Here is a 55,173-nt window from a genome sequence, read left to right as displayed (position 1 = left end):
CTCGCCTACGCCCCCAACCTGGCCGTATTCACGGCTGCCTGGCTGCTGGCGGGCCTGGCCATGGCAGCGACCTTCTACCAGCCCGCCTTCGCCGCCGTCGCCCGCTGGTGGGGCGAGGACCGAGTCCGCGCGCTCACCGTGGTCACATTGGCCGGCGGCCTGGCCTCGACGGTCTTCGCACCTCTCACGGCCGCGCTGGCCGAGCACCTCAGCTGGCGACACACCTACGCACTCCTCGCCCTGATCCTCGCGCTCGTCACCGTCCCCGCACACGCCCTGGCGCTGCGTGCCCCATGGCCGCCCCTGCCCACCCACACCAAGCAACACGCCGGCGACAGCAAAACGGTCGCTCGCAGCCGCCCGTTCCTGACGCTGGCAGCCGCGCTCACTCTCAACGGCTTCGCCACGTTCGCCGTCGTCATCGCACTCGTCCCACTGCTGACCGAGCGAGGCATGAGTGCCACGGCAGCCGCGTGGGCCCTCGGGCTGGGCGGCGCAGGCCAGACGCTCGGCCGTGCTCTCTACTCCGCCCTGGTGCGCCGCACCTCGGTCACCACACGCACGGTCGCCCTGATCGTGGCCGGCGGCGCAACCACCGAGTCCCTCGCGGTGACGCCTGGCCCGTACCCGCTCCTGGTCCTACTGTCCGTCATCGCCGGCATGGTCAGGGGAAACCTCACGCTGCTCCAGGCCACCGCGGTCACCGAACGCTGGGGCGCCACCCACTACGGCACCCTGTCCGGTCTCCTCGCCGCACCGGTCACGATCGCCGGCGCCCTCGCCCCCTTCGCCGGCGCCGCCCTCGCGGCAGCCCTCGGCGGGTATCCCGCCCTCTTCTGGGTCCTGGCGGGAGTATCACTGGGTGCCGGCCTGTTGGCGGCGGTTTCCAGCAGGCGCTGATCGGTGCTTGGGACGGGGGCGCTCTGCACGGAGTTGCTCGTTCACTTCGGGTTGATGAGTCCGACCTTCGGAACGAAGCGCCCGCTCCGCCGTGCGTAGGAGACGTAGGCGTCGCCGTGGGTGCGGCGGAGGTAGGGCTCCTCGACGACCCGCACCTGCAGTTCGACAGCAACGGCCAGTGCCGCAAGCGCGATCAGCGCGACAGCGTTGGGCACCATGAGGGTCAGTCCGAGGCCGGTGAAGGCCATCGCGGTGAAGATGGGATTGCGCACGTACGCGAAGGCCCCGTTTGTGACGAGTTCGGTGCGCTCGTCGGCGTCCACGCCGACGCGCCACGAAGTACCCATCGCCCTCTGCGCGACCAGGGTGCCCAGGATGCCGACGATGGTGATCGCCGTGCCGACGCCGTACACCACCGAAGCGTCCTCGACGACACCCGGCAGGCCGGCAAGGGCCGCAAGGGGTGCGGCGACGGCGCCGAGCAGCGCGACCACGAAGAGCACCCCCGCCCACCAGGCCGCTGATCCAGCACTTCCGGACAGGCCGCGGAAACCGGTGTCGCCCGTCAGGCGGCGCTGAACCAGCGAGCGGACGCCGAACGCCGCCACCAGCCATACCAGGTACAGGCCGAGTGCCGCCCACGCCCAACCGGTCATCCGCCGCTCGCCTCCTCCTGAGTTCCGCAGCAGGCGTAGCCCGGACCGCAGCCGCACCCATCAGGCGTCGTGCGTATGGCAGCCCCGTCAGGACCCGCCTTTGGAAGAGCGCCGGCCGGAACCGCGCAGCAGTCGTCTCCACGCCACGCCTCCCGGCCTTCCTTGACCGCTACGGCGGCGATGACGAGAGCCGCGATCGGGTCCGCCCAGGACCATCCGAGCAGGGAGTTGGCGAGCAACCCGGTCAGCAGAACGCCCGAGAGATACGTGCACAGCAGAGTCTGCTTCGAGTCGGCGACGGCTGAGGCCGGCCCCAGTTCGCGTCCGGCGCGGCGCTGGGCGCTGGAGAGGAACGGCATGATGATCAGCGAGAGAGCGGCGAGCACGATACCGGGCGTGGAATGCTCGGCCTCACCCGTGCCGGTGAGGGCTCGAACGGAATCAACGGTGACATAGGCGGCGAGCGCGAAGAAGGAGACGGCGATGATGCGCAGCGCGGTCTTCTCGCGTGCCTCGCGCACGGTGTGGTCGGCGGCGGAGAATTGCCAGGCGACGGCCGCGGCGGAGGAGACCTCGACGACGGAGTCAAGCCCGAAGCCGATCAGGGCCGTCGAGGAGGCAAGGCTGCCCGCAGTGATCGCGACGATCGCCTCAATGACGTTGTAGACGATGGTGGCGCTGACCAATAGCCGTACTCGTCGGGTCAGGCGGGCACGGCGCTCGGGAGCCGGCCCGAGGGATATTGCCGTGGCCATCAGCAGCAGCCCTTCTGGTCGGCCTCCAGGCAGGTGCGGTCGGCCTCGACGGCCAGGACCGCGCCGCGCAGGTCGTCCAGGGCATGGCCGAGGCGCGGGTCGGCCAGTTCGTAGCGCACCCGTCGGCCTTCGGGCACGGCGACGACGATGCCGCAGTCGCGCAGGCACGCGAGGTGGTTTGAGAGCCGGGTGCGCGAGATCTCCAGTTGCTCGGCCAAGTCGGCCGGATGGGCGGGCGCTTTGCTCAGGGCGAGCAGGATGCGACAGCGGATCGGGTCGGCGAGCGCGCGGCCGAAGCGTGCCAGGGCGTCGATGTCGGTGGCGATGGACAGCATGTTTTGACGATACAGAAGACTGTGGATTCAGGAAGCCTGAACTGTAGCCGTCTCTGAATCGTTCTCGATCTCCTGCTCCCCGAGGGCCGCGTGCCTTGGCTACGATCGGGCCGTGAGTAACCGGCATGGGGACTTCCGAGGCGCGGCCAGCCGAGTGGCCCCGCTTCGACTGCTGCGCTGGGGCGCTCTGTTCGCTGTTCTGGCGTGGGTCCTGCCGGTGTGCGCGCACACCGACGGCCCGGCCCCCCGGGCGTCCGCAGTCTCTGCTCTCGTCGGCGTAGACGGTTCCCCCGCTGCGGCACGGACGATCGCCGACCATGATTGTCCTGACCGGGAACACGCGCCCGATGACGCCCACTGCCGCCCGGCCGCCGAGGCCGTGACGGGCCCTACTTCTTCCTTGCCCGCTCCGTCTCATCGAGTGACGGCCATCGCCGGCCCTGCCTTCACGTCGGACTCACCGCCGGCTCGCGCAGCACCGGAGGTCCTGGTCCTAGCCCCGGGTCTCCACCAATTGCAGATTCAGCTGACCTAGGAAGCCCACCGCGCGGCCCCCGTCGGCGCCGTGCCTGTCGGCCTCTCTGCCCCCGGCTCTCCGGGTGTGCAGGTCATATTCACTGCCTGAATCGCATCACCGCTCCCTGTGTCCGCGGTGAGGACAAGGACATGCCATGGGATCTTCCCGAGCCAAGGAACAGCGCGCCACCCGTCGCGCGAAGTTGGAGGAGATGCGCCGCGCCGAGGCGGCGCGAGAGCGGCGCAACCGCATCATCACCTGGACCTGCAGCGCGCTTGTCGTGGTCGGAGTGGTAGGCGCGAGCTGGTACTTCATCGACCGGACGAACAAGCGGGACGAGGCGGAAGCGGCGGCCGCCGCCAAGCCGGTGGCGGGCGAGAAGAGTTTCAAGGACCTGGGCCGCAACCACGTCACCACCCCGGTCGACTACAAGATGTCTCCGGCCGTCGGCGGTGACCACAACCAAGCCTGGATGAACTGCAACGGCGACGTCTACGACAAGGAGATCGGTGAGACGAACGCCGTGCATTCCCTGGAGCACGGCGCGGTCTGGGTCACGTACAACGACAAGGCCGGGGACAAGGACGTGAAGACGCTCAAGGACCGCGTCGCGAAGACTCCCTACACGCTGATGAGTCCCTACGCCGACCAGTCCTCGCCGATAATGCTGTCGGCCTGGGGCAAGCAACTGAGCGTCGACTCCGCGGACGACCCGCGTGTGGGGAAGTTCCTTGACAAGTATGTGCAGGGCGTGCAGACCCCCGAGCCGGGTGCGGCTTGCACGGGAGGGACCTCCGCATGACCGGCGCGGCTACCCGCCGCCTGCCCGTTGCAGTCGTCGTCGCCATGCTCGTGGCCGTCCTCGTCGGTCTCGCCGTGTGGTGGCGCACGACGGAGGGCACGGCCAACGCCGCCTCACCGGGCGAGCGTTCCGTCGAGGCCGGCTTCGCGCGGGACATGGCGGTCCACCATCAGCAAGCCGTGGAGATGTCGTTCATCGTCCGCGACCGCACCGACGACGAGGACGTGCGCAGGCTCGCCTACGACATCATCAACACCCAGGCCAACCAGCGGGGCATGCTGCTCGGCCGGCTGGAGACATGGGGGCTGAACAAGTCGTCCGCCGACGCGCCGATGGCCTGGATGGGGCACGGCTCGATGCACGAGGCGAAGGATGGCTCGCTCATGCCCGGCATGGCCACGAACACGCAGCTGGATCAGTTGCGCGAGGCTGAGGGTGAGGATGCCGAGGTGCTGTACCTGCGGCTGATGACCGCCCATCATCGGGGCGGTGTCGACATGGCCCGAGGTGCGGTGAGAATGGCCGACGACGGCACACTCGTACGGCTGGCCCGAACCATGGTCGATGGGCAGCAGGCCGAGATCGACCTGATGGCCGACATGCTCGCCCAGCGGGGTGCGACAGCAGGGGCCTGAGTGATGCCCGGCTAGGGACGGCCCTGGCCGGGCATCACGCCGGCGAGTTGCCGGAAGCGGGTGAAGACGCGGAAGCGGGTCAGGCGCCCCGGGGCTGGACCTACCAGCCGACCTTTTCGCATCCCGTGTGATCGACCGGCTCGACCTGGAGTGTCGCGTGGGCGACGCCGTGACGGTCGCGCAGCAGGTCGCGGGCCTGGTCCAGGACCGCGTGCCCCTCGGCGGGGTCGGCGGTCACCAGGTGGGCGGTGGCCACGTGCATGCCGGAGGTGAGTGTCCATAGGTGCAGGTCGTGGACGTCCTTGACGCCGTTGACGGCCGCCAGGTCGTCGGCCACGGTCGCCGGGTCCACACCCGCCGGGGCGTGCTGCCCGAGCACGGCGAAGACCTCGCGGCCCAGTGCTACGGCGCGCACGGCGACGAAGCCGCCGATGGCGAGGGCGACCAGGGTGTCCCACAGCGGCTGGCCGGTCGCGGCGACCAGCCAGCCCGCCAGGATCACGCCGACTGATCCGGCGGTGTCGGCCACGACCTCCAGGTAGGCACCCTTGACGTTCAGGCTCTCGGACGCGCCGGAGCGCAGAAGAAACAGCGCCACAAGGTTGACGGCTAGACCGATGCCGCCCACGACCAGCATGGGACCGGGGGCGATTTCGGCTGAGGCTCCGATGCGGCCCACGGCTTCGACGACCACGTACACCGAGACGCCGGACATGAGCAGCACGGACAGTAGGGAGGCGAACACCTCCGCCCGGTAGGAGCCGTAGGTGCGGCGGCCGGTGGTGTCGGGCCGGGGGGCTATGCGCGTGGCGACCAGTGCCGCCCCCAGCGCCACCACGTCCGCTGCCATATGCCCGGCGTCCGACAACAGCGCCAGCGAACCCGACAGCAGCCCGTAGGCCAGTTCGACGACGAAGTACGAACCGACCAGCCCGAAGGACACGGCGAGTCGCCATCGGTGCCGTCCCGCCGCGTGCTCGCCCACCCCATGGTTGTGACTGTGCCCGCCCATGATCGTTTCCCCTCCCGTTCCGGCGCTGTCACCCGCAGGGAAGCACAGGCTGGACCAAAGGGGCAAAGGCTGCATCGGTGACCGTTGTCATCTCCGATAGCAACACGCTGACCTGCGGAAACGTGGAGATCGTGCATGATGCGGAGACAGGGACGACCCGGAGGCGAGGCGGCTCAGCGAGGGTGAGTACGCTTCCAGCGACAATTGATGACGCGCCGGGCGCTGCCGTCCCGGCGCCCACTGACCGAACGACTCGTTCTCCGAAGGCCCGCCTATGCGACCGCTCTCCGCCACCGGCTCCGCCTCCCCGGCGTCCGGTGCGCTGCGCGGCCTGCGGGCCGGGGCGCTGGCCGTGCTGTGTGTCCTGCTGCCGCTGGCCGGACACGCACTGAACCAGTGCCACGCGCCACGGTGGGTCATCGCCGCGGCGGTCGCTGTGGTGGCGGTGCCCGGCGCGGTCCTGTTGACGCGGCGCCGACTCACCGACGCCCAGGTGATCGGCGTCCTGCTGGCCGCACAGATTGCCTCGCACCTTGCCTACTCATTGCCGGGTGCCTGCCAGGCGATGACGGGGACGGGACGGCAGGAGGCGCCACTCGGGTTGTCCGCCCTGGTCGAGCACGGTGCCGATGGCGGGCCGCCGACAGGTGTGCTGATGGCCGGACATCTGGTCACCGTGATCATCGCCGCCCGCCTGCTCGGGGTCACCGAGCGGCTGCTGTGGCAGAGCAAGTCGCTGGTGGCCGTCGTTCGCAGGCTGCTGCTGTTCGTCTGGACCGTACTCGGCCGTGTGCACGGCTCGGGGCCGCAGGTCGCCGCCTGTGTGAGCACGTCACCCTTGCGGTCTGTCGTCCTGGCCCGACGTGGGGAGGGTCGTGCGCCGCCTTCGGGCCAGTGTGCCCCCTTCGCTTCCTTCCGGCCGATGCTGATCGGCGGCCTGGTCCTGCCCTGACGGGTGTGACACGGGGACCGCCCGGCGGGCCGGCTCCTCCTGTCCCGGCGGTTCGCCTCGCCGGGGGACGACAGAAAGTCCCACATCATGCCTGTCATCAACCGGCGTGCCGCGCGCGCGGCGGCACGCGTCCTCGTCGTACCGGCCGCCCTCGCGGCCCTGGCGGTCACGGCTCCGCAGGCCGCTGCCCACACGGAACTGGAGAGCGGCAGCCCTGCAGCGAATGCCGTGCTGGCCGGGCTGCCGCCCCGCGCCACGCTCACGTTCACCGACGAAATGACCGAGAAGTACGCCAAGGTAGCCGTGACCGGCGCCGACGGCTCGTCCGTCGCCACCGGCAACCCACAGGTCGACGGCAAGACCGTGACGCTCGCCCTGCGGACGGACGCGCCTGCCGGCGGCTACACCGTGGGCTACCGCGTGGTGTCCGCCGACGGCCACCCGGTCTCCGGTTCGTACACCTTCACCGTCAAACCGACTGACACTGCGCAGCCCTCGGCACCGGCGACGGGGGGACCTGCACCGTCCTCGGGTGCCGCGGCGCCGACGGCTTCCGCGTCGGCGCAGACCGCCGAGCCCGCGTCCTCCGGCGTGAGCGCGCCTGTCCTGGCCACTGGGGGCGCCCTGGCGGTGGCTGCCGGTGCAACCGTCTTCGCGGTACGCCGTCGGCGGCGGGCCGGCCGTGGCGACTGAGGCAAAGCCGGGCGGGGTACGGCGCCTGTCCCGGCTTCCCCTCGTGCTGGCCGGTGCGACGGTCTGCGCGGTCGCTGTGGCCCTGGCCATGGTGCAGGCCGGGGGAGGAGCAAGCACCTCGGTCCCCGGTCTGCCGGATGCGGGCACGGTCACCGTATGGGGGCTGCCGGTGGCACGGACCCTCACGGACGTCGGAGCGGTGGCCACCGTGGGCGCGCTGCTGCTTGTGGTCGTGCTTCTGCCAGGTGGCCGCAGACTCACGGCGACCCAGCTCCGCTACCTGACGTGGGCCGGTGCGGCGGCCGCGTCGTGGACTGTCGCGGCGGCCCTGGCCATGGTGTTCACACTGGCCGACCTCTTCGCGCAACCGGTCGGCAATGTCCTGTCCGCAGCGATGCTGGCGGACTTCGTCGCCACGGACGCGCAGGGACGCTCGTACGCGCTCATGATCGGTGCAGGGGCGGCGACCGCGACCTTCTGCGTGGGAGTCACGACGGCTCGCTGGGCCCGTCTGGCGTTCGTCGTGGCCCTGGCGGGGCTGCTGCCGCCGGCGTTCAGCGGGCACTCGGCGGCCTCCGGCAATCACGACGCCGCGGTCACCAGCCTGGCCCTGCACCTGCTGGGCATCGCGGTCTGGGTCGGCGGACTCCTCTTCGTCCTGGTCGTGGCCGCCAGGCGCGAGGAGGAGGCGGCGGACGCGGCCCGCCGCTTCAGCCCGCTCGCCGCCTGGGCCCTGCTCGCGGTCGCGGCCTCCGGAATCGTCAACGCCGTGGTCCGGCTGCCTTCCCCGGAGACCCTCTTCACCAGCGCGTACGGGCTGATGGTCATCGCCAAGACGGTGGCCCTCGCCGCGCTGGGCGGCATCGGCTGGTGGCACCGCCGCCGCACCCTGCCGACGCTGCGAACCGGCAGACGGCGAGCGTTTGTCCAGCTCGCGATCGGTGAACTGCTGCTCATGGCGGCGGCGATGGGACTCGCCGTCGGCCTGTCGCGCACCCCGGCACCCGGCCCCGACACCTCGGTCTCCCCGACCGAGGAACTGCTGGGCTTTCCCATGCCGCCCGAACTTGGCGACTTCCCCTGGACGCCATTGTTCACCCAATGGCACTTCGACCCGCTGTTCGCCTTCGGCACGGCAGCTGCCGCGCTGCTGTACCTGAACGGTGTGCGCAAGCTGCGCGCCCGCGGCGACCGATGGCCCGTCGGACGGACGATCTCCTGGCTGCTGGGCCTGGCGGTCACCGTGCTGACGACGATGAGCGGCCTGGCGGTGTACGGCAAGGTGCTGTTCAGCGTGCACATGGGCCAGCACATGATCCTTGCGATGACCGTGCCCATCCTGCTCGTGCTGGGCGCCCCCGCCACCCTTGCCCTCCGCGCCTTTCCTGCCGCGCCCAAGGGGGAGCCGGACGGGCCCCGCGAGATGCTGCTCAAGCTGCTGCACAGCCGCTACGTGCGGCTCCTTTCGAACCCGGTGGTGGCGAGCCTGCTGTTCATCGGCAGCGCCTTCGTCGTCTACTACACCTCGCTCTTCGAGACGCTGATGGGCAGCCACCTCGGACACCTGTTCATGATGGTGCACTTCCTCGCGGTCGGCCTGCTCTTCTTCTGGGTGATCATCGGCGTCGACCCCGGGCCGCGCCGCCCGCCCCACCTGGGCCGCCTGTTCGTGCTGATCCTCACGATGCCGTTCCACTCCTGGTTCAGCATCTCGCTGATGAGCTCCAGCGCCCTGATCGGAGAGGGCTGGTGGTCCCTGCTCGACCGGCCCTGGGTCGAGGAGCCGATGGACGACCAGTACGACGCCGGTGCCATCGCCTGGGCCACCGGTGACATCCCCGTTCTGATCACCACGATCATCCTGGCGATCCAGTGGATCCGGGCGGACCTGCGCGAAGCCCGCCGCGTGGACCGCCAGATCGAACGCGGCGACGGCAACGACCCCCTCGCCGCCTACAACGCCTACCTGGCTGGCCTCCACGCCCGTGACCGGCGCACGGCCGCACCCGAGACCGCGAAGAAGGAAACATGAAGAGGCTGACCAAGCACCTGATCGTCGCCGCCGTGCTCGTGGCGGGCTTCGCCGCCGCGATCGGCTCCTACCTGCTGCTCTCTCCCGACAACCGGCGCGGAAACGGCGGCCTGGACGTCCAGCCGGCCGCCGAGGCCATGCCGGTACGGGAATCCAGCCACCGGCTCACCGACCCGGCCAACAGCGAACTGACCCTCGTGGAGTTCCTGGACTTCGAGTGCGAGGCGTGCGGCGCCTACTTCCCGGTCGTCGAGAAGCTCCGTGAGGAGTATGGAGACCGGGTCACCTTCGTCGCCCGCTACTTCCCGATGCCCGGCCACCGCAACGGCGAACTCTCCGCCCGCACCGTGGAAGCGGCAGCTCGGCAGGGCAAGTTCGAGGAGATGTACACCAAGCTCTTCACCACCCAGAAGGAATGGGGCGAGGCCCAGGAGTCGAAGGAGGACGTCTTCCGCGGTTACGCCGAGGAACTCGGCCTCGACATGAAGAAGTTCGACGCGGACCTGGCCGACCCGAAGACCGCGGCACGTGTCCAGGCCGACCAGCGCGACGGCCTCGGACTGGGAGTCCAGGGCACGCCCACCTTCTTCCTCGACGGCCGCAAGATCCCCAACCCCGCCTCCTACGAGCAGTTCAAGGCCCTCATCGATGAGCGACTGTCCGACTGATCAGGGAGGGAGGCCGCAGCTCATGGAGTACCTGATCGATCAGGCTCGCGTGTTCCGGGCCCGCGCGGCCGCTCACAGCCTGGACCTCACAGAGCACGCGCAAGTGCGCAGGCCCCGCGCGATGTTCATCACTTGCTCGGACGCCCGGCTCGTCCCGGCCCTGCTCACCGCCAGTCGACCGGGCGACCTCTACGAACTGCGCAACCAGGGCGGCCTGATCCCGCCGTACGACCCCTGGAAGCACACCGCCGAGACACGGACCGTCGAACACGCCGTGCGTGACCTGAAGGTCACCGACATCATCGTGTGCGGCCACTCGCGTTGCGAGGCCGTCGACGACGCGGTGGCGGGTGACGACGAACCGTCCGCGATCGCAGCCGCCGGCCACTGGCACACGCTGACACAGCTGGACCAGCTGAGCGACTACCCCTGTGTCACACCGCGGCTCGCCGATCGCTCCCTGCGCCTGCATGCCTGGTACTACGAGGTCGACACCGGCTCCACCTCCCAGTACGACGCCCGCACGAGCGTGTTCCTCCCGCTGTGAACAGGCCCACAGCGCCCGACGTATACGACAAGGTGACCGCAGTGACCGCCAGCAAGAACCTCACCTACGACGAACGCCTCACCGCTCCCAAGACCTGGTGGGTCATCGCCGCCCTGTTCGGCTTCTCCATGGCTCTGGTCTTCATGCCCTTCGGCCTGATCGCCGCCCTCATCGCCTGGACCGCGGGCGCCGGCCTGGCCGGCGCCTACGTCAGCTCGCAGGGCTCCCTGCGGGTCAGGGTCACCACCGACCTACTCGTTGTCGGAGACGCCCGCATTCCCCTGAACGCGCTGGGCGAGCCCGAGGTCCTCGTCGGCGAGGAGGCAAGGGCGTGGCGGACGTACAAGGCGGACCTACGGGCCTTCATGGCCCTGCGCGGCTACATCACCACCGCCGTCCGGGTCGAGGTGGTCGACCCGGAGGACCCCACCCCGTACGTCTACATCTCCACCCGAGCACCCGAGCTGCTGGCTGAGGCGATCCGCGGATCCGCCTGACACGAGCACGCGGAAGGGAGGAGTATCGGCGGCTGTGCCGGGTGATCGGGTGACGAGTCGCGACGCCGCGGACCTGTGGACGGGTCGCACGGAGGCGTCCGTCCGCGCTGGGCTGTTCGCACTCGTCGGCAGCCTGCTCGCGGCTCTCGGTCATCACGCGGTGGTCGAAGGCCCGGTCCCGTGGCGTCTGATGACCGCTCTCGCGGCCGCTCAGTTCGTGCTCGTGTGGCCCTTCGCCCGTCGTCCGATGGTTCTGACGACGGTCATGAGCTGCACCCTTGCGGCACAGGCCGTGCTGCACACCGCGTTGGCCGCGGAAGACGGCAGCGTTCGAGCAGCGGCCGTCCACACCGCTCACGCCGGCGCCGCCGGAGTGACCACAGGAGACGGGCATGCCTGGCACCACGCCGGGGTCGTCATGACCACGGCTCATACATGCGCGGCGCTGGTGGCGGCCTGGCTTCTACAGCGGGCCGACAGGGCGGTTGTCGCCGCCCTGTCCGCCGGCCGGATCATGAGAGCCGCGGCCGTCGCGGTGATCTTCCCGGCCGGCCTGGTGTCGTACCTGACCGGTGGCTCCCAAGCTGAGCAGCTGCCCTTGCCGCGGCTCGTCGGCCGGTTCCTCAACCCGGGGAGGGTGTGGGCCCGGATCCTGGCACACGCACTGGTGCGGAGAGGACCTCCGAGGAGAGAGCACGTCTCTTCTCGTCCTCTCTCCGGGCCCGGCCTCGGCCGACCCGGACTCACCAGCAAGGAGTTCACCCGTGTCTTCATCCCCTCACGGCTTCGGCCGCGTCACTCGTCGGCTCGGTGTGGTCAGCGCCTTCACCCTGACGGCTGCCCTCGCCCTGACCGGAACCGCCGCCGCGCACTCGGAGGTCGAGGCGGACAACCCGCAGGCGCTCGCCGAGAACGTCACGCTCACCTTTGTCTCCGAAGCCGAATCCGACTCGGCCGGTTTCACCCAGCTGCGTGTCGTTCTGCCCGATGGCATCGCCCCCGGTGACGTGACACTGGGCGAAGCGCCCAAGGGCTGGAAGCTGAAGGCCGGCGACGACGGCTACACCCTCGGCGGCCCCACCTTGAAGATGGGCGTCGATGCCGAGTACCAGATCAAGGTCCGCCAGCTGCCGGATGCCGAGAGCCTCGCCTTCAAGACGATCGAGACCTACAGCGACGGCAAGATCTCCCGCTGGATCGAGTTGTCCAAGGGAGGCGAGGAGTCGGAGCAGCCCGCTCCCGTCCTCGAACTGAAGGCGGCCGCCCCGGGCGCTACGCCGATCAGCCCGAGTCCCAGGGCTCCCGAGACCCCCAGCCCCACACCGTCCACCACGACGCCGTCGTCTCCCACGGCGTCCGCGGACACCACCGAGACCGCCGCTGACGAGAAGGACGAGGACAGCTCGACGGGCCTCGTCATTGGCGGCATCGTCGTGGCCTTGGCCGTTCTCGGCGGAGGGGCCTGGTGGCTCATGAGGCGCCGGACCCCCGGCAGCCAGAGCTGACTGGTGGCCACTGGGGCGGGGCGTAGCAGCAGCCTGACGAGCCGTCTTCCCCGGTGGCAGTGGTCACGAAGAGCTGGGTAGGTGATGCGTCCGGAGGACGCATCACCGCCTGCACGTTCGGGGCCATCTGCGGGACACGCCGCCGGTTCGAACGAGGCGCCTAGGTATACCTCGAGTGCGGGAACAGGGCTGCTACGACGCCTTCGGGGTCGGACCCACACCCCGTAACTGCCGGATGGTCCCGCCGAGCTTTTCCCGGAACCGTTCGAGCGCCTTCGGCTTGGCAGCGACGACCCAGCGCTTGCCGACGAGGTACTTGCCCCCGTACATGCTGGCCGTGCTGAGCCACGCTTGCTGGTACCTGTCCTCGGGGAACGTGGTGATGAGGTAGTCACCCTGCTTGGTGTGACACAACCCCTCGCGCAACTGCTCCGCTTCGACGCGGATGTTGGCCTTGCAGCCGGTGAGACCGGCGATCATCTCGACCTTCGCCGGTGCCACGACACCGGCCGCAGGGGCGGCTGCGACCGCTTGCTTGCCCTGCGATGCAGGGTCGTCCTCGCCCCCGCTGCAGGCACCGACCAGCGGCATCAGCGCAAGGATTCCGATCACCGCGGCCCGCGGCATCCCACGAGCGGCGGGGAGGGGACGGGTTACGGGTGCGGATGGTAGCTGCCGTAGCAAGGCGTCTCCCTGGATCAGTCGCGCCCGCCCGGGGACGAGGGGCAGACGTGGTCTGCAAGGAGTACGTGTGAATGGCACCGCTGCGTTCAGTCGCGGGCGGCTTCGTCCGAGACCGATAGGGCGACGGCTGAACTGCCGAGTCGTACGGCGGAGAGCCGTACTCGGGACTGGTACACGGGAGAGCTGAACGGACGTGTTCGTCACCCGATTCGGTGATGACGACAGCGGCAGCCGCTGGTGCACCGAACGCTGTCGGCTTCGGCGCCCTCCGCTGCTGGCTGGGCGATTGGCGTGAAACTGGTGAGACGCGCGGCGTGTGGTCCGCCATCACTGATGAGAACTTTATGTAGTCAGTGCACTACCTTCAGTGTCCATGGTGACGGGTGCGGCGTTGAAGCGCTCCCGCTCCGACTCACTGGTCGGAGCGGTGGTTCTCCTGGTGCTCACTGCGCTCGTGCACGTCTTGATCTGTTCCCACGGCCCGGCGTTCTCCGCAGCGACACGCGTCGACACACCGCTGGCTGCCACCGCCAGCCGCGCGACAACGGCGGAGCAGCAGGACCCCACGTACCTGCAAACCGAGCCTGCCAATCAACACCCCACGCACTGCTGGGATGCGAACGAGACGACGGTGGCACAGCCTTCGCGTGGCATCGAACTGGCCGTCCCCGCGGTACACCATGCGCAGCCCGCAGACTACGTACCAGCACAGCCGCACCCTGATTCGCCGAATTCCGCGCCACCGTTCCAAGGTGCGCGTGATTCCGTGGCGGGCCGCAGACTGGCCGTCCTTGGCGTGTGCCGGACCTGATCGACGCTTCTGCCGTTCCCTCGACGTGTAGAGGGACGGCAACGGATCAGTTTCGCCTCTTTCCCCCACGTACACCGGCTGCCGAACTACAGGGCCGGTGACAGGAGAAGCACGCCATGAAATCCCTCGCTCCAACTGCCCTTCCCGCTTGCCCGGCCCAGCTGCTGGCTGTCGCCAAACGCCCGATGCACACCCCCGCCGGGCTCGTTGGTGACACGCCCGTTCTGTGGATCGGTGAGCCGTTCGCCGCTGCTGGACGCGGCTTCTGGGCCAAGCTCGAAGGTCACAATCCCGGCGGCATCAAGGACCGAACCGCTCTTCACATGGTGCGAGCGGCCCGAGAACGCGGTGCCTTGCTCCCCGGGGCGCGGATCGTGGAGTCCACCTCGGGCACCCTCGGCCTGGGTCTGGCCCTGGCCGGCGCCACCTTCGGCCATCCGGTCACCGTGGTCACCGACCTCGGCATGGAACCGCTGATGACCGGCCTGCTCACGGCGTACGGTGCCACCGTCGACCTCGTCGACGTACCGCATCCCGTCGGCGGCTGGCAGCAGGCCCGCCGCGACCGTGTCGAGGAGCTGCTCGCCACTCATCCGGACGCCTGGTGTCCCGACCAGTACCACAACCCCGACAACGTCGCGGCGTACTCGGGTCTCGCGCATGAACTCGTCGCCCAGCTCGGCCGGATCGACACCCTGGTCGTCTCCGTCGGCACCGGTGGCCACTCCGCCGGCATCGCCTCAGTGCTGCGTGCCTTCTTCCCCCAGCTCCGGGTTGTCGGCGTGGACACCACGGGCTCCACGATCTTCGGCCAGCCGGCCGCGCACCGCCTGATGCGCGGACTGGGCAGCAGCATCTACCCCCGCAACGTCGCCTACGACCTCTTCGACGAAGTGCACTGGGTGGCCGCCCCCGAGGCCGCGTGGGCTGCCCGACGCCTGGCCCGCGACCACTACGCCACCGGCGGATGGAGCGTCGGTGCCGTGGCACTGGTCGCCCGGTGGCTGGCCCGAAGCTTGCCCGCCGAGGAACGCATCGTGGCTGTCTTTCCCGACGGCCCGCAACGCTACGTAGGAACCATCTTCAACGATACGTACTGCCGCGACCACCGCCTTCTGGGGCACCCGCCCACCGGCGCTCCTGACGAACTCGCACGTCCGGGCGACCGCGTTGTGGACCGCTGGACCCGCTGCACCACGGTCATCGACCCGCTCGTCACCGGCACGGATCAGAAGGTCGCAGGAGTCACCGGATGAAGCACCTCTGGCGTCAGACTCAATCCTTCCCGTCCGCGGTACGTCTGTTGATGGCGAACCAGTTCGCCATCAACCTCGCCTTCTACATGCTCATGCCGTATCTCGCTGCCCACCTCTCCGGCGGACTCGGCCTGGCCGCCTGGGCGGTGGGGCTCGTACTAGGCGTGCGCAACTTCTCCCAGCAGGGCATGTTCCTGATCGGCGGTACCTTCGCTGACCGCTATGGCTACAAGGCCCCGATCCTGGCAGGCTGCCTGCTTCGAACGGTCGGCTTCGGTCTGCTCGGCTGGGTCGACAACCTGCCCGCCCTCATCGCCGCCTCAGCCGCCACCGGCTTCGCCGGCGCCCTGTTCAACCCAGCCGTCCGCGCCTACCTCGCCGCCGAAGCCGGAGAGAGGCGCGTGGACGCCTTCGCGACCTTCAACGTCTACTACCAGGCGGGCATGCTCCTCGGACCGATTGCCGGACTCGCCCTGCTGGCCACCGACTTCCGCCTCGTCTGCACGACAGCAGCAGCAATCTTCACAGCGCTGAGCGTGCTGCAATGGCGCGCGCTGCCTCCCCGCCACGCCAGCCCGACGACCAGTGACCAGAACGGCGTGCTCGAGCAGTGGCGAACGGTCGTGACCAACCGCCCGTTCCTGCTCTTCGCCACCGCGATGATCGGCTCGTACGTGCTGACCTTCCAGGTCTACCTGGCCCTGCCGCTGGCGGCGGCCGACGCCCTAGGCACACACGGCACGCAGGTCACGAGCGGCCTCTTCGTCGTCTCGGCAGCGGTCGCGGTCATTGGGCAACTGCGTCTTACCGGCTGGGCGAAGAACCGATGGCAGCCCAGCGAGGCGCTGGTGCGCGGACTGTCGGCCATGGGGTTGGCCTTTCTTCCGCTGGCTCTAGCCCCGGGAGACTCCTCCACGGCTGTGCTCGCGTCCTTGGTTCTGGCGGTGGTGTTGCTCGCGGTCGGATCCGCGGTGGTCTATCCGTTCGAGATGGACACCATCGTCAATCTCTCGGGCGAGCGTCTGGTGGCCACCCACTACGGCCTCTACAACACGGTGTCGGGGCTCGGCATCACCATCGGAAACCTGGTCACCGGCGCGCTCTGGGACTTCGCCCAGCGGCATGACGCCCTGTGGCTGACCTGGGTGACTCTGACAGCTACGGGGCTGGTCTGCGCTGCAGCAGTCGCAGCCTTGGCCAGAACGGGGCGCCTTATCGCCAGGCAGCCAGCAGTAGTGGCCTGAGACGACGGCGCGAAGCGCGATCCGATGGCCGACGAGTATCGGCGAAGAGGCTTCTCGCGTGAGTGAGGCAGGAGCTGTGCTGGTCGGCACAAATACTCACGCTCTGTATTGGGCGGGGTATACGGGTGGGCCTGGAAGGTGACCGCGTGGCCAGCCATTCGCAGCCCTCCAGGGGCATTGTCGGTCTGGACGATCCCTCCCCACACCACACCGGCGGAAGCCTCGGCGGCTTCCGCCGGTGCGCTGCGCCAGGAGGGGCAACGGCGGGCGAGGGCGCCTGCTTCGGCACGCGTGTTCAGGCTTCGAGGAGCCGCCAGGATGAGAGGTGCCGGGGCGATGAAGGCGGAGCCGCGTGCGGACGTCCCGAAGTCCACCCCGATCCAGCCCTGCACCGAGGGCGAGTGGCAGCGGTTGCTGGATGCGCTGCGATCGGTGGTGGCTCAGGCATGGTCAGTGCACCGGGAGGCGAGGAACCTGGCTGCCGCCGACTGCCACCCGGCCGACGGTGGACTGTCCCGGGAGAACGTCGCCTGGCTCTTGGTACGGGAAGGCGCCGAGGAGTTCGGCCTGCCGGCGGGGTGCTCACCGGCGAACAAGTTGGCGGCGGTGCATGTGCGGCAGCTCAAGGACGCCCTGTATCCGACGCCTATCACCCTGGCCGCGCACCGACTCCTGTTCGCCGCCTACTGCGGCATCGTGCCTGTCGGCATCGCCTATCTCGGCCTGGGCGACGTGTCGTGGGCCGGGGAGATCTGGAGCGGCTACGCCGACAGCTCGAAGGCGGCACCGTGCGGCGGCTGCCCACGTAGACCTCGGCCCCGTTCGGCTCCTGCAGCTGACCCGTCGCGGCACCGAGCCACCCCTGCTGTCCGAGCAGACGGGGGACCGGACGGCTTGACCTTCAAGTCGGGTCGAAGGTTTACCGTCGAGGGCATGAGGACCTACCGGATCTCGCAGCTGGCGGAACGCTGCGGTGTTCCCGCCACCACGCTGCGCTTCTACGAGGACGCCGGGCTGCTGCCGGCCGAGCGGACTCCTTCGGGTTACCGCATCTACGGGGAGGACGCGGTGGAGCGGCTGTCCTTCATCTCCTCGGCCAAGCTCCTGGGCCTGGCCCTGGAGGAGATCCGCGACCTGTTGGACGTCCGGGAAGAAGGAGTTTGCGCCTCGGTACGGGCCCGGATGCTGCCACTGATCGCGAGCCGGATCCAGGACACCGACGGCAGGGTCGCCGAGCTGCGGGCCTTCTCCGCCCGCCTGGCAGACGTCCATACCGCCCTGTCCGGGCCGGCACCGGAGGGCGCATGCGGACCGGACTGCGGCTGCACCACGACCACGGCCCCGGCGGCCGGGCCCGTGCCGGTGACCCTCTCACCCACCCGCCCCGCACCCGGACCGGCAGACGAGGCGTGGCGGGATGCCCCGGTGGCCTGCACGCTGGGCGGCGCCGAGCTGGGCGAGCGCACCGAGCAGTGGCGGACCCTGGTCGCGAAGACCGAACAGCGCGAGGACATCGAGGACGGGGTGCGACTGTCCTTCCCACCGGACGCCGACCTCGCCGGACAAATCGCGGCGTTGGCCGCGGCCGAGCAGGACTGCTGTGCGTTCTTCGACTTCACCCTGCACCTGACCCCCGCCGCCCTCCAGCTGGACGTGCGCGCGCCCGAGAGCGCCGCCGCGATGCTGGCCGACCTGTTCGGAGTCCCCGCATGACCACCACGCCGTCCTCCCGCTCGTCCGGCCCCTGGGGCGTCCTCGGTACGGGGGCAGCGGCCGTCGCCGCCTGTGCGGTCTGCTGCGCGGGCCCCCTGCTGGCCGTGCTCGGCGGCATCGGCGTCACCTCCGTGATCGGCGCCCTGTGGATGCCAGTGCTTGCTGTGCTGGCAGTAGCGGCGGCCGTGGGTTTCGCCGTCGTACGGCGGCGCCGGAAGCGGGATGCCTGCCGCACCACCCCGGCGCCGGCCGACCTGGGCATGCCCACCGTCGGGGCCCCGCCGAGGGACAGCGCGGCGCCGCGCTGACGTAAGGCCCCTGGCCGGTGGCCGGGCCGACGGCGTGACCTGTGAGGATGAGCCAGTGGCCGCCACCGGCGGCCGGTACGAGTTTCAAGGGAGCAGTCAGAGTGTCGCAGCAGGGACCGCAGGGCCTGGTCGAGCGGATGGAACACCACCAGGTCGCGATCTACCTCGCGGCGATGGCCGCCGGAGGACTGCTCGGCTGGCTGGCCCCGGCCGCGGGCCCCGGCCTGGAACACGCGATCAACCCGGTCCTCGGCGCGCTGCTGGTCGTCACCTTCCTCCAGGTCCCGGCCGCCGAACTGCTGCGCTCGCTGCGCGACGGCCGGTTCCTGTCCGCCGCCCTGGTGGTGAACTTCGTGGTGGTGCCGCTCATCGTCGCGGCGTTGTTCACGTTCCTGCCCGCCGACCAGGCCGTACGCGTCGGGGTCCTGCTGGTGCTGTTGTGCCCGTGCGTCGACTACGTGATCGTCTTCTCCGGCCTTGCCGGAGGCTCCAGTCGCCGCCTGCTCGCTGCCACCCCGCTCCTCCTGGTCACGCAGATGCTGCTGCTGCCCGGCTTCCTGTACCTGTTCATGGGCTCCGACCTGGCCGACATCGTCGAGATCGGCCCGTTCGTCGAAGCCTTCCTGGTCCTGATCGTCGTCCCCCTCGTGCTGGCCTGGACGCTGCAGGCGTGGGCCGCACGCCGCCCGGTCGGCCAGAAGGTCTCCGACGCGGCGACCACGACGATGGTGCCGCTGATGGCCGCGACCCTGATCACCGTGGTCGCCTCCCAGGTTCCCAAGCTCGGCGACAGCCTCACCGACGTCGCCGCCGTCATCCCCTTCTACGCCGCGTTCCTCGTCGTCATGGCGTTCGCCGGGAAGGCCGTCGCTCGACTCTTCCGACTCGACGCCCCCGGCGGACGGGCGATCGTGTTCACCGGCGCGACCCGCAACTCCCTCGTCGTTCTCCCCCTGGCCCTCGCGCTGCCCGCCGGATTGGAGGCCGCCGCGGTCGTCGTAGTCACACAGACCCTCGTCGAAGTCCTCGGCATGGTCGCCTACGTCCGCCTCGTTCCCCGTCTCGTCCCCGCCCGCGAGCCCGTTGCAGCCGAGCCCGCCGCACGCTGACGAACCGCCCGCAGCAGCAGGCATCCCGGACTGCTGTCCCGGGATCTCGACCTACCGACCCGCCGAACCGAGGAGCGGCGCCTCGGCCTGAAGCTCGCGCTCCGCCCACCCCTTCAACCACGCGTGTCGGCGCGCATCGAACTCGACCTGGTCACGGTAGGTGTCGTCGGCCGTCCACTGCCCTTCGTGGACCCTTCGGTGATACACGACGTCGCTGAGCAGTTCGCCGGCCGCTCGCGCGCAGACACCCATCAGGAACGCCTTGTGAAGACCACCGTGGTCGACGGCCTGGGCGAGGCGTGTGTCGGTCAGCAACATGCAGTGGCCCTGTCCTCGGGGTCCGCCCGATGCGTCCAGACGGCTCCCGGCGCGTGACGTCCGACGGGAGTCGGGCACATTCAGGTCCTCAGACTCCCGGAGACGGGATCCCAGCCGGCCGACCGACCTGCGACCCAGCGCAGACCGGTGGTGATGGCGTGCTCGTTGCGTATGGCCAGCGAGAAAGGCGGGTTTCGGTCGTCATCGTTGACGAACGCGACGCGCGGGGCGCTGACGTAGTTCAACGTGGTGTTGCGGGCAGGGGCAGGGCCGGGCCCCTGGGCGGGCAACCGCGGTGACCCGACGGTCCTTCGTGATACCCCGGGGTATGAGGTCCGGGTCAGCCTTCGGCCCGTCGGGGCGATGATCCATTCCAGGGAGACGCCCTCTTGGGTGCGGAGGCTCTCGTAGAGCTCCTCCAGGTGGGTAGGCGACTCGGGTCCAGGCCGGTCAGGGTGATCACGGCGACGGACGGCTGGTCTCCTGAGCGGGTCAGGAGGCCGTCTGTCGTCGCCGGTCACAAATGGGTGGGAAATCAACCCGGGCCTACGGACGTCGCACGCACAGGTGAGCGGGGGCAACCGTCAATACTCCGCGTCATTGCCGGTTTGGCTAACCGGCGATTCGGGGCTATGTTGCCTCGCTCTTCGTAGAGGGCCCCTCTGGCGGCAGCCGAAGTCAGCGAGTACTCGCAGCGATGGGAAGGACGCTCCCTCTGTGGCGCGCCCACCGCTTTGCCGGTCTCCTGGGTGGGGGTGCAGATTCAAGGCAAGCCCATGGCTGGTCTAGCGGGAGTAGGCGGAGGGGGTGATGCGGTTACCAGTGACGATGCCGGCCAGTATGCAACGGTCGATGGTGGCGTCGCGGGGACGGTGGGTGGCCAGCCACGCCAGTTCATTGATGCGCAGCGTTCCGCTGCTGGTGGTCTTCGGCGTGAGGTCCAGGACGAGGAGCTGGCCGAAGGGTGCGTTGGTGTTGGTGTATTCGGCTTCCTGAGTGAGGTATCTACCTTCGATGTGGGTGCGGCTGTTGCTGTCGCTGTCTTGCTTCATCTCAGTGAGATAGCGCAGGGGGCCGAAATGGACCATGACGTCGGCGCGTCCCATGCCGACATTGTTCGTCTCTACCTGAACGACGTTGTGCAAGGGGCCGGTGAGCAGCCATTGGTGGAAGTCGCGTTGCAGGTCCCCTTCGTTGGCGTCCCGCTGGCCCTTTTCCGGTTTGCGACGGTAGTCGTAGGGCGGGTCGTCTCGCTTTCCAGCGCCGAAGATGTGCGTGCGTTCCAGATCGGTACGGGATTTGAGGAACAGCAGGGTTTGGGTGAGCAGAGCGCTGAACGTCTGCCGGACTTGTCCGGCGAACTGCTCATGCTGGGACAGGAGTGTCAGGAAACCGTCGAGCAAGGGCATGATGACCGGGTCGTCGGCTTTGAGGCGTGCGAGGTCACTGTCGTAGGCAATGCCCTCGACGGCCGCAAGAGTGGTGTCAGACAGCCCAGCCAGGTGCAGAGCCTCCTTCGCCGGGAGTCGGCGAGCCACGGTAGGCGCGATGCGGTGCAAGCGTTCGTCCGCGGCTCGGGCGTCTGAGTCCTCGTCGTCTGCGTCGCTTGAGTCACCGACGGATGGGCTACGGGCTTCCCGGGCGTCGAGCCGGGCGAGGACAGCGGTCGCGGCGTCGGTGTCGAAGTGGCAACCGGGGAAGTCCTGCGGCCGCGCAGCGGCATGCCTCAGTGCGCTGAGGAACGCTTCCTTGCGCAGGAAGCCATCCTCGACAGCGGGCTCCACCAGGACGGCCAGACCGGGGGCGTCACTTCCCTCTCCAAGCGGTTGGATGGTGCGGGCGGCGCGGTAGGCGGTGAGGACTGCGTCCACGGCGTGCCAGGAGTCCATCCATACTTCGGCGGCGAAGAGTTCCGCCGCAGCCTTCAACTGGACTAGAAGGTGGGACCAAGCGACTTCGGCCGACTGCCGCGGCTGGAGCCAAGCAGGCTGGTGCGTGCCGTGCAGCCATGCCCGGCGACGCTCCAGTGCCTGTTCGATACGGTCGGCGGCCTGTGTAATCCGGGCGGTGTCGTGCGCGGTGAAACCCAGGAGGGCATCGCACGCGGCCAGGTAGGCGGCAGCGTCATCGCGGGCTTCCTCGGCGGCCTCGGCTGCTGCGAACAGCGAGCGGGCTTCCACGACCTGCCTGCTGACCTCAGTCAGGTCGGTGGCGGACAGCGCGGTGCGTAAGCGGTCACACCCCAGTTCGAACAGCGCGTCGACATCGGCCACCTCGTCGACGGACAGATGCTGCAGCAGTCCGCGCGCTGCGGCCGAGACGCGGGCTTCCTGCTGCGCCCAGCAGTCCAGGACAACGCCCAGGATGCGCGGGAGACGCTCCAGGAAGTCTTCCGGCCCCTGCACGGGCAGTTCTTCCAGAACCTCCCATACCTGGTAGGGGCGGACCGCTTCGCAGGCGGCGAGCCTGACCGCGCCTTCCAGCCGTGCAGCAGCCAGCAGTGGACCGCGGTCGACCTGCTCGGCAAGACCATCCAGAAGTGCCCCGTTGAGGGGCTTCGCCAGCGCCTTGACGGCGGCGGTGCTGCCAAGCAAAGTCTCCAGCGACGAGGTGAGGGCCAGGACGCTGCTCTGCTGTGCGAGCCCAGTGGGAAAGGCGGCAGCGGCCTGAGTCCAGGCCGCGTCCGCAGCATCGCAGGCGTGGGCAACGGCCTCGGCCAGGAGCGGGGCCAGCGGGCCGGCCGCGACGGTTCGCACCTGCTCGTGCAGCGTCTCGGCCGGCAGGCCGAGGTCCTCAAATGTGATGAAGGCGTGCCCGGCGGTGGCCAGGGCGCTGAGGCGCTCGGCGAGCAGTGTCATGCTCCATCCCCCTTCCGCCAGTGTGAAGCCTTCACCACAGTGGTTTGCCGTCGCGGGCTTCGATGATGTTCTCGGCGGGCAGTACGTCGTGCACCAGGTCGAAGTCCCTGGTAGTGATCAACACCTGCAGATGGTTCTCCGAAGCCAATTGGGCCAGCTCTCCCAGCAACCTGCGGATGTCGAGGTCCTGGACCTCCTCCGCTTTCGGGCTGTCGATCAGCAACAGGCCCGGGTGCGTCGAAACGGCGTGCGCGGCGCCCACCCGCAGCAAAGCGATGACCACCGCGATTCGCAGCCGCAGTCGCTCGCCGGGGCTCTGGGCGCCGAAGGGTTTGGTGCGCCCGCCGCCCTTGGTGATGTCCAGATGGGCGGCACGGTCGATCTTCACCGATTCCAGTGCGTCGATGCCGAATCGTCGGCCGAGCTGAGCGATCTCCCGGTTCAGATCGGCAAAGAGCGCCTGGGCTGCCACCTCGTGGTCCTTCTCCAAAACCTTGGCCGCTGCACGGAAGACCTTCAGGGCCTTTGTCTCGTCTGCGTCGATGACCAAAGCGGGCAGCTCCGGGAAGACGCTGAGCGCGCCCTCCAGCCGCAGCACCTCTTCGCGTGCGATGAGGCGGGCCGGCGCCTGCACTGCGGATTCCGCACGTCGCAGCCGGGCCTGAGCCCAGGTGAGCTCGCCCGACAGCCGGTCCAGCTCGACCTCTGCCGCCTCCAGTGCGTCCTTGGCCATCTTCTCCGCGGCGGTGCTGTCCCGCAGCCGCTGCCTGGCCTCGGCGATGACCTCTTCGGGAAGGTTATCGTCACCCGTCACGGGCCGTGAGCACACCGCACAAGACTGAGCCTCGCGCTCCTGGCGCCTGCGATCGGCTGCGATCACCTGATCGCAGCGCGGACACGCCGTGGGATCCAGCCCGTGGAAGAGCTGGCGGGCAGTGGCACTCTCGATGACATCATTGGCGAGCTTCGCGTCATGCTGGCGCTGGGCCCGGGCCCGTCGGTGCGCCTGCATCAGCTCATCCCACGTCTCGTGCGTGTCCGCGACAGCACGCGCCAACTGCACCACGTGGGAAGCCACCTCGGGCAGTGACTCCTCCCAGCCGCCCTCAGTGTCGGCTATGGCGGACAGGCGCTCCTGGGCCCGCTCCAGGTTCTTGGCGATTCGATGGCGCTCCTCGTCCCGCTTGCCCCGCGCCTCCGTATCCGCCGCCTGTGCGGCTTTGTGTCTGGCCGCGAGCACATCGGCCGCAGTCTTCACGCGCGTGAGCGCGGCTGCGGAGGGCAGATCCAAGAACACCTGCAACAGACGGCCGGGCAGCCCGCTCATCGTGTGCTCACCCAGCAGCGCCTTGTCCCGCCCCGCAGGCAGGTAGACCGCCCCGAAGTAGACCGGCCAACCGTGGGTCTGCGTACCGGTCTGCTTGTAGCTGTTCACCAGCGGATGCAGATCCAGGCGGTCCATCATCAGCGCCTGCATCTGCTCCGCGAAGCTTGCCGAGCTTAACGCCCGCAGAAGGGGGATGATCTCGTGGTCGGCGTCCGGAGCGCGCACCAACTCCAGGGCCTCGATGGCGGGACCGGCCAGGACGACCGCTGAAGTGATCTCCTCCTCGGCCAGATCCAGCCGGATCCCCACCGCCTGCCCGGCTATCTCGACGTCCAGATCCACCTCGCGCAACCAATGCGCTTCGGCCATCAGGTCCCTCGGCGAACCCCGCAGGCACCACGTCACAAGCTCCAGCACCGAGGTCTTGCCCCGTAGATTGGACGCCACCAGTCCGGTCAGTCCCTCGGAAAACCGCAGCGATGTATCGAAGGGACCGGGATAGACCGATCCCGTCCGCTGCCCGGCGATGCGCAGCCGGTGCAGCCGCAGAGTGCGGGACCGGGCCGGCGGTGTCACCAGGGGAACGCCGTGGGCGGCGAACGCATCGCGTACATCCTCAACGCTCACGGCTGCCCGCTCAGCTATCCGCGTCTCCAGCAGCACGTCATCCCTGTCCATGGTCCCCCACCCGAATCCCGTCCTGTCCCCTCTGCGTACGCAGTCGCGCCAGGCGCTCCCGCGCCCGGGTGCTGACCGAGCCAATCCGCTCGCCCCGGGCTGCCTCGGCATACTCGCGCTGCAGATACTGCCGCCGCTTCAGCTGGCTTCCCCCCAGGCCGTCGGCCAGTGCGACGACGAGCTGAACGCGCTCGACGTAGTAGCTGAATACGGGAGCCTGCTGGATCACTTCACGGGCGATCGTCCGACCGGCCTCCAGCAGAAAGTAGTCGTGCTGGCGTACCCGGTCGACCGTGCCCCGGCGGCGCCGAGCCACCAGACCGGCGCTGCGCAGTACGGCCAGCGCATTGTCCAGCGGCTCGTAAGCTCCGAAGTGGTGACGCAGCATCGGATATCGTCGTACTTCGGGTTCCTCAGAACTCAGGATTGACGCGGCCAGCGACAGCAGCGGCTCCTCCCCGCTCTGCTCGTACTCCGTCAGCAGTTCATCAGCGAGGTAGTCGGGATTGCGCAGCCAGAAGTCCAACTTCTGCAACCGCACCTGCGTTCGGACAACACCCACGGCGTCCACGAGACCGGGATCAGCCCGCTCTGCATCGTTGGCTGGCTCGCATGCGCCATCGATGAGCAGTAGGATGCGCACCGCATCCTGCTCTCGGCTGGTGACCGGTGCTTCGGGGACAGCTCTCCGTAACTCTTGATCCACCAGGCAAGATTAGCCACGAGTGACCGCAATCGTCCCTGTTCTGAACCCAACAGTTATCTGCCTTCAGGCCCGAAACCAAGGCTGCTACTCGAGGCCGACCAACAACTGCTCGCTGCGGACATCATCTACGGTGCGCCGATGGCCGTCCCGGTCCGTAACGGAATCGACGACGTGGCACTGTGCCAGGGCGACGTCCGCGTCCTGGAAGTGGTTGAGAGCCGGGGACGTCTCATTCTTCAGGTCTGTCTCGGACTCGGCGGTGGACTTGGTCAGCAGGTCCTTTCCATCCGACGCGACAAGCAGGGATCCGACCCCGCCCTGCGCTGGGCTCGCATGGCCGACCAGCTCTGCCTAGAGGGCCGCCTGCAAACGAACTGCCGTCCCGCTCGTCGCCGGCGCCCCCCCTCGGGGTGAGCACGGCCGCCTATGCGCTACGGCTGGAGGAGACATACGGGGTGCGGCGGATCGTCGTCCCTCACGCCACCGGTCTCGATCGCCGCGTTCTGTGCCCTGGACGGGGCCGACTGCCATCACTGCCGACTGCCCGACCAGCCCGGCTCCGGCCTCTGCTGCCGCGCCGGCTAGCAGAGCGCACCCGCGGCCGAGGGCGCCCCGGTGGATCTGGGTGGATTCCTGGACAGGGCGTCGGACTGCGCCCGCGGGAGAGCCCGATCATCCGCCAGAACGCCAAGATCACCCAGATGTACCGGCAGGCGCTGGACGGCGTCGCGAAGGGCTGGAGCACTAAGCAGACCATCGCCGACATCGGCCGCGTCGAGCTGACGTGGCAGATGTGCTGGGTGCCGCGGATGTGCGAGCAGCAACGCTGCCGCTTCCGTGACACCCCGCGCCGCCGTACCCATGTCTAGGCCGGCAGGAGAGTGACCATGACTGTGGAAGTCCGCCTGACCACTGCCGGCCGGCTGGAAGAAGTCCTTCGCCTGCCCGTCGACGCGGTGAGCCGCACGGCCTGCTCACGGGCCGCCTCCGGGCCGAGGCGTCCGCGTATCCGCGACGGAACTGGTGGGTGTGGTCCACCGCGCTGCTCAGCCGTGGCCGAAGGGGCATCCGCCCTTACCGCGGGCCTTGGCGTCGTCGTCGAGGTAGAAGTTGGGGCGCTGGTCGGCCTGGTCGTAGTAGCGGTGGAAGACCGGGGTGATGCCGCCGGAGACGGGGGGCACGATCCAGCTCCAGTCGGCGGGTACGGCGCGGCCCTGCTTCTCTTCTTTGGCGAGGTGGGTCATGAAGTGCCGGGACTCGGTGTGGTGGTCGCTGATCTTGACGCCGGCCCGGGAGAAGGAGTGCAGGACGGCGACGTTGAGTTCGACCAGGGCGCGGTCGCGCCACAGGGTGGTGTCGCTGCTGGTGTCGAGGCCGAGGTGTTCGGCGATGACGGGCAGCAGGTTGTAACGGTCGGTGTCGACGAGGTTGCGGGCGCCGATCTCGGTGCCCATGTACCAGCCGTTGAAGGGTGCGAGGGGGTAGTTGATGCCGCCGATGCGCAGCCGCATGTTGGAGATCGCCGGTACGGCGTGCCAGCGCAGCCCGAGGTCGGCGAAGTCGGGGTGGTCGGGGTGGGTGAGATGGACTTCCAGGACGAGGTCCGGGGGGACGTCGAACAGTTGGGGCTTGTCCTGGGCGGTTTCGATGACCCAGGGCAGCACGTCCCAGGGGCCGCCGGGGGCCTGCCAGCCCAGGCGCTTGACGGTGTCGGTGAAGTCGGCGTAGGTCGGGTCGCCGACGATGTGGCCGTTGTCCTGTCGGTGGCCGGCGTAGCGGATGAGCTGGTCGTTCCACACCCGGGGGGCCCGGCTCTCAGGTGTGTCGGGGGCGAAGATGGAGATGACGGGGCGGATGCGGCCGCCGTTGGTGGCCTGGCGCAGGTGGTCGCACAGGTGCTGGTGGATGTCTTCGGCGGTGGTGGCCTGGCGGCGGTCCAGGACGCGCAGGCTCTTCCAGTACAGGCGGCCGATGCACCGGCTGGAGTTGCGCCAGGCGACACGGGCTCCGAAGACGAGTTCGTCGGTGGTGTGGGTGTAGGTGCCGGTCTCGTTGATCTGTGTGCGTATCTGCTGCAGCCGTGTGGTGAGCGGGAGGGGCTGGTCGGGGTGCTCTTCGTGGTGGAGGCGTACGAACTCCTCCGCTTCGTCCCCGTCCGCTTCGGCGGGGTGGGGCTGACCGGCCGGTGCGGGGCGAGGGGCCGGCAGTGCGGTTTCGGCGGGCGGGTCGAGGGTGTAGATGCGAGCCAGAAGCGTTTCGGAGTTCATGGGTTCCTCGCGGGTGGCGTTCGGCTCCGGCAGTGGTCCATGGCGGCGGGCTGGTGCCGGGTCAACTGTGGCGCGACGGTGGGCGCGGGCACCCGCGCGGAGGCATCGACGACTTCGGGGGTTAGCCGTTCGTCGCGAGGGTGCCCGCGCCGGTCAGGGGGCCGTGTCGTTGGACCGGCGGTGTGGGGTGGGCTCAGGTGGCCAGGTCGTTTGACCGGGGCTGGCGGGCGATGGAGGTTCCGAACAGCTCGTCCCAGTAGGGGGCGGAGATGCCGAAGCCCTTGGTGTCGTCGCGGAAGTGGTGGCGCATGTGGAGCGAGCGCAGGTGCCGCATGAGCCGGCTCTTGGGGGTGGCGAGGTGCAGGTAGAGGTGGAACAGGTCGTAGGTGAGGTAGCCGAAGGTGTAGCCGGCGCCGAAGGTTAGCGGCAGTGAGCCGAGCCCGGAGGCCAGGTAGATCGTTCCGGCGACCATCGGGATGCTCAGCAGTGGGCTGAGGATGGAGCGGCGCGGGTCGGTGGGGTAGTCGTGGTGAATGCCGTGCAGGATGTAGTGCAGGCGCGCGCCGAAGCCCTTTTCGGGCTCGTAGTGCAGCACGATGCGGTGGCCCCAGTACTCCGACAGTGTCCACGTCACGTAGCCCGCGGCCGCCCATCCGAGGAGCGCCCAGCCGTCGGTCTCGCCGAGGGAGTACCAGACGCAGGCGGCGATCACCGGGGTGAACAGGGCGACGGTGGTGACCGGGTGGACGTGGATGAGGTGGTCCAGCCAGCGCCAGCCGACGACGGCGGGTGCGTTGCCGCGCCGGACGGCGCCCTTGTAGTTACTGGGGCGGGCGGGTGTTTGGGAGGTCACGCCCCGGCTCCTTCCGCGGTGGGGGCCTTCACCCGTGTCTCGTAGGCGATGCGGGCCTGGTAGTCGGTGGTGCGCAGCAGCTGGTCGGCCTTGAGGAAGCGGCCCATCGCGTCCCGCCACGGCTGCGGCAGCAGGAACAGGGAGCGGGTGACGGGGTTGGTCCAGCCGGGCACGTATCGGTTGTAGACGGGGCGGCGGGCGGTGCGCAGCACGGATTTGGCGATGTCGTCGGGGGTGAGCAGCGGCACGAACCGGCCCTTGCCGACGCCGGAGGTCAGCTCCGTCTGGGCGGGGATGGGCAGGATGATGGACAGGTCCACGCCGGAACCGCGCAGCTCGGCGCGTACGCCCTCGGACAGGCCGACGACGCCGTGCTTGGCGGCGGAGTAGGTGGCGCAGCCGGGCAGGCCGATCATGCCGACGGCGGAGACCATGTTGATGATGTGGCCGTGCCCGCGTCGGCGCATCGGGCCGATGGCGGTCTTCATGCCGTTGAGGGTGCCGAGGAGGTTGACGCCGAGCTGGTGGGCGGTGTCCTCGGCGGACTCCTTCTCGAAGGGGCCGACGATCATCTCGCCGGCGTTGTTGACGAAGATGTCGATCGCGCCGAGGTCGGCCTCGGCCGCGTTCCAGAACGCCTGGACGCTGACGGGGTCGGTGACGTCCAGCGGGTAGGCGCGGGCGCCGATGTCGGCGGCGACCTTGGCGGCGTAGTCGTGGTTGCGGGCGCCGATGGCCACTGTGGCGCCGGCGGCGATGAACTGCTCGGCGGTGGCACGGCCGATGCCGCGGCTGCCGCCGGTGATGGCGACGGTCTTGTTACTGATGTCCCTGGGCACGGCGGAAGCCTCCAGAAGAGTCGCGGTCGGTCAGGCGAGGATGCGGAAGGTGCGGTTGTGCCAGAGCAGCGGGTGCCCGCCGCCCAGGCCGAGCCGGCGGACTTCGGCGGTGAGGATGGTGTGGTCGCCGCCGGGATGGGCGGCCTGAACGGTGCAGGTCAGCCAGGCCAGCGCGTCGTGGAGGACGGGCAGGCCGTCCTCCAGGCGGTGGGCGGTGGCCGCGAAGCGGGCGTCCTGGTCGAGGTGCGGGTCGGCGAACCGCCGTGCGAGAGGGACCTGGTCCTCCCGCAGCACGTTGACGGCCAGCACCCCGGTGGTGCGGATTCGGGCCAGTGTGCGGCTGTGGTTGGCCGCGCAGGCCAGGATCATCGGTGGATCGAGGGACAGGGAGCACACGGCGCTCGCCGTCATGCCCGCCGCGCCCGCGCCGTCGGGTCCGCTGGTGGTCAGCACGGTGACGCCGGAGGGCAAGTGTGCGAGGACGTCCTTGAACCCCCGCTCCGTCACCGGCGATGCGGTGGTCTGGGGAGGGAGGGCGGCGGTACTGAGGGCGCCGGTCACGGTGCGTCCGCTGCCGCTGAGGCGCCGACGGGTTCGGCCTCGGGTGTGGTGAGGGTGATGTGCTCGCCGAGCAGGCCGCGCAGGATGAGGCTGATGGCCTCGGTCAGGGCCTGGCAGGCGATCGGGTCGATGATGGCGGCGAGGCTGGGCATGCCGAGGTCGAAGCGGGCGGTGAACCGTACGCTGACCGCGTTGTCGTCGTGGCTGTGCACGGTCCACGTGCCGTCGAACTGGTCGAAGTCGCCGTCGGTCTGGGTGAATTCGATGGTCAGGTTGGCGGCGTCGATGCGGTCGCGTTCGGACCAGCACAGGATGCCGTTGCGGAAGTTCACCGACCAGTCCGAGTCCAGGGTGTCGCCACCGGTGTCGGTGACGGTCACCTCGCGGACGGCGTCGGTGTACTTCGGGTAGGCGGCGAAGTCCCGCAGCCGCTCGAAGACGGCCGGGGCGGTCGTGTCGGGTATGAGGGCGTCGAGGGTCACCTCGGGCATGTCAGCGTGTCCCCTTCGTGGAAGCGGTGGTGCGGGCCAGTGCGGTGGCTGCGGAGGTGAAGGCGCGGGTGATCCAGTCCAGGTCGGACGGGGTGAGCACTGCCGGCGGGGTCAGGCGCACGACCCGGTGGGCGTTGAGGGAGTGGTTGACCAGCAGCCCCTCCTCCAGCAGGTGCAGGACGAGTTCTCCGGCGGTGCCTTCGTCGCGCATCTCGATGCCCAGGAGCAGGCCGCGGCCGCGGATGTCCACCACCGCGTTGCCGTGCAGGGGGGCCAGGGCCGACTGGATGCGCTCCAGCAGGTCTTCGCCCAGGGCGTGGGCCCGCTCCACCAGGTTCTCGTCGCGGATCGCGGTGACGGCGGCCGCAGCGGCCGCCATCGCCACCGGGGAGGCGGCGAAGGTGGAGGTGTGCAGGAAGGGGTCCTTGTCGAACGGCGCGTACGCCTGCGCGGTGGCGACCGCGGCGGCGACCGGGATCACACCGCCGCTGAGGTTCTTGCCGACCAGCAGCACATCCGGCCGCAGCCCTTCCGTATCGGCGCCCCACCAGGTTCCCAGGCGGCCCAGACCGGTCTGGATCTCGTCCAGGACGAACATCGCCCCGTGCTCGGCGCACAGCCGCTGCACCTGCGTGAGGTAGCCGGGCGGGGGCAGGACCGCGCCGCCCTCGCCCTGCATGGGTTCGAGGATGACGCAGGCAGGCTCCCCGTCGGCGAGCGTCCGCTCCAGGGCCTCGGCGTCGCCGTAGGGGACGTGCTCGGCCGGCAGGAGCGGCCGGAACGGGTCCTGGTAGAAGGGCTTGGCCGTGACGGCGAGCGCGCCGGTGGTTTTGCCGTGGTAGCCGCCGGTCGCGGAGATCAGCCGGTGCTTGCCGTGGGCGCGGGCCAGTTTGATCGCGGTCTCGGTGGCCTCGGCGCCGGAGTTGACGAAGTGAACCCGCTCCAGGCCGGGGGGTGTGACGGCGGCGAGCGCGGCCGCTGCCCTCGCTGCGGCCGGCTCCAGGAGCAGCCGGGTGGCCATCGGGTGGCGGTGAATCTGCTCGATGACGGCCTCCACCACCCGGGGGTGGCGGTGGCCGAGGAGGAAGACCCCGTAGCCGCCGCAGTCCAGGTACTCCTTGGCATCCGCGTCCCACACGCGGCTGCCCTCGGAGGCGACCTCCATGGCGGCGCCGGTCAGGGACGCCAGTCGCGCCCGTCCCTTGCTCAGGTGGCGGCGGTAGATGCCCAGCACCTCGCCGGCCGACGCATCGGCAGTGCCGGTGGCGGTAAGTGTCAGCTCGCTCATGCCGGCACCTGCTCACCTGCGAGCACCGGCTCCGCCACTCGGCGGACCATGCCCTTGGTGCGGGCCATGTAGGCGACCGATGCACGCAACGCGTCTTCGAGTTCGCTTCCGCTGGGGGCCGCCGGGATACCGGGGAGCTGGCCCAGGCTGGTGGGAAAGACGTGACCGTGAGCGAACAGCGCCGTCATGGCGAGCATGTCGTCGAACCGGCGACGCGCCCTGGGGTGCAGGTTCGCGATGAACACCGGACGGATGAGACGGTCGACCATCTCGGGGCCGACCATGCGCGGCCGCGCCGCGGCAAGGCCGAGCTCGTCCGCGGTGTCGCCGATGACCTCAAGGGTGCGCTGGGTGCTCAGCGCACTGGTGCCCGCGGTGACCCAGATGTCGCCGTCCCGCCGCCCCTGGCGGATCAGAGCGGCGATGGTGGCGGCGACCACGTCCTGCGGTATGAAGTCGATCGGCGATTCGGCGGGCACCGGAACCAGCGGGAGCAGGCCGCGCAGCAGGCCGTGGATGATACCGTGCATGCCCTGGAACGCGGAGATCGCTCCGGTGACCGCGTCCCCGATCACCACCGACGGGCGGATGATCACTGCGGGGACGCCCGACGACCGCACGACGTCCTCGCCGGCACGCTTGGAGTCCAGGTAGTCCTCCGGCCGCGCGGTGGCATCCCCGTGGTCCTGACCGAGCTGCGCCCGGGTCAGGTCGGTCCGGTCCACGAACGCCGTGGACACGTGGTGCAGCACGGCGTCCGCGTCGGCGGCCAGCTGCACGATCTGCCGGGTGCCGGCCTCGTTGAGCGCGTGGGTGGCCTCGGGGCCGCTGGAGAAGCCGGTGACGGCGGCGCAGTGAACGATCACGTCCACGCGTGTGGCCAGACGCCGGTAGGCGCCGGCGTCCAGGCCGAGCCGGGGGACGGTCAGGTCACCGGCCAGCTGCTCGTCGGCGCCGGCCGCCGCAGTGCGGTGGGTCAGGGCGATGGTGTGGCAGTCGGACAGCTGGGGCAGCAGCGCGCTGCCCACGACACCGGACGCGCCGGTGAGAAGAACGGTGGGATGACTGGGCACGGTCGAGCACCTCACGGACAGGTCAGCGGGCGTACAGGAGTCGAGGGCAGGCGGCAGCCGTTCGAGGGCATGGCCGAAGCGGTCGCGGCACCGGGAAGCCGGCGGCCGGGGACCGTGAGCGGGTGAAGGCCAGGACGCGGCACGAGAGGCCGCTCGTAGTGCAGGGGTGTCCGGACGCCTAGGGGATGCGCAGCGGGGCGTCGCCGGTGAAGTACTCGGTCAGCGGGGCGGCCATGCGGGAGCGGGATGGGGGGTGGAAGGCCAGCGCCCGGCAGGCGGAGTTCAGGTAGGCGACGTCCCCCGAGCCGATGAACGCCATACCGCCCAGTGCCTCCACGCTCAGCGACAGCACCCGGTTGATCGCGTCCTGGGCGGCGTACCGGCACATCAGGGACCGTGACAGCGTGTCCTGGGTGACGCCGGCCGTTGTCGCGTCTGCGGCGAGCCCCTCCAGGGCGAGGGCGACGGACTCGACGCAGGTCACCGCCTCGGCGGCGACAGCCGCGCTCGCGCGGGTGTCGCCGAGGACACGCTCGACCAGGGCGGAGGCGGCTCCGAGGTAGCTGGCCGTCATGAGCCCTTCGAACCACACGAACCCGACGGTCTGCAGCTGGTCCAGGCGGCCGTCGGCGGTGACGTCCGTACGTACCAGCAGCTCGGCCGGCACCTCGACGTCGTCCAGAACCACCTCGTCGCTTTCGGCTCCGGCCAGGATCGGGCTGCCCCAGAACGGTTTGACGGACACCCCGGGAGCGTCAGCGGGGATCAGGGCGATGGCCAGCTGATCGTGACCGTCCGGGCCGGGCAGGGGCAGGGACGCGGTGAGCAGATTCATGGAGCGGGCGAGGCTGCACGGCTTCTTCGACCCGCTCAGGAACACCTTGTCGCCGTCGGTGCGGGCGGTCAGAGAGGGGTTGAGGATGCCCTGGCCGGTGCGTCCCTCGGCGAAGCCGGAGGCGAGGAGCAGATTGTCCTTGGCGATGGCGGCCAGCAGCATCCATTCCATTCCGCTGCTGGTGGCCGCCGCCTCGACCAGGGAGGCCGCGGAGAAATGGTGCATGGTGGTCGCCACGGCCAGGGAGGGAGAGCGGGAGCCGATCGCCCGCTGCACCCGCAGAGCGGTCAGCAGGTCCGCACCGCGGCCGCCGTGCTCGGCGGGCACCAGCAGTCCGGGGCCGCCGGCGTCACAAAACAGCTTGACACCAGGGCTGTCGGCGGCCTCGAGCTTGGCCAGCGGCAGCGCGGTCAGACGCTGGTCGAGACCGGGCAGCACTTCCTCGACGACGGTACGTTCACGCTGCAGAAACCGCATGGACCGGGTCCCCCCACCTGGTAGCTCAACACGTATCTGGCCGCTCGCGACGTCATGCGAACTGTTCTCGGTCGAACGCCCCAGCGGCACAGCCCACGTTATGAGCCGCAGATGCAGCACCTCTGCAACGGACCCCCAGGTTCCGCTCATGAGTTCGACATGATCTCTTTGGTGTGGTTCTGCACGGCAGGTGACGCTTGCGGCCGCCAAGCCTGCACCCGTCCCGCGCGGCGCCTGGCGGGTCAGTCCCGGGGCATTTGCCGGTGCTCACGGCCAGTGCGCGACTCGTGCCCGTGTGAGAGAGCCCGCCTCACGTGGCTGATGGGTGATCACGGGGCGTTGTGGAGCGGGGCGTGACGGGAGCGGTGCGGCCCGCCAAGACGAGGGCGGGGGTGGAAGACGTTGTGCCCTCCACCCCCGCCGAGTTGTCTCTCAGTCGTCGAGGCCGATCTTTTGATGCAGACGGGCGAGCGGCCGCGGCGCCCACCAGTTCGCGCGGCCGGCCAGGCGCATGAACGCCGGGACGAGGATGCCGCGCACCAGGGTGGCGTCGACGATCACGGCGAGCGCCAGGCCGACGCCGAGGAGCTTGAGCGGGGTCAGCGAGGAGGTGGCGAAGGCGAGCAGGACGGTGGCGACCAGGGCGGCGGCTGCGGTGACCAGCCGGCCGGTGCGCTCCAGGCCCCAGGCGACGGCGGAGACGTTGTCGCCGGTGCGGTGGTACTCCTCCTTGATTCTCGACAGGAGGAAGACCTCGTAGTCCATGGACAGGCCGAAGGCGACGCAGAACATCAGGATCGGGGTGTCGATGTCGAGCATGCCGGTGACGGTGAAGTCGCCGACCAGCCAGCGCAGGTGCCCGTCCTGGAAGACGTACACCATCGCACCGAACGTCGCGGTGAGGCTGAGCAGGTTCAGCACGATGGCCTTGAGCGGGATGAGGAGGCTGCCGGTGAACAGGAACAGCAGCACCATGGTGGACAGCGCGATGATGCCGAGCGCCCAGGGCAGCTTGTCCGCGAGAGTGGCCTTGGAGTCCACCAGCAGCGCGGCCTGTCCGCCGACGAGCACGGTGTCCGGTGCGGGCTGCGCGCGCACCGTCTTAACGAGGTCCATGCCTCGCTCGGAATAGGGCTCGGTGTCGGAGACCACCGACAGCCAGGTGCCCTGGTCGGCCTTGAACCGCTCGGAGGCCGGGCCGGGCGGAGCGGTCTGGGCGCCTTCGCTGTAGGAGCCGGTCACAGCGTCGACCCGGGTGATGCCGGGCACGGTGGACAGCTGCTTGGCGTAGTCGGCCACCTTGGCGGACGACGACGCCGGGTCGATGTCGGGCAGCACCACGTTCAGCGGGGAGCCCTCCCGGTTGTCGAACTCCTCGCGCAACACCTGGGCGCCCTGGTAGGCGGGCGAGCTGGCGGGCAGCACCCGGTCGTCGCTGTCGCCGAACTCGGCCCGCATGAACGGCAGGCCGAGCGCCACGAGGACGGCTGCGATCGTCAGCGCGAACGGCAGCGGCCGGCGCATGACGGCCATGGCCAGTTTGTGCCAGAACCCTGCCGTGTCGGTACGGGCCGCGGCCGTCTTGGCGTTGCGGCGGAAGAGGCGCCGGACGTTGAGGGCGTCGATGCGGTGGCCCAGTACGGCCAGCAGCGCGGGCAACACGATGACGGAGCCGAGCGCGGCGAGGATCACCACGGCGATCCCGGAGTAGGCGAAGGACCGCAGGTGGTACATGGGGAAGACGAGCATGGCCGACAGGGACAGGGCGACCGTCAGGGCGGAGAACAACACGGTCCGTCCGGCGGTGCGTACGGATTCGCCGATCGCCTCGTGAACGGTGCGGCCATGGGCGAGTTCCTCGCGGTATCGGGTGACGATGAAGAGGCTGTAGTCGATGGCCAGACCCAGGCCCAGCGCGGTGGTGATGTTGACGGAGAACACCGACACCTGCACGACCATGTCGAGCAGCCGCAGGATGACGAACGAGCCGATCACGGCGAGAATGCCGACCGCGAGGGGAGTGCTCGCGGCGACGACACTGCCGAACACGAGCAGCAGGATGATCAGTACCAGCGGGCCGGACAGCAGCTCGGCCTTGGTGAGGTCTTCCTCGCTGCGCTTCTCGATCTCCATACGGACAGCGGTGACGCCGGTTGCGGTCATCTTCAGCGGGCCCTGTTCGCCCACCACCTCGGGCACGATCCTGGCCGCGGTCTTGCGGACCTCGTCCTCGTCACCGGCCAGCCGCACCATGACCAGTCCGGTGCGGCCGTCTTTCGAGCGGAGCGTGGGCGCCTTGTCCAGAGTCCAGTAGGACGCCGCCTGCACCACACCCCGCTCCCCGGCCAGGCGCTCGGTCAGCGCGGCCCCCTCCCTGCTGACCTCCGGGCCGTCGATGCTGGTATCGGCGGCGGCGATGAACACCAGGTGCGGGGAGCCGCCTTCGAAGCGGGTATTGAGCAGTTCGTCGGCGCGGGCCGACTCCGAAGCCGGAACGGTGATGCCGCCTTCCGACAGGCGGCTTTCCACATCGGAGCCGAACGGAACAGCAACGACCAGCGCTGCCAAAGCGACCAGCAGGACCAGCAGCCGGCGCCGTGCCAGCCAGCGGCCCAGCGCGGCCAATCCCTTCGGGACAACCGGCGGTGCGGTTGTCGACGGCGTCTGGCTGCGGACAGAGGGCTGGGAACCCACGCCTCCTCCTTGGAGGTGAGACAAAGGGAGCGGCCCGGTGGGGCGCGCAGGAAAGGAAATAGGGGGCCGGAAAACGTGGGCCCCGGGTAGGCGCACCGTGCAGGGCAGTGCCGGGCGTCAGCGTAAGAACGCCTGCTGCAGCAGTCCGGCAGTGCAGATGCAAGAGACATGCAGAAGTGGTGCCGAGATCACCCCCGGCTCTTTTGCAGGAGGGCGCCGGGGCGGCGCTCGGCTCGTGCGGGTCCCCGTGCCGGCAGGCGCAACTCGGCGTGCAGCCCCCCGCCAGGACCCTCCTGGAGCAGGACGTGACCGTTGTTCGCCCGGGCGAGACTGGCAGCGATGGCCAGTCCCAGGCCGGATCCCTCTCCGGCGGCCCTGGCCCCGCGCCAGAAGCGGTCGCAGGCACGGGCCCGCTCGTCAGGACGCATACCGGGGCCGGCATCGATGCACTGCACCGCCACCATCGCCGTGTCCTCGACCAGGCGCACCTGGACTGTTGACCCGGGCGGAGCCATGCGCAGGGCGTTGTCGAGGAACACATCCAGGACCTGGTCGACCGTGCCGGCGACGGCCGATGCCACAAGGTCCCCCTCGCCGTCGATGGTCACGGTGATGTTCCTGGGCTCGGCCACCAGCCGCCAGGACGCCACCCGTTCTTCGGCGACCGCCCGCACATCCACACACTCGACGGCCTGGGCACCGGACTCCGCCCGGGCCAGGAGCAGCAGTGCGTTGAGGATGCCGGTCATCCGGTCCACCTCGCCCAGTGCCTGCTCCAGACCCCGGCTTCCGTCCGGCGCGATATGAGGCTCCAGGTTCTCTAGGCGCAGCCGCAGCGCCACCAGCGGGGACCTGAGCTGGTGCGAGGCGTCCGAGACGAACGACTTCTGCACGGTGACCTGGTGCTGCACCTGCTCGGCCAGGTGGTTGAAGGTCTCCGCGAGCACCCGCAGGTCCGGCGGGCCCAGATGGACCGGCACCCGGGCATCGTGGTCCCCGGCGGCGAACCGGCGGGCTGCCGCCTCCAGATAGCGCACGGGCCGCAGAATCCATCGGGCCAGCGGCTCCGCCAGAAAGCCGCTCGCCGCCAGGGCCAGGGCTGCGATCACAGCGACCACGGCCCAGATCGTCCACTGCTTCAGCTGCAGATCGTCCAGGGCTGAACACACCACCACGACGCCGACCAGCATGCCCCCATGGATGACCGGCACCGCCACGATCAGCTCCTCGGCGGCCTTGGCGACCCGCCGGTCGGAGGAGTCGGTGAACTGCCCCTGCAACGCCGCCCGCACCACGTTCTGCTGCGCGAGTTCGTCAGGTGACAGCAGGCACAATGCCCCGTCCACCGACCGCCCCCGGGCGTTGAAGACGTGTGCGCGGCCGCCCGTACGGTCCTGGTAGTCAGCGATCCGCTGCCGCAGCACCTCCCGTTCACCATGTGAGAGCGCCTGCACCGCCGCGGACGACAGCTGTCGGGCTTCGGTCGCCCGCGCGTGTGCGAGTTCCCGCAGCGCCTCGTCGCTGCGCTGCAGAGCCAGTGGCAGCCCCAGGACGGTGACCACCGCGACTGGTAAGGCGACCAACGCGGCCACCAGGTGACGCCGCACGCCAGCATTCCCCCTTCATCGTCCTGCCACATCGGTGCCTGGTCAGCGCTGGTCGGGCACGACCAGACGAAAGCCCACACCCCGCACCGACTGGATCCACTCGCGGCCGCCGAGCTTGGTCCTCAGCGAGCCGACGTGGACGTCGAGCGTGCGGGTGGAGCCGTGCCAGTTCGGATCCCACACCTCGCTGATCAGCTCCTCCCTGCCGCGCACCGCACCGGCGTCCGCGAGAAGAGCAGCCAGCAGATCGAACTCACGGCGCGTCAGCTGCACCAGTTCCCCGTCCATCTGCACCTGACGGGTGCGCATGTCCACGAGCAACGGCCCGAACGCGCAGAGCTCACCTGCATTCCCCCCACCAGACGCCTGCACAGCGGCGGGCGCGTGCACCCGCCGGGCGACCGCCTCCATCCGCGCCAGCAACTCACGCATGCTGTAAGGCTTGACCAGGTAGTCGTCGGCGCCGGCCTGAAGCACCAGGACCCGGTCGAGTTCCTCGGACCGGGCCGTCACCGCGATGATCGGCACGGCCGACGCCTCCCGTACGCGCCGGCACACCTCCTGCCCGTCCAGGTCCGGCAGCCCCAGGTCCAGCAGGACGAACTCGGTGGACGGTGCCGCCTTGAGTGCCTCGGCACCGCTGCCGACCCAGTCGACGTCATGCCCGAACCGCTGCAGTGCCTCCGTCAGCGCCTCGGCGATCCGCGTGTCGTCCTCCACCACGAGCACCTGCATCTCTGCACCCCCATTGCAGCGAAGTCGTCCCCCTGACGACCGCTCCAACATCGGATGCTAACGATGTAATCGGAACAGATGGATGAAACCGATCGGTAACCGTAAAGGTCATCGAGCGGAACCTTCCGCATCGACTTCGCACGCTATCATCGGCTCCAGACGATGAATAGCGCCCCTCGCCAGCGTTTCGAGACGGCGACGGCCATTGCGATAACGGAGAGTGACTGATGAAACAGACGGAGACATCCCTGGCGGCGGATCCCTGCGCCGCGCCAACAGCGGCAGTGGCTCTCTTCCGGTCACTCGGCGATCCGGCCCGCCTGGCCATCCTGCGGCGGCTGGCCGAGGGAGAGGCGCGCGTCACCGACCTCGTCACCTGCGTGGGGCTCGCACAGTCCACCGTCTCGGCCCACCTGTCCTGCCTGCGAGAGTGCGGGCTGGTCGTATCCCGTCCCGTCGGACGCGCATCGCTGCACTCTCTGGCACGCCCGGAACTGTTGGACCTGCTGGCCGCCGCCGAGCAGTTGCTCGCCGCCACCGGCGAGGCAGTCGACCTTTGCCCCACCTACGGCATCCCCTCTGCCACCGAGGAGTCCACCCGATGAGCGCCTCCCCCGCCGCCGCGACCGTCCCGGATGTGGCCAGCCCGGCCGCTCACCGCGCGGTCGGTTACGCCAAGTTCACCATCGGCTACAACGTCATCGAGGGCATCATCGCCATCTCCGCCGGCGCGGTCGCCAGTGCGGTGTCGCTGATCGGCTTCGGCATCGACTCCGGTATCGAGGTCGCCGCCGCCGTGGTGGTCCTGGTGCGGCTGCTGGCGGAGATCAAGGGCGGTGAGCCGGACGAGGCCAAGGAACGCCGGGCGCTGAAATTCATCGCGCTCACGTTCTTCGCGCTCGCCGCCTACGTCACCGTCGAAGGCATCCGCGACCTGGTCGGCGGCGCGAAGCCCGACACCTCGCTGGTCGGCATCGTCCTGACCGGCCTGTCCATCGTGATCATGCCGTGGCTGGCGCGCGCCAAGCGGAAGGCCGGCCTGGAGATGAACTCCCGCCTGGTCGTCGCGGACGCCGCCGAGACCAAGTTGTGCGCCTGGCTGAGCGTGTCCACCTTCGCCGGCCTGCTCGCGTTCGCCGCGTTTGGCTGGACCTGGCTCGACCCGGTCGCCGGATTCGTCATCGCCGCCTTCGCGATCATGGAGGGCAAGGAAGCCTGGGAGGGTGAACTGGTCTGCGACGACGGCTGCGATGACGAAGACGACGGCAAGCCCGCCTCCGCGGCCGGCGGCTCCTGCTCGGACGGCTGCAAGTGACCGCACCCACTACGGCCGCGGCCCGGTCCGGCGCTCTCAGGCGCCGGATGGGGCTGCTGGCCCTGGCCGCTGTCCTCGCCGTCGTGGACCTGGGCCTCAAGGCGTGGGCCGAGCGTGCCCTGCCGGGCACCCCGGTCGAGGGCGGCCCGCTCGACCTGGAGCTCGCCTTCAACCCCGGCGTCGCGTTCTCCTTCGCCGCCGACGCCCCCGCCTGGATCGTCATCGCCGTCACCGCGTTGATCACCACCGCCGTGGCCGTCGCGCTGTGGCGCACCGCACCGGCCGCCCGCCGGCCGTGGGGCATCGCGCTCGCCGCGATCCTCGGCGGCGCCTGCGCCAACCTCATCGACCGGGGCCTGGACGGGCAGGTTACCGACTACCTGCACACCGGCTGGTGGCCCACCTTCAACCTCGCCGACATCTTCATCGTCTGCGGCGGCCTGCTGATCGTCGCCCTCTCCTGGCGCGACGAGCGGCCCGTGTCCGCCGAGCAGTAGCGGCACGGCCGAGGGCGGCGCCGATCGACATATCAACGTCCGTTAGTGTGTCGATGCGTCGTCGGCCGTGTGTGCGTGTCGGAGGGGGAGGCGTGCGTGTCCGTGTTCCTGCCCGCCTCCTTGGTTGAAGGCTCATGACGAAGAACCTGAAGATCTCCCTGGCGCTGGTCGCCATCGTCGCGGCGATCGTTGCTGCCCTGCTGGCGGCCAACCGCATGCCGGATGCGCCTGCGCAGGCGTCGGACAGCGGCGAGGGCAAGGTGGCCGATGCCTCCGTGCTGGTCCGCCCCGACAGCCACCGGCTGTCGACCGCGAAGGACGGCAAGGTCACGGTCGTGGAGTTCCTGGACCTGGAGTGCGAGTCGTGCCGGGCCGCCTTCCCCGTCGTGGAGAGGCTGCGCAAGGAGTACGAGGGCCGGGTGACGTTCGTGATGCGGTACTTCCCGATCCCCACCCACAAGAACGCCGAGCTGGCCGCCCGCGCGGTGGAGGCCGCCTCCAAGCAGGGCAAGCTGGAGGCGATGTACCAGAAGATGTACGAGACCCAGGAGAGCTGGGGTGACCAGCAGGTCTCACACGAGGAGACCTTCCGCGGTTTCGCGAAGGAGCTGGGGCTGGACATGAAGAAGTTCGAGGCGGACTGGAAGGACCCGGCCACCGCGAAGCGGGTGGACAAGGACCGTCAGGACGGTCTCGCGCTCGGGGTGCAGGGCACGCCGACGTTCTTCATCAACGACCACAGGCCGCAGATCCAGTCGGAGGCGGACTTCAGGGCCGCCATCGAGGCGGAACTGGCCAAGTGACCGCCATCACGACATCCACCGCATCCCCGGCCCTGGGCGTGCAGCCGACGGTGCCGGTGGGGCAGCGTCTGGTAGCCCTGGTCCTCACGATCGCCGGCGCGATCGGCCTGCTGGCCGCGTTCACGCTGACGGTCGAGAAGATCGCTCTGCTGAAGGACCCCTCCTACAGCCCTTCCTGCAGCATCAACCCGGTTCTCAGCTGCGGGTCGGTGATGAGCACGCCGCAGGCGGAGGTGTTCGGCTTCCCCAACCCGTTGCTGGGCATCGCCGGCTTCGCCGTTGTCACGGCGCTGGGGGTGGTGCTGTGGACCGGGGCGGTCTGGCCGCGCTGGATGTGGTGGGGCCTTCAAACCGGGGTCGTGTTCGGTGTGGTGTTCGTCCACTGGCTGATCTTCCAGAGTCTGTACCGGATCGGCGCGTTGTGCCCGTACTGCATGGCCGTGTGGACGGTGATGATCCCTCTCTTCTGGTACACCACCCTGCACGCCGTCACCCGCGAGCACCTGCCCGTGCCCGCAGCGGTGCGCCGTGGGGCGAGCGCGGTAGCCGACTACCACGGTGTGGTCCTCACCGCCTGGTACCTGATCATCGCCGTGCTGATCCTTCAGCGGTTCTGGCTCTACTGGACCAGCCTGCTCTGACCCCCAGGCCCCGTTCTGTCTCTGGTGTGCACTGTCGAAGGATTTGTGATGCCCCCGTTCTCGACCACATCGAGCGGTCCCCGGATATCCCGGCGGGCCGCCCTCGTCGGCACCGCCCTGGCCGTCGCCTTCGCCGCCTCCGGCTGCGGCCAGGGCGACCCTGCCTCTGAATCAGCGGCATCATCCGCTGACCAGCAGCTGACCCACCTGGACCCGGCCGAACGCAAGGCGGCATCCGACATCAGCGGCGAGACCCTCACCGGTGAAGGTCTCGCCCTGTCGGACTTCCGCGGCAAGATCGTGGTGATCAACGTGTGGGGCTCGTGGTGCGCGCCCTGCCGGGCCGAGGCGCCGCACCTGCAGGAGGTCTACGCCGACCTGCGCGATCAGGGCGTGGTGTTCCTGGGGATCAACACCCGCGACGCCACCCGCGAGGCGGCCCGGAGCTTCGAGGAGACGTTCAACGTCACCTATCCCAGCCTGTTCGACCCTGACGGGCGGCAGCTGCTGAAGTTCAAGGGCACCCTGCCGCCGTCGTCGATCCCCACCACGCTGGTGATCGACCGCGAGGGCCGTATCGCCGCCCGGGCGCTGAAGGCGCTGTCCGAGGCGGAACTGCGTTCCCTGATCGACCCGGTCGTGAAGGAAGGGTGACCGGAATGCTGCTGGCCGTGGACCTGGAGGGCACTGTGCTGGGCGGCTCGGTGCTGCTGGCCATCCCCATCGCCGCCCTCGCCGGGCTGGTGTCCTTTTTCTCCCCGTGCGTGCTGCCCCTGGTGCCCGGCTACCTTTCGTACGTCACCGGGATCACCGGCGCCGACTTGGCCGACGCCCGCCGCGGCCGGATCGTGGCCGGGACCGTGCTGTTCCTGGCGGGGTTCACGGCTGTGTTCGTCTCGTTCGGCGCCGCGTTCGGCTACGCCGGCAACACGCTGCTGGAACACCAGGACATCCTCATCCGCGTGCTGGGCGCGGTGACCATCGTGATGGGCCTGTCGTTCATGGGCGCGCTGCCGGGGATCCGCCGGGAGTGGCGGCTGCACCACCGGCCGGCCGCCGGGCTGGCCGGTGCACCCCTGCTGGGCGTGCTGTTCGGGCTGGGCTGGACGCCGTGCATCGGCCCCACCCTGGCCGCCGTGCAGGCCCTCGCCTTCAGCGAGGCCAGCGCCTCTCGCGGCGCGGCGCTGACCGTGGCGTACTGCGCGGGGCTGGGCATCCCGTTCCTGGCCGCAGGGCTCGCCTTCCGCAAGGCCATGGGGTTCTTCGCCTGGGTCAAGGCCCACTACCAGTGGGTGATGCGCGTCGGCGGAGGCATGATGATCGCCACCGGCCTGCTGATGGTCACCGGCGTCTGGAGCCAGATGATCAGCCAGATGCAGTCCTGGACTGCCGGCTTCACCGTCGGCATCTGACCCCGCCCGCCGCGGCACTGAAACGACCGAATGAAGGACTGAGACGTGAACGTGAGCGAGGAGCAGGACGACTCCTGTGACCTGCTGTGCCTGGACCTGCCGGTGGCCGAGGCCATTCGCAGCCGCATGCCACCCCTGCCCGGCCTGGAGACGGCCGCCGCGGCCGCCAAGGCCCTGGCCGACCCCACCCGCCTGAAGGTGGCCGCCGCCCTGGCCGAGGCCGGCGAGCTGTGCGTGTGCGACCTGGCCTGGGTCATCGGCCAGGCCCAGAACCTCGTCTCCCACCACCTGCGCCAGCTGCGCCAGGCGGGCCTTGCCGCCTCACGCCGCCAGGGACGGCTGGTGATGTACACGCTCACCGACCGCGGCCGCGCCCTGACCCACGCCGTTCTCGATCCCGCCCCGACCGCCAGCCCCGCCACGAATCGGACCTGACACCGCCATGCACCACGCCCGCGCCCTCCGCCTGTCCGCCACCGCGCTCACCGCCGCGGCCCTCCTGGCCGGCTGCGGCACCTCCGGCGCCAACCACGAAGCCGCCGACAAGCCCACCGCGATCTCCGCCAAGAGCGACTCCCCCTACCGCGGCACCGCCGTCGACCCCGGCTTCGCCAAGCCCGACCTGGTGCTGACCGACACCACCGGCAAGCCCTACGACCTGCGCAAGCAGACCGCCGGCAAGGCCACCCTGGTCTTTTTCGGCTACACCAACTGCCCCGACGTGTGCCCCACCACCATGGGCGACATCTCCACCGCCCTGGCAGGGCAGCCTCAGAGCGTGCGCGACAGCGTCGAGGTCGTCTTCGTCACCACCGACCCCGAGCGCGACACCCCCGAAAGTCTGGGGAAGTGGCTGAAGTCCTTCGGGCCGAACTTCACCGGCCTGTCCGGCGACCTGGCCAAGGTCAAGAAGGCCGCGCTCAGCGTCGGCATCTCGGTCGAGGACCCCACAAAGCACCACGACGGCACCGTCACCTCCGACCACGGTACCCAGGTCATCGCCTTCACCCCCGGCGACGACAAGGGCCGGGTCGTGTACACGAGCGGCACGACGGTCGACGACTTCGCCCACGATCTGCCGCTGCTGGTCAAGAACGCCTAGCCCGGCCACGCGTACCCGCCGGCCACCCCTGGCGGTGAGCCGTACCGACGACCACGGCGATACAGGTTTCCTTGAATTCAGGATCTCTTGTATCGTCGGTGTGCTGACTGTTGCTTCCGACATCGAGGTGCTGGCCCGCTTCGGCCGCGCGCTCGCCGCCCCGATCCGCTGCCGCATCCTGCTCGCCCTGCGCGAGCCCTCGCCTATCCCGCCGACCTCGCCGACACCCTCGGGATCTCGCGTACGCGGCTGTCGAACCATCTGGCCTGTCTGTGGGACTGCGGCCTGGTCGTCACCGTCCCGGACGGGCGCCGTACCCGCTACGGGCTCGCCGCCGAACGCCTCGGCCATGCCCTGGACGACCTGCGCACCGCCGTGGTGGCCGTCGAGACCGACTGCACCTGCGTAGACGCCGACGAGAAGGGCTACTGCTGATGACCGCGATATCCCTCGGGCCGTCCCCGGCCCGCCGCGAAGTGCTCGCCAAGCGGATACGGCTGCTGGTCGCCGCGACCATCACCTACAACGTGATCGAGGCGGTCGTCGCCCTCACCGCCGGCACGATCGCCTCCTCCACCGCCCTGATCGGCTTCGGCCTCGACTCGATCATCGAGGTCTCCTCCTCCGCCGCCGTCGCCTGGCAGTTCTCCGCCTCCGACCACGCCGTCCGTGAAGCGCGCGAGCAGCGTACCCTGCGGATCATCGCCGTCTCCTTCTTCGCGCTCGCTGCGTACGTCACCTTCGACGCCGTCCGCGCGCTCACCGGCACCGGCGAGGCGGACTCCTCGACCCCGGGCATCATCATCGCCGCTCTGTCGTTGGCGATCATGCCGTTCCTCTCGTACGCCCAGCGCAAGGCCGGCCGCGAACTCGGCTCCGCGTCCGCGGTCGCCGACTCCAAGCAGACCCTGCTGTGCACCTACCTGTCCGCGGTGCTCCTGGTCGGCCTGGTCCTCAACGCGACCCTCGGCTGGTCCTGGGCCGACCCCATCGCCGCCCTCGTCATCGCCGCGATCGCCGTCAAGGAAGGCCGCGACGCCTGGCAGGGCAAGGGCTGCTGCGCCCCGAACGCCGCTGCCACCGCCTCTTTGGACGTCGAGGCGGACGCGTGCGGCATCTGCAGTCCGGGATGCGCCTGCTGCGCGCCCGCACCCGAGGCGAAGCGGTGAGCGGCTGGGTCTGGACGGCACTCGCCCTCTACCTGGGGTGGGCGGGTTTCGCCTTCGGCGTCCGCGCTGCCGTGCAGCGCCGCCGCACCGGCGACGCGGGCTTCCGCGGCATCTCCGGTCGCCCGGACGAAGCCTCCTGGTGGGCCGGCGTGCTGTTTGTGACCGCCCTGCTCGGCGGCACCGCCGCTCCCGTGGCCGCGCTCACCGGACTGCCCACCGCCGGCCACGCCGCCGTGCAGTGATCCGGACTGGTGATCACACTGGCAGGAATGGCGGCCACCCTGACCGCGCAGACGAGCATGGGCGCCTCCTGGCGCGTGGGCGTGAACACGGACGAACGCACGACGCTGGTCACCGGCGGCCTCTTCGCGCACGCCCGCAACCCCGTCTTCACCGCCATGGCCATCACCGCGCTCGGCCTGGCCCTGATGGTCCCGAACTGGGTCTCCCTCCTCGCCCTGGCCTGCCTGATCACCGCCATCCAGCTCCAGGTCCGCGTCGTCGAGGAGCCCTACCTCAAGGCCATGCATGGCCCCGCGTATCGGCCTACACCGCCCGCACCGGACGCTTCCTCCCCAGAAGCGGCAGCCTCACCGCCCAACCGGACTGATGCAACTAACCGCCCGCGCGCTCGGCAGTGCCCCGGTCGAGCAAGATCTATCTCAGCGGCACTTTCTGTACCGCAACGCCCTCCCGGAGCCCGCGCCCACCCAGACGGAGCGGATCAGCCAGAAGCTGCGGCAGCCCTCAGCGCCTGCCGCAGTTCGTCGAGCCCCGGAGCGCCAGCCAGGCCGTCCGGCGTCCGGTAGACCCGGCACGCCAGCCCCGGCTCCCGGCCCGCCTGGGCGAACGGGTCGCATCCCCCGATCCAGATGGTCGGCGAACCGGTGAAGGCAATCCGCTCCGCCTCCGCCTGGTCAGCGACCACCCGCACGGTAAACCCCACCTCGCGCAGCCCGACCTCATCCAGCGCCTGCCGCAGCCGGTCGGCGGCCACCTTCTCGTTCGGGCAGTCAGGCACGACCAGAACCTCGATCTCCATGCCTCCAGGATCGCGCACCGCCACCTGCCCGGCATCTACGACCCCACCGGCCCGGGCAAGCTGCTGTTCGCATTCTTTGCCGCGAACGGGAGAACATCCGCGAGTCCACCTTGGAGGGGCTCGACATCGCCGCCCGCAAGGGCAAGCACGGCGGCCGGTCCCTGGCCATCACCGACGACATGCTCCACACCGTGCTCCGGCGCCGCGCGGGCGGGGAGTCCGTCGAGCAGATCCAGCCCGACCTGATCACCCCCATCGGCAAACGCAAGGGACAGAACCCCTCCGTCGCGAGCATCTACTGGGCACTCGCCGAACACGCCAAGCGCGAGGCGTACCCCGAAGCCATCGAGCAGGCCCACGCCGACTTCGCCGTCCTCCAGGCCAGCGAACTCCCTGGCCCGCGTGCGGCGGACCAGCCAGAATCCGCCCGCTGACCATCACCACCCACCCAAGGAACGGCGGACCGCCAAGATCAAGTGCTTGGCGCCAATGGCTGTTCCGTTGTTCCTACCGACGCCAATTGCATCGGATGCGAATAGGCGACACTCGCCCTGAATGCTGGCCGGACACTGCACAGATGCGGTCCCAGCAGGGCCGTTGGCCTCGGAGCCACGGTAGCGGTCTTGTCGGCAGACAACTGCATGTCTCACTCCATCGAGCGATTGAACTGCGAAGACGCCCCCGAGTCGCATCTGATGCGAAATTCTCGCGTCAGATGCGATGGACGGAGAGTGATGGCGGATGGGTGGGGACGGTCACGTTCCAGGCTCTGCTCGGCTGCACCTGATCGACGGCCTGCCGTTGCTGCGACCGGACGAGCAGGTCTTCGAGGCGATGATCAAAGGCTGGCGCAACCAGCAGCTCGCCCGGAACCTCTCGCCGGGGTACGTCGATGACCAGGAACGTACGGTCCGCGCCTTCGTCCGGCATGCCGACGCGATGCCGTGGCAGTGGACGCCGCAGCACGTCGACGAATGGTCGGCTGATCTGCGGGCCGTGCACGGATGCGTCCGGTCTACCCTGCGCAACTACCAGGGTTCCGTGCGCCAGTTCTGCGACTTCCTGACCAACCCAGCCTACGGCTGGAGCGACGAGTGCCTGCGGCACTTCGGTACCCACCCAGTCCAGGTGGTCTACGACTGGAACGCCGCGACGCACGCCGACGAAGCCGAGGGCGAGCCGGAACGACGTGCCTTCACCCGGCCCGAGCTGGAAGCGTTCTTCGACCACGCCGACGAGGAGGTCCTGCGTGTTCGCGGCAAGGGCCGCAAGGGCCGCAAGGGCTGGCTGCCGGCCTTCCGGGACGCCGCCCTGTTCAAGGTCGCGTACGCCTACGGTCTGCGACGCAACGAGACCCGGATGCTCGACCTCACCGACTTCGGACGCAATCCGGAGGGCCGGGAGTTCGGCGAGTACGGCACCCTGCTGGTCCGCTACGGCAAGGCCAAGAAGGGGTCGCCTCCGAAGCGCCGCAGCGTGCTGACCGTCTGGCAGTGGACACCCGGCACGATCGAGGAATGGATCAGTGAGGTGCGGCCCGGGATGCGGCATTCGCCAAGTCGGGCCCTCTGGCCGTCCGAGCGTGGGCCGCGGGTCGGGGTCCAGCGTCTGGACTCCCGATTCGCGGCCTACCGGGACGCCGTCGGCTTGGACCCCGCGCTGGAGTTCCACTCACTGCGCAGGTCCTACATCACGCATCTGATCGAGGACGGCCATGACCCGCTGTTCGTCCAGCAGCAGGTCGGGCACGACCATGCCTCCACCACCGCGATCTACACCTGCGTCTCCTCCGACTTCCGCACCCGCTCCCTGCGGCGCGTCCTGGACGCCACCATCGAGGCTGCTCTGCGGCCGGGAAGGACCTCCTGATGCCACGCCAGATCAGCTACCGGTGGCGCCTGCGTGAGCTGATGGCCGCCCGCGGCATGTTCACCGTCGCTGAGCTCATGCCGCACCTGACCGAACGCGGCATCACCCTGTCCTCCTCACAGGTCCACCGCCTGGTCTCCGGGACCCCGGAACGGCTGTCCCTGCCGGTGCTGGCCACCCTCTGTGACATCCTCGACTGCACGCCCACCGACCTGATCGCCACCTCGGCCCAAAACCTTCCGGTTCGCCGCGCCGCTGGCGAAGAGGCGCCGATCAACCTGGCTGCCCGCCGACCCACACGGGTCCGGCTGACGCCCGAGGGGTGACGGTGACGCCCGAGGAGTACGAGCGGTGGATGATCCGCGACTGCGCACGCTGCGGCCGCCGCGCCTCGAAGTCCGCCGAGTGGTCGGACGGTCCGATCTGCCGGACCTGTTACGACCGCGCGATGCGAGTCCGTGGCCGCTGCCCCTCCTGCGACACCGACCGGCTGCTGCCCGGTCGGGACACCGACGGCGCACCGGTCTGCCGCGACTGCGCGGGCATCGTCCGCGACTTCTTCTGCGATCGCTGCGGCTCCGAGGGGCTGCTGCTTGGCGGACGCCTCTGCGAACACTGCACCCTCGCCGACACGCTCGCCCGCCTCCTCGACGACGGCACCGGCCGCGTCGCCCCGGCGTTCCTGCCGCTGGTCAAGGTCCTGCTGGAGATGGACCGGCCCAAGAGCCGGCTCATCTGGCTGCGCAACCCCAACGTTGTCCGCCTCCTGCGGGGCCTGGCCACCGGCAGCATCCCGCTCTCCCATGACGGGCTGCACCAGGAAACCCCCTGGCGGACCGTCACTCACCTGCGTGACCTGCTGATGGACAGTGCCGTCCTCCCGCGAGTCGACCGGCAGCTCCTGCTCTACCAGCGCTGGCTGACCGAACGGCTCGCCACCATCGAGGATCCCGGTCACCGTCAGCTTCTCCGCCACTTCGCCACCTGGCACCAGATGCGGCGCCTGCGGACGAAGGCGGAGAAGGGGCCGCTGGGACGATCCCAGACCAACCACACCAAGCAAGAAGTTACCCAGGCCGGCGCCTTCCTCGGATGGCTCGCCGACCGAGGACGCGTAATCGGGCAGTGCCAGCAGGCCGACATCGACGCCTGGCACACCGAAAGCCTGGCCACCCGCCGCCCCTCGCAGTCATTCCTGCGGTGGTGCATCAAGACCGGCAGGATGCCCCGCCTCACGCTCCCGCCCGCGGTCATCACCCAGGACCCGGAACCGTTGCACCAGCACCGCCGGCTCGCGATCCTCCGCCGGGTCCTCAACGACGATTCCCTGTCCCTGCGGGCCCGGGTCGCCGCCGCGCTCGTTCTCCTCTACGCGCAGCCCGTCAGCCGTATCGTCCGCCTCACCATCGACGACATCACCGACGACGAGGCCATCGTCACCGTCCGACTGGGAGACCCGCCGTCCCCGCTGCCCGAACCTGTCGCCGACCTTATGCGGGCCTACATGCAGTCCCGGCAACATCTGCCCTACGCCAGCAGCAGGAGCTCGCAGTGGCTCTTCCCCGGCCGTCAGCCCGGGCAGCCTATGAACCCAGTCAGCCTCCAAGACCACCTCCGAAAGATCGGCGTCCCGCCGCAACGAGGCAGGACCTCCGCGATCCGCCAGCTCGTCCTCCAAGCCCCGGCACCCGTCATCGCGAAGGCACTCGGCTACCACGACAAGACCGCCACCCGCCTGGTCACCGAAGCCGGAGGAACCTGGAGCCGATATGCACCCGGCGACCACACACGCTGACAGGAGCGACGTGGCTGCTCTGATGGGCCAAGCTCGCCCCTCGGCCCGATGTCAGTACCGGGTGGCATGCTCTGCCTCCATGAACAAGCAGCAGTTCTGGCAGCTCATCGAGGCAGCCCGCGATCAGGCATCCAACCCGAACGACGGCGAAGCGGTCGCTCGCGAGGCGACCTCGCTGCTGGCCTTCCGACCGGTCGAGGAGATCGTCGCAGCTGAGCAGGCTCTGTGGGACCTGATGGTTGACTCCTACACCAATCCTCTGTGGGCCGCTGCTTACATCGTCAACGGTGGGTGCTCAGACGACGGCTTCGACTACTTCCGCGGCTGGCTGATCGCGCAGGGCCGTGAAACCTTCGAGCGCGTAGTCGCTGACCCCGATGCCCTGGCAGAACTGCCCATCGTTCAATCCTCCGCAGCCAACGGCGTCGACCTGGAGGGTGAGGACATGCTGGGCATCGCCTGGAACGCACACATCTCGGCGACCGGTGATCAGCTCCCCCCGAGCTCACCCACCATCCGCTACCGGGAGCTGGACCCCACCTGGAACTTCGATTTCGATGACCACGACGAGATGACTCGTCGACTGCCCCGCTTGGCAGCTCTCCATCTGGAGTAAGCGGAAGCTCTCAAGTCACAAGAGAAAGTCAAACAGCGGAGAGCGAGCTCCCGGAGCGTCACTGCCTGTCACTTCATCAGCCCATGAGCACGTCTCGGCTGACGCATACGCGACACCTCAACATGTGGGCCTACCAGTCCCGAGGCCGGCTACCGCGCCCGGCCTGGCCTTCCCGACACGGGCCGGGCCAGGAGTTCTACAGGCTGGCGATCTTGGCCTGTGCCCCTTCTTCAGCCTCGTCGGCCGCCAGTGGTTGTCTGTCGCGAGCCGGGAGCAGGACGGCCACCACCACCGCCGTGACGGCGGCGAGGCCGGCACAGATTAGCGACACGGTCGACATGCCAGCCACGAAGGCGTCCCGTGCGGAGTCCGCGAGAGAGCCGGCGGGCGCGGCCGGGAGCTTCTCCGCGACCTGGAGTGCACCGGCCACGTTGTCCCTGACCGCCTCCTGTGCCTGCTGCGGCAGGCTGGCTGAAATGTCATCGTCGACCCCGTTGCGGTAGGCGGAGTTCAACGCGCTCCCCAGTACGGCGACACCCACCGAAGCACCGATTTGCCGCATGCTGTTGGCGAGCGCGGATCCGGCACCCACCTGGTCGGTCGGCAGGGAACCGAGGATCGCGTCCAACGTGGTGGGCATGGTGAAGCCCAGGGCCAGACCCATGATGGCCAGTGCCGTCCCGGTGACCATGAAGTCGGTGTCGGGATCCACTGTGGACAGCAGTCCCAGCCCGGCCATCCACAGCACCATGCCGGCAGTGACGATCACCTTGGCCCCGATCTTGCCCACCAGTCGGCCGCCGACGCCGGCAGCGATGACCAGGGCGCCGATCATCGGCAGCAGGTGCAGGCCGGTGTTCATGGCGTCCTTGCCCTGCACCTGCTGCAGGAACTGCGGTACCACGAACAGCACGCCGAACAAGATGAGCATCACTGAGGAGATCGCGACGCTGGACCAGGTGAAGCGGGCGTTGCGGAAGAACCTGAGATCCACCAGTGGATTGGAAGCTCGGCGCAGCCACACCAGCAGCAACCCCAGCAGAGCCAGGCCGCCCACCATGGTCACCAGGACCGTGGGGTCGCTCCAGCCGGCGTTCGGGATCTCGATGACGCCGTACACGAACGCCGAGACACCCACGAGCGACAGAGCAGCACCGATGAGGTCGAGACGCTTCGCGTGCGGGTCACGGGACTCCGGGACGAACAGCATGATCCAGATGACGGCCAGAACCACGACCGGGATGCTGATGAGGAAGATCGACCCCCACCAGAAGTTGCTCAGCAGCCATCCGCCGGCCAGTGGACCGAGCGGAAGGCCCAGGGCGAACCCGCCGGTGGCGGTCGCCATCGCCTTCGACCGCTCCTCGGGAGGGAACATCAACGGAACCATTCCGAGGGCCAGCGGGGTGATGGCGGCGGCACCCGCCCCCATGACCACACGGGCGACGATCAGCCCGTCGGGGCTGTCGACCGCCATGACCATCGCCGAGCCCACGCCGAACAGCAGCAGGCCACCGATCAGCACCAGGCGTCGGCCGATCCGGTCGCCCAGGACGCCGAGCGGCAGGAGCAGACCGGCGAAGGGAAGGGTGTATCCGTCGGTGAACCACTGCAACTCGGTGGTCGTCGCTTCGAGATCAGTAGCCAGTGTCGGCAGCGCGACCGTGAGGATCGTCGCGTCCAGACCGACGATCATCAGACCGAAGACGGGTGCGGCCAGCGCGAGCCAGCGTCTGCGTGCCAACGGTGCTGATGGATCAGTTGCGGTGATGCCGGGCATTGCCATGGATGCTCCTCAGCAGGGCGCAAACAGAAGTCGAATGGGTGCCGGATGCCGGTCCGGCCGTACTGCCACTGATCGGTAGGGACCGTGGTGGCCCGTGGCGCTCTGGGCGCACTGAAGCAAGCCCCCTGAGCTGGTGCGTGCGCTCAGGGGGCCGATAGTCGCTTCCCCCTTGTGAAGTTGTACGACGGCAGGGTGCTCCAGCCATCGGACAGCAGGTCAGTTGCAGCAGGTGCACCCCGGGGCGCAGCCGCAGGTATCCGCCCGCTCGGCGGGGTCAGTGCCCGCCTTGAGTGTGCTCAGCCCGTCCGGGGCACAGCAACCGTCCCCTCGCCACGCCTCCCGCCCTTCCTTGACAGCGACCCCCGCGATCACCAGAGCCGCTATCGGGTCCGCCCAGGGCCAGCCGAACGCTGCGTTGGCTACCAGGCCCACCAGCAGGACCGCCGACAGATAGGTGCACAGCAGCGTCTGCTTGGAGTCCGCGACAGCCGACGCCGACCCGAGTTCCCGGCCGGCTCGGCGCTGTGCGGCGGACAGGAACGGCATGACGGCCAGGGACACGGCGGCCAGCACGATACCGGTCAGTGACGACTCGGCTTCCCTGCTGCCGACCAGGGACCGGATCGCGTCCACCGATACGAAGGCGGCCAGGGCGAAGAACGACACTGCGATGATCCGCAGTGCCCTCCTCTCCCGTGCCTCGCGCACGTCGTGCTCACGAGCGGAAAACTGCCAGGCGACCGCGGCAGCCGACGACACCTCGATCACCGAGTCCAGGCCGAAGCCGACCAGAGCGGAGGACGATGCGATCGATCCCGCTGTGATGGCGACGATCGCCTCGATCACGTTGTACGCGATCGTCGCTGCGACCAGGAACCGTATGCGCCGTGCCAGGGCGTCCCGGCGGGCCGGAGCCGGACCGAGAGAGATCTCCGCCGCCATCAGCAGCAGCCCTTCTCTGCGGCATCCGGGCACGAGCCATCCTCAGCGACAGCCACCACAGCGCTGCGCAGGTCGTCCAGCGCATGCCCCAGGCGGGGGTCGGCGAGCTCGTACCGCGTGCGGCGGCCCTCGGGCAGCGCCACGACCAGCCCGCAATCGCGCAGACACGCCAGGTGATTCGAAAGCCGGGTCCGGGAAATACCCAGTGCATCCGCCAGGTCGGACGGGTAAGCAGGAGCCGATCGCAGGGCGAGCAGCAGCCGGCAGCGGATCGGGTCAGCCAGGGCACGGCCGAACCGTGCCAGCACCTTGATGTCTTGGGCGAGATTCAGCACGCCACTGACAATACACAGGAACCTGAATTCAAGAAAGCCTGAACAGATGGGGTGCCTTGCAGGACAAGGTCTGGGTCCACGGCCCCGGCCAGGAGCCCTGGGAGGTCTACGTGGTCAAGGGCGACGCCGACACCCTGACCAAGCAGAGCGCTGGCCCTGCCGACGCCGAGGAAGCGGCTGACGCCGCCGGATGCTGCTGATCCGCCCATGACCCACCTGCCCACCAGTGAGGCCGTGACCGGAAGAGGGGACCGGTCACGGCCTCGCGCCGCCCTGCCGGCCCTGTGCGCCACCCAGATCACCAGCTGGGGAATCGTCTACTACGCCTTCCCCGTCCTGAACCCGCGGATCACCGCCGACACCGGCTGGTCGGCCACCACCACCACCGGTGCCTTCTCAGCCGCACTGATCGTTTCTGCACTCGCAGGCATACCCGTCGGCCGCATCCTCGACCGCCGTGGTCCCCGTACGGTCATGACCGTGGGCTCGATTCTCGGCGTCACCGCCGTGCTCGCCCTCGCCTACGCCCCCAACCTGGCCGTATTCACGGCTGCCTGGCTGCTGGCGGGCCTGGCCATGGCAGCGACCTTCTACCAGCCCGCCTTCGCCGC

The 55,173-nt window shown here is 69.4% G+C and carries 58 protein-coding genes and 3 pseudogenes; 37 read left to right on the top strand and 24 right to left on the bottom strand.

Features of this window, described 5'->3' with window-relative positions:
* The coding region (locus tag ACFYOJ_RS34540; RefSeq protein ID WP_354829324.1) for an MFS transporter at positions 1-900 on the top strand (900 nt) is incomplete at its 5' end.
* A gap of 41 nt (positions 901-941) precedes the next feature.
* Here ACFYOJ_RS34540 and ACFYOJ_RS34535 read toward each other — a convergent pair.
* From ACFYOJ_RS34535 to ACFYOJ_RS34525, 3 genes are read right to left on the bottom strand one after another with little or no spacing between them, the layout of a single operon-like run.
* Positions 942-1,556: an isoprenylcysteine carboxylmethyltransferase family protein gene (locus ACFYOJ_RS34535; protein ID WP_061441686.1), complete on the bottom strand. Its 615-nt coding sequence runs from the start codon at positions 1,554-1,556 to the stop codon at positions 942-944.
* Entirely contained in the window at positions 1,553-2,311 is a 759-nt protein-coding gene (locus ACFYOJ_RS34530) for a cation transporter (RefSeq protein WP_061441685.1), read from the bottom strand. Before ACFYOJ_RS34530 ends, ACFYOJ_RS34535 begins: the two co-directional genes overlap by 4 nt.
* Positions 2,311-2,646 (bottom strand): helix-turn-helix transcriptional regulator, encoded by a 336-nt coding sequence (locus ACFYOJ_RS34525; protein WP_061441684.1) that lies wholly within the window; start codon positions 2,644-2,646, stop codon positions 2,311-2,313. Before ACFYOJ_RS34525 ends, ACFYOJ_RS34530 begins: the two co-directional genes overlap by 1 nt.
* 671 nt (positions 2,647-3,317) lie before the next feature.
* Here ACFYOJ_RS34525 and ACFYOJ_RS34520 point away from each other — a divergent pair.
* Positions 3,318-3,965 carry a DUF3105 domain-containing protein gene (locus ACFYOJ_RS34520; protein ID WP_061441683.1) on the top strand — a complete coding sequence of 216 codons (648 nt, stop codon included), beginning with the start codon at positions 3,318-3,320 and terminating at the stop codon, positions 3,963-3,965.
* Positions 3,962-4,600 (top strand): DUF305 domain-containing protein, encoded by a 639-nt coding sequence (locus tag ACFYOJ_RS34515; RefSeq protein ID WP_107071650.1) that lies wholly within the window; start codon positions 3,962-3,964, stop codon positions 4,598-4,600. The genes ACFYOJ_RS34520 and ACFYOJ_RS34515 overlap by 4 nt, the downstream gene beginning before the upstream one ends.
* Before the next feature lie 100 nt (positions 4,601-4,700).
* Here the strand turns inward: ACFYOJ_RS34515 and ACFYOJ_RS34510 are convergent, their stop codons facing one another.
* A complete protein-coding gene (locus tag ACFYOJ_RS34510; RefSeq protein ID WP_061441681.1) occupies positions 4,701-5,612 on the bottom strand; it encodes a cation diffusion facilitator family transporter in 912 nt (303 codons plus the stop codon).
* 274 nt (positions 5,613-5,886) lie between these two features.
* Here ACFYOJ_RS34510 and ACFYOJ_RS34505 point away from each other — a divergent pair, with 274 nt between their 5' ends.
* From ACFYOJ_RS34505 to ACFYOJ_RS34475, 7 genes are all read left to right on the top strand, one after another.
* A complete protein-coding gene (locus ACFYOJ_RS34505; protein WP_061441680.1) occupies positions 5,887-6,564 on the top strand; it encodes a hypothetical protein in 678 nt (225 codons plus the stop codon).
* Positions 6,565-6,651: 87 nt separating this feature from the next.
* Entirely contained in the window at positions 6,652-7,257 is a 606-nt protein-coding gene (locus tag ACFYOJ_RS34500; protein ID WP_061441679.1) for a copper resistance CopC family protein, read from the top strand.
* Entirely contained in the window at positions 7,247-9,289 is a 2,043-nt protein-coding gene (locus tag ACFYOJ_RS34495; RefSeq protein ID WP_136236442.1) for a cytochrome c oxidase assembly protein, read from the top strand. The genes ACFYOJ_RS34500 and ACFYOJ_RS34495 overlap by 11 nt, the downstream gene beginning before the upstream one ends.
* Positions 9,286-9,957, top strand: coding sequence for a thioredoxin domain-containing protein (locus ACFYOJ_RS34490; protein WP_061441677.1), 672 nt, complete (start codon positions 9,286-9,288; stop codon positions 9,955-9,957). The genes ACFYOJ_RS34495 and ACFYOJ_RS34490 overlap by 4 nt, the downstream gene beginning before the upstream one ends.
* A gap of 22 nt (positions 9,958-9,979) precedes the next feature.
* The gene (locus tag ACFYOJ_RS34485; RefSeq protein WP_061441676.1) at positions 9,980-10,504 is read left to right on the top strand and encodes a carbonic anhydrase; all 525 of its coding nucleotides are present in this window, start codon (positions 9,980-9,982) and stop codon (positions 10,502-10,504) included.
* 32 nt (positions 10,505-10,536) lie between these two features.
* Positions 10,537-11,001 (top strand): DUF3093 domain-containing protein, encoded by a 465-nt coding sequence (locus ACFYOJ_RS34480; protein ID WP_061446809.1) that lies wholly within the window; start codon positions 10,537-10,539, stop codon positions 10,999-11,001.
* Positions 11,002-11,765: 764 nt separating this feature from the next.
* The gene (locus ACFYOJ_RS34475; RefSeq protein WP_061441675.1) at positions 11,766-12,506 is read left to right on the top strand and encodes a DUF1775 domain-containing protein; all 741 of its coding nucleotides are present in this window, start codon (positions 11,766-11,768) and stop codon (positions 12,504-12,506) included.
* Between the two features lie 192 nt (positions 12,507-12,698).
* On the opposite strand, the gene ACFYOJ_RS34470 is transcribed toward ACFYOJ_RS34475, so the two are convergent.
* On the bottom strand, positions 12,699-13,133 hold the full coding sequence (locus ACFYOJ_RS34470; protein WP_061441674.1) for a hypothetical protein: 435 nt from the start codon (positions 13,131-13,133) through the stop codon (positions 12,699-12,701).
* A 984-nt stretch (positions 13,134-14,117) separates the two neighbouring features.
* Here ACFYOJ_RS34470 and ACFYOJ_RS34465 point away from each other — a divergent pair.
* The 5 genes from ACFYOJ_RS34465 to ACFYOJ_RS34445 all read left to right on the top strand — a co-directional run bounded on the left by ACFYOJ_RS34465 (position 14,118) and on the right by ACFYOJ_RS34445 (position 19,631).
* Entirely contained in the window at positions 14,118-15,257 is a 1,140-nt protein-coding gene (locus ACFYOJ_RS34465) for a PLP-dependent cysteine synthase family protein (protein WP_114532860.1), read from the top strand.
* Positions 15,254-16,501, top strand: coding sequence for an MFS transporter (locus ACFYOJ_RS34460; RefSeq protein WP_061441672.1), 1,248 nt, complete (start codon positions 15,254-15,256; stop codon positions 16,499-16,501). The genes ACFYOJ_RS34465 and ACFYOJ_RS34460 overlap by 4 nt, the downstream gene beginning before the upstream one ends.
* A 318-nt stretch (positions 16,502-16,819) precedes the next feature.
* A complete protein-coding gene (locus ACFYOJ_RS34455; RefSeq protein ID WP_308291874.1) occupies positions 16,820-18,214 on the top strand; it encodes a heavy metal-responsive transcriptional regulator in 1,395 nt (464 codons plus the stop codon).
* Positions 18,211-18,522 (top strand): hypothetical protein, encoded by a 312-nt coding sequence (locus ACFYOJ_RS34450; protein WP_228126036.1) that lies wholly within the window; start codon positions 18,211-18,213, stop codon positions 18,520-18,522. The genes ACFYOJ_RS34455 and ACFYOJ_RS34450 overlap by 4 nt, the downstream gene beginning before the upstream one ends.
* Before the next feature lie 137 nt (positions 18,523-18,659).
* Entirely contained in the window at positions 18,660-19,631 is a 972-nt protein-coding gene (locus ACFYOJ_RS34445; protein ID WP_181849656.1) for an arsenic resistance protein, read from the top strand.
* Between the two features lie 51 nt (positions 19,632-19,682).
* Here the strand turns inward: ACFYOJ_RS34445 and ACFYOJ_RS34440 are convergent, their stop codons facing one another.
* From ACFYOJ_RS34440 to ACFYOJ_RS34425, 4 genes are all read right to left on the bottom strand, one after another.
* On the bottom strand, positions 19,683-19,949 hold the full coding sequence (locus ACFYOJ_RS34440) for a hypothetical protein (RefSeq protein WP_228126035.1): 267 nt from the start codon (positions 19,947-19,949) through the stop codon (positions 19,683-19,685).
* A gap of 785 nt (positions 19,950-20,734) precedes the next feature.
* Entirely contained in the window at positions 20,735-22,807 is a 2,073-nt protein-coding gene (locus tag ACFYOJ_RS34435) for a hypothetical protein (protein WP_061441669.1), read from the bottom strand.
* Between the two features lie 31 nt (positions 22,808-22,838).
* Positions 22,839-24,812, bottom strand: coding sequence for a hypothetical protein (locus ACFYOJ_RS34430; RefSeq protein ID WP_061441668.1), 1,974 nt, complete (start codon positions 24,810-24,812; stop codon positions 22,839-22,841).
* Positions 24,799-25,518, bottom strand: coding sequence for a hypothetical protein (locus ACFYOJ_RS34425; RefSeq protein WP_061441667.1), 720 nt, complete (start codon positions 25,516-25,518; stop codon positions 24,799-24,801). Before ACFYOJ_RS34425 ends, ACFYOJ_RS34430 begins: the two co-directional genes overlap by 14 nt.
* Before the next feature lie 144 nt (positions 25,519-25,662).
* Between ACFYOJ_RS34425 and ACFYOJ_RS34420 the strand changes: the two are divergent.
* Together ACFYOJ_RS34420 and ACFYOJ_RS34415 are read left to right on the top strand one after the other, a co-directional pair.
* Positions 25,663-25,899, top strand: a pseudogene (locus tag ACFYOJ_RS34420) (TerD family protein); the annotation flags it as partial.
* Between the two features lie 320 nt (positions 25,900-26,219).
* Positions 26,220-26,387 (top strand): hypothetical protein, encoded by a 168-nt coding sequence (locus ACFYOJ_RS34415; RefSeq protein ID WP_153176674.1) that lies wholly within the window; start codon positions 26,220-26,222, stop codon positions 26,385-26,387.
* A 177-nt stretch (positions 26,388-26,564) separates the two neighbouring features.
* On the opposite strand, the gene ACFYOJ_RS34410 is transcribed toward ACFYOJ_RS34415, so the two are convergent.
* The 11 genes from ACFYOJ_RS34410 to ACFYOJ_RS34360 form a co-directional block, all read right to left on the bottom strand.
* Positions 26,565-27,785, bottom strand: a complete 1,221-nt coding sequence (locus tag ACFYOJ_RS34410; RefSeq protein WP_078884538.1) for a nitric oxide synthase oxygenase — start codon at positions 27,783-27,785, stop codon at positions 26,565-26,567.
* Between the two features lie 193 nt (positions 27,786-27,978).
* The gene (locus tag ACFYOJ_RS34405) at positions 27,979-28,638 is read right to left on the bottom strand and encodes a sterol desaturase family protein (RefSeq protein ID WP_061441666.1); all 660 of its coding nucleotides are present in this window, start codon (positions 28,636-28,638) and stop codon (positions 27,979-27,981) included.
* Positions 28,635-29,477, bottom strand: a complete 843-nt coding sequence (locus ACFYOJ_RS34400) for an SDR family oxidoreductase (protein ID WP_061441665.1) — start codon at positions 29,475-29,477, stop codon at positions 28,635-28,637. Before ACFYOJ_RS34400 ends, ACFYOJ_RS34405 begins: the two co-directional genes overlap by 4 nt.
* Positions 29,478-29,507: 30 nt before the next feature.
* Entirely contained in the window at positions 29,508-30,038 is a 531-nt protein-coding gene (locus ACFYOJ_RS34395) for a flavin reductase family protein (protein WP_199560844.1), read from the bottom strand.
* On the bottom strand, positions 30,035-30,529 hold the full coding sequence (locus tag ACFYOJ_RS34390) for a type II toxin-antitoxin system RatA family toxin (protein ID WP_061441664.1): 495 nt from the start codon (positions 30,527-30,529) through the stop codon (positions 30,035-30,037). Before ACFYOJ_RS34390 ends, ACFYOJ_RS34395 begins: the two co-directional genes overlap by 4 nt.
* A gap of 1 nt (position 30,530) precedes the next feature.
* Positions 30,531-31,817, bottom strand: coding sequence for an aspartate aminotransferase family protein (locus tag ACFYOJ_RS34385; protein WP_061441663.1), 1,287 nt, complete (start codon positions 31,815-31,817; stop codon positions 30,531-30,533).
* Positions 31,814-32,890, bottom strand: a complete 1,077-nt coding sequence (locus ACFYOJ_RS34380) for an SDR family oxidoreductase (RefSeq protein WP_061441662.1) — start codon at positions 32,888-32,890, stop codon at positions 31,814-31,816. The genes ACFYOJ_RS34385 and ACFYOJ_RS34380 overlap by 4 nt, the downstream gene beginning before the upstream one ends.
* Before the next feature lie 178 nt (positions 32,891-33,068).
* Complete coding sequence (locus ACFYOJ_RS34375; RefSeq protein ID WP_061441661.1) at positions 33,069-34,202, bottom strand: acyl-CoA dehydrogenase family protein; 1,134 nt, start codon at positions 34,200-34,202, stop codon at positions 33,069-33,071.
* Positions 34,203-34,634: 432 nt separating this feature from the next.
* A complete protein-coding gene (locus ACFYOJ_RS34370; RefSeq protein WP_181849655.1) occupies positions 34,635-36,896 on the bottom strand; it encodes an MMPL family transporter in 2,262 nt (753 codons plus the stop codon).
* A gap of 188 nt (positions 36,897-37,084) precedes the next feature.
* A complete protein-coding gene (locus ACFYOJ_RS34365; RefSeq protein ID WP_147286339.1) occupies positions 37,085-38,479 on the bottom strand; it encodes a HAMP domain-containing sensor histidine kinase in 1,395 nt (464 codons plus the stop codon).
* Positions 38,480-38,545: 66 nt separating this feature from the next.
* On the bottom strand, positions 38,546-39,238 hold the full coding sequence (locus ACFYOJ_RS34360; RefSeq protein ID WP_061441658.1) for a response regulator transcription factor: 693 nt from the start codon (positions 39,236-39,238) through the stop codon (positions 38,546-38,548).
* Positions 39,239-39,465: 227 nt separating this feature from the next.
* On the opposite strand from ACFYOJ_RS34360, the gene ACFYOJ_RS34355 reads away from it, so the two are divergent.
* The 13 genes and pseudogenes from ACFYOJ_RS34355 to ACFYOJ_RS34295 all read left to right on the top strand — a co-directional run bounded on the left by ACFYOJ_RS34355 (position 39,466) and on the right by ACFYOJ_RS34295 (position 46,986).
* A complete protein-coding gene (locus ACFYOJ_RS34355; RefSeq protein WP_061441657.1) occupies positions 39,466-39,843 on the top strand; it encodes a helix-turn-helix transcriptional regulator in 378 nt (125 codons plus the stop codon).
* Positions 39,840-40,553, top strand: coding sequence for a cation transporter (locus ACFYOJ_RS34350; protein ID WP_061441656.1), 714 nt, complete (start codon positions 39,840-39,842; stop codon positions 40,551-40,553). Before ACFYOJ_RS34355 ends, ACFYOJ_RS34350 begins: the two co-directional genes overlap by 4 nt.
* Complete coding sequence (locus ACFYOJ_RS34345) at positions 40,550-41,050, top strand: signal peptidase II (RefSeq protein WP_061441655.1); 501 nt, start codon at positions 40,550-40,552, stop codon at positions 41,048-41,050. The genes ACFYOJ_RS34350 and ACFYOJ_RS34345 overlap by 4 nt, the downstream gene beginning before the upstream one ends.
* Positions 41,051-41,184: 134 nt before the next feature.
* On the top strand, positions 41,185-41,853 hold the full coding sequence (locus tag ACFYOJ_RS34340; RefSeq protein ID WP_061441654.1) for a thioredoxin domain-containing protein: 669 nt from the start codon (positions 41,185-41,187) through the stop codon (positions 41,851-41,853).
* On the top strand, positions 41,850-42,494 hold the full coding sequence (locus ACFYOJ_RS34335; RefSeq protein WP_078884537.1) for a vitamin K epoxide reductase family protein: 645 nt from the start codon (positions 41,850-41,852) through the stop codon (positions 42,492-42,494). The genes ACFYOJ_RS34340 and ACFYOJ_RS34335 overlap by 4 nt, the downstream gene beginning before the upstream one ends.
* Positions 42,495-42,542: 48 nt before the next feature.
* Positions 42,543-43,148, top strand: coding sequence for a TlpA disulfide reductase family protein (locus ACFYOJ_RS34330; protein WP_107071648.1), 606 nt, complete (start codon positions 42,543-42,545; stop codon positions 43,146-43,148).
* Positions 43,149-43,153: 5 nt separating this feature from the next.
* Entirely contained in the window at positions 43,154-43,906 is a 753-nt protein-coding gene (locus ACFYOJ_RS34325; protein ID WP_061441653.1) for a cytochrome c biogenesis CcdA family protein, read from the top strand.
* Between the two features lie 45 nt (positions 43,907-43,951).
* Positions 43,952-44,341 (top strand): metalloregulator ArsR/SmtB family transcription factor, encoded by a 390-nt coding sequence (locus ACFYOJ_RS34320; protein WP_228126033.1) that lies wholly within the window; start codon positions 43,952-43,954, stop codon positions 44,339-44,341.
* Positions 44,342-44,348: 7 nt separating this feature from the next.
* Positions 44,349-45,008 (top strand): SCO family protein, encoded by a 660-nt coding sequence (locus ACFYOJ_RS34315; protein WP_114532854.1) that lies wholly within the window; start codon positions 44,349-44,351, stop codon positions 45,006-45,008.
* Positions 45,009-45,108: 100 nt separating this feature from the next.
* Positions 45,109-45,443: pseudogene (locus ACFYOJ_RS34310) on the top strand (ArsR/SmtB family transcription factor).
* Positions 45,443-46,177 (top strand): cation transporter, encoded by a 735-nt coding sequence (locus ACFYOJ_RS34305; RefSeq protein ID WP_061441651.1) that lies wholly within the window; start codon positions 45,443-45,445, stop codon positions 46,175-46,177. Before ACFYOJ_RS34310 ends, ACFYOJ_RS34305 begins: the two are co-directional and overlap by 1 nt.
* On the top strand, positions 46,174-46,419 hold the full coding sequence (locus ACFYOJ_RS34300; RefSeq protein WP_228126032.1) for a hypothetical protein: 246 nt from the start codon (positions 46,174-46,176) through the stop codon (positions 46,417-46,419). Before ACFYOJ_RS34305 ends, ACFYOJ_RS34300 begins: the two co-directional genes overlap by 4 nt.
* Before the next feature lie 27 nt (positions 46,420-46,446).
* Positions 46,447-46,986: a methyltransferase gene (locus ACFYOJ_RS34295; protein WP_309475073.1), complete on the top strand. Its 540-nt coding sequence runs from the start codon at positions 46,447-46,449 to the stop codon at positions 46,984-46,986.
* On the opposite strand, the gene ACFYOJ_RS34290 is transcribed toward ACFYOJ_RS34295, so the two are convergent.
* On the bottom strand, positions 46,902-47,219 hold the full coding sequence (locus ACFYOJ_RS34290; RefSeq protein ID WP_061446802.1) for a hypothetical protein: 318 nt from the start codon (positions 47,217-47,219) through the stop codon (positions 46,902-46,904). The two genes, ACFYOJ_RS34295 and ACFYOJ_RS34290, sit on opposite strands and share 85 nt — an antisense overlap.
* A gap of 110 nt (positions 47,220-47,329) precedes the next feature.
* Here ACFYOJ_RS34290 and ACFYOJ_RS34285 point away from each other — a divergent pair, with 110 nt between their 5' ends.
* The 5 genes from ACFYOJ_RS34285 (at position 47,330) to ACFYOJ_RS34265 (ending at position 51,499) form a co-directional block, all read left to right on the top strand.
* Positions 47,330-47,653 carry a hypothetical protein gene (locus tag ACFYOJ_RS34285; protein WP_228126030.1) on the top strand — a complete coding sequence of 108 codons (324 nt, stop codon included), beginning with the start codon at positions 47,330-47,332 and terminating at the stop codon, positions 47,651-47,653.
* Between the two features lie 307 nt (positions 47,654-47,960).
* On the top strand, positions 47,961-49,088 hold the full coding sequence (locus tag ACFYOJ_RS34280; RefSeq protein WP_114532852.1) for a site-specific integrase: 1,128 nt from the start codon (positions 47,961-47,963) through the stop codon (positions 49,086-49,088).
* Positions 49,088-49,414: a helix-turn-helix transcriptional regulator gene (locus ACFYOJ_RS34275; RefSeq protein WP_061441649.1), complete on the top strand. Its 327-nt coding sequence runs from the start codon at positions 49,088-49,090 to the stop codon at positions 49,412-49,414. Before ACFYOJ_RS34280 ends, ACFYOJ_RS34275 begins: the two co-directional genes overlap by 1 nt.
* Before the next feature lie 2 nt (positions 49,415-49,416).
* On the top strand, positions 49,417-50,883 hold the full coding sequence (locus ACFYOJ_RS34270) for a hypothetical protein (RefSeq protein ID WP_181849654.1): 1,467 nt from the start codon (positions 49,417-49,419) through the stop codon (positions 50,881-50,883).
* Positions 50,884-50,962: 79 nt separating this feature from the next.
* Positions 50,963-51,499 carry a DUF4240 domain-containing protein gene (locus tag ACFYOJ_RS34265; protein ID WP_061446800.1) on the top strand — a complete coding sequence of 179 codons (537 nt, stop codon included), beginning with the start codon at positions 50,963-50,965 and terminating at the stop codon, positions 51,497-51,499.
* Between the two features lie 196 nt (positions 51,500-51,695).
* On the opposite strand, the gene ACFYOJ_RS34260 is transcribed toward ACFYOJ_RS34265, so the two are convergent.
* The 3 genes from ACFYOJ_RS34260 to ACFYOJ_RS34250 form a co-directional block, all read right to left on the bottom strand.
* A complete protein-coding gene (locus ACFYOJ_RS34260; protein WP_181849653.1) occupies positions 51,696-53,279 on the bottom strand; it encodes a DHA2 family efflux MFS transporter permease subunit in 1,584 nt (527 codons plus the stop codon).
* Positions 53,280-53,501: 222 nt separating this feature from the next.
* Positions 53,502-54,227, bottom strand: coding sequence for a cation diffusion facilitator family transporter (locus tag ACFYOJ_RS34255; RefSeq protein ID WP_061441646.1), 726 nt, complete (start codon positions 54,225-54,227; stop codon positions 53,502-53,504).
* Positions 54,227-54,562 (bottom strand): helix-turn-helix transcriptional regulator, encoded by a 336-nt coding sequence (locus ACFYOJ_RS34250; protein ID WP_061441645.1) that lies wholly within the window; start codon positions 54,560-54,562, stop codon positions 54,227-54,229. The genes ACFYOJ_RS34255 and ACFYOJ_RS34250 overlap by 1 nt, the downstream gene beginning before the upstream one ends.
* A 53-nt stretch (positions 54,563-54,615) precedes the next feature.
* Between ACFYOJ_RS34250 and ACFYOJ_RS34245 the strand changes: the two are divergent.
* Both ACFYOJ_RS34245 and ACFYOJ_RS34240 read left to right on the top strand, forming a co-directional pair.
* Positions 54,616-54,762: pseudogene (locus ACFYOJ_RS34245) on the top strand (glyoxalase/bleomycin resistance/dioxygenase family protein); the annotation flags it as partial.
* Between the two features lie 7 nt (positions 54,763-54,769).
* Positions 54,770-55,173, top strand: a 404-nt coding sequence (locus tag ACFYOJ_RS34240) for an MFS transporter (RefSeq protein ID WP_388598514.1), incomplete at its 3' end; no start/stop codon positions are given.

Source organism: Streptomyces sp. NPDC006384 (assembly GCF_042870695.1).
GTDB lineage: Bacteria > Actinomycetota > Actinomycetes > Streptomycetales > Streptomycetaceae > Streptomyces.
Note: the sequence above shows the minus strand (reverse complement) of the source record. Positions and strands in the feature narration are given on the sequence as shown.

Excerpts from the sequence above, each read along its gene's own strand:
- ACFYOJ_RS34440 (WP_228126035.1), bottom strand. The coding sequence starts at position 19,949 with ATGTTGCTGACCGACACACGCCTCGCCCAGGCCGTCGACCACGGTGGT.
- ACFYOJ_RS34445 (WP_181849656.1), top strand. The coding sequence starts at position 18,660 with ATGGAACACCACCAGGTCGCGATCTACCTCGCGGCGATGGCCGCCGGA.
- ACFYOJ_RS34350 (WP_061441656.1), top strand. The coding sequence starts at position 39,840 with ATGAGCGCCTCCCCCGCCGCCGCGACCGTCCCGGATGTGGCCAGCCCG.
- ACFYOJ_RS34455 (WP_308291874.1), top strand. The coding sequence starts at position 16,820 with ATGAGAGGTGCCGGGGCGATGAAGGCGGAGCCGCGTGCGGACGTCCCG.
- ACFYOJ_RS34305 (WP_061441651.1), top strand. The coding sequence starts at position 45,443 with ATGACCGCGATATCCCTCGGGCCGTCCCCGGCCCGCCGCGAAGTGCTC.
- ACFYOJ_RS34430 (WP_061441668.1), bottom strand. The coding sequence starts at position 24,812 with ATGGACAGGGATGACGTGCTGCTGGAGACGCGGATAGCTGAGCGGGCA.
- ACFYOJ_RS34315 (WP_114532854.1), top strand. The coding sequence starts at position 44,349 with ATGCACCACGCCCGCGCCCTCCGCCTGTCCGCCACCGCGCTCACCGCC.
- ACFYOJ_RS34450 (WP_228126036.1), top strand. The coding sequence starts at position 18,211 with ATGACCACCACGCCGTCCTCCCGCTCGTCCGGCCCCTGGGGCGTCCTC.
- ACFYOJ_RS34520 (WP_061441683.1), top strand. The coding sequence starts at position 3,318 with ATGGGATCTTCCCGAGCCAAGGAACAGCGCGCCACCCGTCGCGCGAAG.
- ACFYOJ_RS34260 (WP_181849653.1), bottom strand. The coding sequence starts at position 53,279 with ATGCCCGGCATCACCGCAACTGATCCATCAGCACCGTTGGCACGCAGA.
- ACFYOJ_RS34265 (WP_061446800.1), top strand. The coding sequence starts at position 50,963 with ATGAACAAGCAGCAGTTCTGGCAGCTCATCGAGGCAGCCCGCGATCAG.
- ACFYOJ_RS34255 (WP_061441646.1), bottom strand. The coding sequence starts at position 54,227 with ATGGCGGCGGAGATCTCTCTCGGTCCGGCTCCGGCCCGCCGGGACGCC.
- ACFYOJ_RS34290 (WP_061446802.1), bottom strand. The coding sequence starts at position 47,219 with ATGGAGATCGAGGTTCTGGTCGTGCCTGACTGCCCGAACGAGAAGGTG.
- ACFYOJ_RS34280 (WP_114532852.1), top strand. The coding sequence starts at position 47,961 with ATGGGTGGGGACGGTCACGTTCCAGGCTCTGCTCGGCTGCACCTGATC.
- ACFYOJ_RS34500 (WP_061441679.1), top strand. The coding sequence starts at position 6,652 with ATGCCTGTCATCAACCGGCGTGCCGCGCGCGCGGCGGCACGCGTCCTC.
- ACFYOJ_RS34490 (WP_061441677.1), top strand. The coding sequence starts at position 9,286 with ATGAAGAGGCTGACCAAGCACCTGATCGTCGCCGCCGTGCTCGTGGCG.
- ACFYOJ_RS34355 (WP_061441657.1), top strand. The coding sequence starts at position 39,466 with ATGAAACAGACGGAGACATCCCTGGCGGCGGATCCCTGCGCCGCGCCA.
- ACFYOJ_RS34465 (WP_114532860.1), top strand. The coding sequence starts at position 14,118 with ATGAAATCCCTCGCTCCAACTGCCCTTCCCGCTTGCCCGGCCCAGCTG.
- ACFYOJ_RS34460 (WP_061441672.1), top strand. The coding sequence starts at position 15,254 with ATGAAGCACCTCTGGCGTCAGACTCAATCCTTCCCGTCCGCGGTACGT.
- ACFYOJ_RS34435 (WP_061441669.1), bottom strand. The coding sequence starts at position 22,807 with ATGACACTGCTCGCCGAGCGCCTCAGCGCCCTGGCCACCGCCGGGCAC.
- ACFYOJ_RS34410 (WP_078884538.1), bottom strand. The coding sequence starts at position 27,785 with ATGAACTCCGAAACGCTTCTGGCTCGCATCTACACCCTCGACCCGCCC.
- ACFYOJ_RS34375 (WP_061441661.1), bottom strand. The coding sequence starts at position 34,202 with ATGCGGTTTCTGCAGCGTGAACGTACCGTCGTCGAGGAAGTGCTGCCC.
- ACFYOJ_RS34385 (WP_061441663.1), bottom strand. The coding sequence starts at position 31,817 with ATGAGCGAGCTGACACTTACCGCCACCGGCACTGCCGATGCGTCGGCC.
- ACFYOJ_RS34325 (WP_061441653.1), top strand. The coding sequence starts at position 43,154 with ATGCTGCTGGCCGTGGACCTGGAGGGCACTGTGCTGGGCGGCTCGGTG.
- ACFYOJ_RS34510 (WP_061441681.1), bottom strand. The coding sequence starts at position 5,612 with ATGGGCGGGCACAGTCACAACCATGGGGTGGGCGAGCACGCGGCGGGA.
- ACFYOJ_RS34360 (WP_061441658.1), bottom strand. The coding sequence starts at position 39,238 with ATGCAGGTGCTCGTGGTGGAGGACGACACGCGGATCGCCGAGGCGCTG.
- ACFYOJ_RS34295 (WP_309475073.1), top strand. The coding sequence starts at position 46,447 with ATGGCGGCCACCCTGACCGCGCAGACGAGCATGGGCGCCTCCTGGCGC.
- ACFYOJ_RS34535 (WP_061441686.1), bottom strand. The coding sequence starts at position 1,556 with ATGACCGGTTGGGCGTGGGCGGCACTCGGCCTGTACCTGGTATGGCTG.
- ACFYOJ_RS34340 (WP_061441654.1), top strand. The coding sequence starts at position 41,185 with ATGACGAAGAACCTGAAGATCTCCCTGGCGCTGGTCGCCATCGTCGCG.
- ACFYOJ_RS34515 (WP_107071650.1), top strand. The coding sequence starts at position 3,962 with ATGACCGGCGCGGCTACCCGCCGCCTGCCCGTTGCAGTCGTCGTCGCC.
- ACFYOJ_RS34330 (WP_107071648.1), top strand. The coding sequence starts at position 42,543 with ATGCCCCCGTTCTCGACCACATCGAGCGGTCCCCGGATATCCCGGCGG.
- ACFYOJ_RS34275 (WP_061441649.1), top strand. The coding sequence starts at position 49,088 with ATGCCACGCCAGATCAGCTACCGGTGGCGCCTGCGTGAGCTGATGGCC.
- ACFYOJ_RS34485 (WP_061441676.1), top strand. The coding sequence starts at position 9,980 with ATGGAGTACCTGATCGATCAGGCTCGCGTGTTCCGGGCCCGCGCGGCC.
- ACFYOJ_RS34525 (WP_061441684.1), bottom strand. The coding sequence starts at position 2,646 with ATGCTGTCCATCGCCACCGACATCGACGCCCTGGCACGCTTCGGCCGC.
- ACFYOJ_RS34390 (WP_061441664.1), bottom strand. The coding sequence starts at position 30,529 with ATGCCCGAGGTGACCCTCGACGCCCTCATACCCGACACGACCGCCCCG.
- ACFYOJ_RS34530 (WP_061441685.1), bottom strand. The coding sequence starts at position 2,311 with ATGGCCACGGCAATATCCCTCGGGCCGGCTCCCGAGCGCCGTGCCCGC.
- ACFYOJ_RS34415 (WP_153176674.1), top strand. The coding sequence starts at position 26,220 with ATGTACCGGCAGGCGCTGGACGGCGTCGCGAAGGGCTGGAGCACTAAG.
- ACFYOJ_RS34505 (WP_061441680.1), top strand. The coding sequence starts at position 5,887 with ATGCGACCGCTCTCCGCCACCGGCTCCGCCTCCCCGGCGTCCGGTGCG.
- ACFYOJ_RS34470 (WP_061441674.1), bottom strand. The coding sequence starts at position 13,133 with ATGCCGCGGGCCGCGGTGATCGGAATCCTTGCGCTGATGCCGCTGGTC.